Below are 57671 nucleotides of genomic sequence, written 5' to 3' on the forward strand. Positions count from 1 at the left end.
TGCCAGATCGATACCAATTCGAGTAATATTCATTTGGACTTCTCCTCTGTGAACTAATCAGTTTTACCTCTAATTAGTTTGGCACATTTGATGCCGTAGGGGGAGGAGTCCATTCCATTGCCTTACGTCGCGACGCTGTCGCCCAACATGAACAAGCACGCGTGAATTTGTGGCAGCGTCCTTTGCGTGAAGCAGCACAAGTGCCTTTGGTGCCGTTCCCAGAAACCACGCTGACGTATTTGGCCAATGTGTACAACCACAAAGCCAGCGAATTCTATAAAAAACACGGCGTGCAACTCATCGCAGCAGCGTACGAATCGCATGAAGAACCGGGTGAAGTGCCTTTGATGATTACCAAGCACTGCTTGCGTTTTTCATTTAACCTCTGCCCAAAACAAGCCAAAGGTGTAACCGGTGTGCAAGGTCAAGTCAAAGCAGAGCCGATGACTTTAGTTAATGGTGATGAAAAATTTACGCTGCGTTTTGATTGTAAGCCCTGCGAAATGCATGTGATGGGTAGTATGAAACCGCATATCTTGAAGTCACCGCCACCAAGCACGGTAACGAGTCCTTTGGTTTTCCACAAATCCAGACCGCAGTAAATATTGAAGTAAGTCGTTTGTCACTGAAGCTGGTAGCGCTCAACGATTTCGAAAAATAAAAAAACCGACAGCCTGTAAGCTGTCGGTTTTTTTGTAGGGCCAAGCAAATGTAATCTTACAAATTATCCTGCAAGAATTTCCATTTAGCTTTTTGCATGGACCAGTTTTGCCATGCATCCGCCACACCGTGACCTTGGCCTGGATACAGTTGTAAGCTGTATTCTTTATTCCCTTTGGCAAGGGCGTCGATGAACATGATGGTGTTTTGTGGATGGACATTGTCATCCATCGTACCGTGCATAATCATGATTTTTCCGCTCAAGTTTTTCGCCGCTTTTAAGCTAGAACCTTTGTCGTAACCTTCTGCATTTTCTTGCGGCAAGCCCATGTAGCGTTCGGTGTAGATGCTGTCATAGAAACGCCAGTCGGTGACCGGGGCGCCGACGAAGCCGACTTTCCAAGATTGACTGTGAGTCATGGCATACGATGTGAAATAACCGCCATAGCTCCAACCATTCAAAGCGATTCTATCCATGTCGGCAAAGCCTTGTTGGCGCAGCCATTCCAAGCCGTCTAACTGATCCTGCAATTCTAGTTGTCCGAGTTTTTTGTGAATTGGCCAAGCACTCGAAACCCCTTTGTTGCTGGCGCTTTGATTATCCATGATCCAGACGACATAGCCTTGCTGTGCCAGGAAGTGGTAGTAGGCATTGGCACTCCATTGGTCACGCACTTGTGGTGCCATTGGGCCGGCATACAGGTGTTGATACACAGGATATTTTTTAGTCGCATCAAAATTTGGTGGCAGGTACAGCACACTTTCCATTAAAAAGCCGTTGCGGGATTTCACTTGTTGATGCTTGACTGTCGCCAATTGTAAAGCTTTGAATTTTTCTGGTACGCCTACATCATCAACCAATTTCACTTGCACACCTGCATCGGTGAACAAAGCTTGCTTTGGTGTTTGTGTCATGCTGCTCCAGCTGTCGACATAGTGCGTGAAGGTTTTATTCCAACGCACCATGTGCGTGCCTTTTTCTTCCGTCAGACGCTTGAAGTTACTACCGTCAAGATTGACGCTATAGGCATCATTGCCAATAGGATTGCGTTCGTTGGCGGCAAATAGCACACGACCTTTGGCTTCATCTACACCATGTACGGTACGTACATCCCAGTCACCTTGTGTGACCGCTTTGACTAACTGGAAGTTTTTGTCGTAGTGATATAAATGATGATGACCAGTACGGCTCGATTCCCAAATGAAGCTGCCATCTTTTAAAAAGTGTGGCAATGGCAGACGTTCAGTCCATGCTGGACTGGTTTCTTTTACCACCGCTTTGCTATTCAGTTTTGCGTCGTAGATACGCAAATCCAACCAAGTTTGAACGCGGTCTTGCCAAGCGGCCATGAGTTTGCCATCAGGTGTCCAGTCGACTTGAACGATCAGCGTTTCTTTGCCTGCGTATGGGTCTTGTGTCCAACTGATTTTGCCATTCAAATCGACCACGCCGAGCTTCGTAATAGGGTTAGAATCGCCAGCTTTAGGATAACGGGTGCGATCGGTTTTGACTGGCTGAGCATGATCGCCACTTAAGGTGTAGACCGGTACTTTGGTTTCATCAAAACTTAAGAAGGCTAACTTTTTAGAATCAGGTGCCCAGCGGAACGCGCGAAAATCACCGCGACCATAGACTTCTTCCTGATACACCCAATCTAAGCGACCATTAAACACGGTTTCGCTGCCACCTGTGGTTAAGCGCTTCTCTTTGGCTGTCGCAACATCAGTCGCGTACATGTCATTGCCTTTTAAGTAAGCGACCGTTTTGGCATCGGGTGAAAGCAGAGCTTCGTCTTCTTTGACGTCCGGTGTATTCGTTAAAGCACGCGCTTTATTGGCATTGAGATCGAGTAACCAGATATCGTTTTTGTAGGTAAAGATATAGCTCTTGGTTTCTGGTTTGATACGAGCACTCAATTGATCTGCCAATTTGGCCAATTCTTTTTCATCCACCTTGGCTGTTTTTAAGATATTGAGAACATTGCCGTCGGCTGGTAGGGCTGTTTTTTCCCAAGTTGATGGGTTGATCACGAAAAGTTCCGCAGTGCCTTTATTCACTTTGGATTCGATTAAGCGATTTTGATTGTCCCAAGATAGGCGCGTCATCGGCGCCGCATTGAAATTTTGTTTTAATTCTGGGTGATACAGCATTTCTAAAGTCAATTTGCTATCACCAGCGTAGGCTGTACCGCTAGCCGCGAAACTTGTAACTAAGGCTAGGGCGATTGTGTTCAAGGGAATAGTGCGTTTCATACCTGATCCTCCAAATGATTTTTCTTGATAGTTGGATAAAGCAAAATAATATTTTTAGGGTCAAAAAGCTGACTGTTTAAGATGCCTATTTTGTTCTTTAGTTCAATTTTTTCAATGACTTAATGACGAGAGGTAAAAATTTTTCCTGCAAGGCAGCTTGCTTACTTTCTTGCAGATTGAGGTACATCGCTGATAAAAAAGCAGTTAGATTATGTTTGCGTGCCAAGCTTGCTTGAGTCGTTCTTTTTGAGTCGAGTGAAGTCGTCAATAAACTGTCAAACCAGTCATTCCATTCTTCCGGCGTGAGCGCCGAGCGCAGTGCTAAATAAAACACGGGCGTCATCAAGCGCTCACCTTCACCATACTGATAAAAGTGTTGATCATTCCGAATCTTCAGACACAAGGCTTCTAGCATCAAACTGTGCTGAGATTTATTCAATGCCGGATTAAGAGATAGCTGCATCATCCAATCAGCAGCATGTGCTACACCATGCCGCCAACCTTGTTTTTCATCATAGCCACGATAGTCTTGAATACTACGTAAATACTGCGCAGCAAGGCTCACCATTTCTTGTCTTTGTGCCTCGCTCATAAATGCTTTGCGTCGGTCAACTCGCGCCACTTCAGCTAACACTAATGCCGCAAACGGTTGCTGAAATCCGGGATCATTTTTCGTGCGTGGAGCTGCGATTTGCGTCTGAAGTTGTTGTCGGATAGTTTGCATGGTTTCGGTTGTAAGCAGTTCGCTGCGCATCCAAAACGACAGCGCCTCGAAAGCAATCTCATCGCGCAACTGTGGATTAGGACTGGCTAAACAATCGAGTAAGTTGAGTGCGCTTTGCTGCCGTTGTTGTGCATCCGCGATTTGCCATTTGCTCTCTTTTAAAACCAGTAAATTTTCTTGCGTCTTGCCGTCGGGCGGGCAAGCTGCAATACTAACTGCGCTATAGCTGAGCAGGATACTTGTGATTGCATATCGGTAAAACGATTTCATGGCGTCGCCTTCCGTAAAAAAACTGAGTCTTAATGAGCTTTGTTAGCGTTTATTGAATGAACGGCTTAATCGCTTGCATGGTTCTATCGGTTGCGCCTTGATGCTGCAAGAAAAACGCGTGTGCGTGTGTTCCCATATGTGTACGTGTCGTTATATCGTCGAGTAAAGTTTGGGCACGCTGCATCAGGTCTTCGGCATTGCCAGCGCGTTGCGCGCAGTTGGCAGCAATCGCTTGTTCTGTGATTTCAGAAAAATTGAAAGTATGCGGGCCAGTCAAGACGGCGCGGCTCATGGCAAATGCTTCAATTAAATTATGTCCGCCCAGAGGAACTAAGCTCCCACCAACGAAGGCAAGGTCGCTAGCCGCGTAGTACATATACATCTCCCCCATGCTGTCACCTAAAAAAACCTGAGTATCGGCCGGGATCGGCAGCGCATCTTGCGCAAGATCTAACGTGGAACGGCGTACAAAGCGCAATTGGTGTTGACTCAGTAGTGCGGCAACTTGATCAAAACGCTGCGGATGTCGTGGCGTGATGATGAGCAGGGCGCGCGGCAATTGTAGGCGCATAAAAGCTTCGAGAATTAATGGCTCCTCACCTTCGCGGGTACTGGCACAAATGAATACGGGACGTTGCCCAAAATAGGCACGTAATTTGGCGCCACGTTCGGCCATCATCGGCGGTGGCGTGACGTCAAATTTCATATTTCCGGTAATACATAAATCACGTACACCCAAGGCACGCAGGCGATCAGCGTCGGGGCCAGATTGCGCAGCAACATAATCAATCGCTTGGGCCGCAGGCAGCATTAAACCTGATAGACGTTGGGCTTTTCGTAAAGAACGCTCGGATAAACGGGCATTCACCAGCGTCACAGGAATCTTTGCCGCTTTACATTGCGCGATCAAATTTGGCCAGACTTCTGTTTCAATCAACACGCAAATCGCGGGCGAAAAATGACGCAAAAAGCGGCGAATGATCCAGTTGATGTCGTAAGGAATGAAAGTCTGGGTCAGACGATCCGCGATATTGGCAAACAGAGTCTGACCGGTGCTACGACCAATAGGGGTCATGTGTGTGAGCAAAATGTGATGCTCAGGATAATTCTCTAATAGGGCTCTGATGATAGGTTCGGCTGCACGCGTCTCTCCTGCAGATACGGCATGTACCCAGATAAATTTTTGCGCTTTGACTGCTTTGTACCAACCCAAGCGTTCGCTAATGTGTTGGCGATAACCAGGTTCTTGTTTGCCTCTTAGCCATAGACGAAAAAGGATAAAAGGAAGGGCTAGTGACCAGGCGATCGAATAGAAAAAACGCATTATCTTGTTATTGGCGGTATGTTTTGGTCATACCCGCAATTGTTTTTGTAAGAATCGAGAATATACCTGAAGTTAGACTCTTCCCCATCTTAACTTGAGTAATTTAACAAGTGCATTTGTTATAATTGTTTAAAAGAGAATAAATTACGACTTAGCTTTTGTTCTAATATTTTGATATGCCATTAGATAACATTTAATTTTAGGGTTTTATGATAACAACTTATACCAAGAAGTTTTCTATGTATGTGCGTCTAGTGTTGTCGACGCTGCTGTTTTTTGCCTCGACGTCAAGCGCATTTGCCCAGAATAAGAAATTGCCTTTGGAGTCGTTTTTTGAAAATTCTAGAATGAATATGGTCGAGCTATCGCCTGATGGGCAATCGCTGGCTATGTTGGTGGCGATGAAAAATGGCCGTGTGCAGTTAGTTTCTATGAATTTGAAGACTAAAGAGCCAAAAATTGTGGCCGGCTTTAATGATGTCGATATTAGTGAGTTTCATTGGGTCAATTCTAAGCGTTTGGTGTTTACGACTGCAGACAATACCGTTGCAACGGGGGAGTTGAGATACAACCCGGGTTTGTTTGCGGTCAATTTGGACGGTAGTGATCTGCGAACTTTGATTGAACGGGTGTATGGCGCCAAAATGACGACCGGTACGATGATTCAGAAGCGAACCTTGCCCGCTGAGAGTTTCTTTTATGCTGTTGATTTGCGTTTGCATTCCGAAAATGTATTTGTAGCACAACCGGTATGGGATTCTATTTATGATTTGAGGGCCCTGAATCTGATTAGCCTAAACACCAATACTGGAAAGGCCGAGACTTTGACTCGCCCAGGGGATTCCCGCGCTTGGCTGATCGACTACGACGGTAAGCCCAAGGTGAATATTGTGTCGGAAGGAGACAAAGAAAAAATTATGTACCACGATGAACAAAGTGGTCGTTGGGAAGTGATCGCTGAAACCGGTAAGTATCGTGGTGGTAAGTTTACGCCACTGGAGCTGGGCCCCGACGGCACTTTGTATGTGGTGGCGCGAAAAAAACAAGATACCTCTTCGCTCTATCGCTTTAATTTAAAGACGAAAGAAGTGGAAGATCAAGCCATCGTGTCCATTCCAGGATACGATTTTAACGGCAATTTGATTTTCGATCGTGCCAGTAAAAAATTACTTGGTGTTTCATTCTTAAATGATGCACGCACCACGCACTGGTTGGATGAAGGCATGCAAGCCTTGCAAAAGAAGATAGATGCTTTGCTGCCCGCAACGATCAACCAAATAAGTATTGCCAGAGATGGCTTGAGTCGGTTTGTCGCAGTGCGCTCTTATTCGGACGTGCAACCATCGGTATACACGGTCTATGACACAGAAAATAGCAAGCTTGAGTTGATCGGTCATCGTCATCAAAAGATCGATGCGAAAACGATGGCAATCCAAGATATGGTGCGTTACTCCGCCCGCGATGGACTTCAAATTCCCGCCTACTTGACCTTGCCAAAAGGGGAAAAGAGCAAAAATCTCCCCATGGTTGTTTTGGTACATGGCGGGCCTTTTGTCAGGGGAGCGAGCTGGGAGTGGGATGCACAAGTGCAGTTTTTAGCCTCACGTGGCTATGCTGTCTTGCAGCCAGAGTTTCGCGGCAGCACTGGCTTTGGAGTCAAACATTTTAAAGCCGGTTGGAAGCAATGGGGATTATTGATGCAAGATGACTTGGCCGATGCTGCCAAATGGGCGATTGCGGAAGGAATCGCCGATCCCAAGCGCATTTGTATTGCTGGTGCAAGTTATGGTGGTTATGCCAGCCTAATGGGGATTGCCAATCATCCTGAATTATTTCAATGCGCAGTCAATTGGGTCGGTGTCACGAGCATTCCTTTACTTTATGAGTCAAGTTGGAGCAATGATTATTCTGCGGAATGGCAAAATTACGGGATGCCATTATTGATTGGTGACCCTGTTAAGGATGCCGAACAACTGCGAAATACCTCACCAGTCAATTTAGCCGACAAAATAAAAAAACCACTGCTGTTGGCCTATGGCGGTGCTGATAGGCGCGTACCAATTGCGCATGGAGAAAAATTCTATACTGAAGTCAGCAAACACAATGCCAAGGTGGAATGGATAAAATATCCAGACGAAGGACACGGCTGGAAACTTGAACGTACCCGCTTAGATTTTTGGGGGCGTGTCGAAAAATTCTTACATGAGAACATCGGACAATGATGGACTGAGGGCTGGCATTCAGACTGCCGTGATGAGAGACATTAATTGATCTCAGTATGCAAATGCTAAGATGTTATCAAAGAGAAAACCGAAGAAGCAGCGCTGGGTCAAAGCCCGCCTCTGCGCTTTTCCCACGAATGCTTTTCGATACCTTTCTTCATTCAGTGAATAGCAGTACAGACCATGCGTTGGGTAGAAAATAGCATTGAGATTGGTTAATTTTGTGTTGGAGCTGTACCAGTGCGAGGTGGGCGTTCTCGTCTTGGCGAAAAACTGACTTACTGACTTTTCTTACATAGTTTAGATCTAAAGCTTCACTCACACTGACCGAGCTGCCATTCCGAAACTCGTATTGCACTCACGCGATTCGCTGCGATCTGCACTTTGGTGCGCAGGGCAGATGAGATCTGGCGACTTTATCTATTACTTTACACCCACATAGAACTCAGCATTGATTATTGCCTCGGTGAGGCGAGAGCGGTCCGAGAGTAGATCACGATGAATGATGTATCTTGGGGCAAACTCGTGCTCGGAAAAGTTTGAGTTAAGAAACCGAAATGATGTTTAATTTTGGTTTTTTAGTGGTTTTACTTTACCTGTAAATAGTTTAGGTTTAAAGTATTTGTTCGTCACGATATCGCCGCTGTAACTTCTCACAATAAATTAAGAAAACTTGGCGCAGTGTGCGAACTACAATATGGAGACTGACCGATGTCTAAGTATTTTCACCAATCCGCGCATGTCGATACGTTCCCCTTCGAGCATCTGCCGCCACCTGAACAGTGGCCAGAGTTGCTGTTTGATTTACCTGAATTGCAGTATCCGGAACGCCTCAATTGCGCGACGGCTTTTTTAGAAGACATTGCTGCGCTAGGGTTTGCTGACAAGGTGGCGATACGCAGCGCTAGTGCGACCTGGACTTATGCCGAGCTGTGTGCGAGAGTGAATCAGATTGCACATGTTTTAGTCGACGATATGCATCTAGTGCCGGGAAATCGCGTGTTGTTGCGCGGTGCAAATAATCCCATGATGGCCGCATGCATTTTGGCCGTGTGGAAAGCCGGTTGTGTAGCCGTACCGACCATGCCCTTGTTGCGCGCTAAAGAGTTGAGCGTCATTATTGAGAAAGCACAAATTTCTGCCGCATTATGTTCTTCAGCTTTGCAAGAGGAGTTGGACGCAGCACAGAAATTGAGTCCAGTGCTGCAGCAGATCAAGATTTTTAATACCGATGTTGTGGGTTCGGTCGACCAATTGATGACGAGCAAATCAAGTAATTTCAAAGCAGTTGATACGCATGCCGAGGATGTTTGTCTGATCAGCTTCACATCGGGTACGACTGGAATGCCGAAAGGCACCATGCATTTTCATCGAGATGTGTTGGCGATTTGTGATTGCTTCCCGCGTTCGATATTGCAATCGCAGGTGAATGACACATTTATCGGTACACCGCCTTTGGCATTTACTTTTGGCCTTGGCGGCTTATTGCTTTTTCCTTTACGCATTGGCGCAACTGCCGTGCTGCTGGAAAAGCTCACGCCAGAAAGCTTACTCAAAGCGATCGACGACTATCAAGCCACAGTTTGTTTCACAGCGCCGACTTTCTACCGTCAGATGATGCCTATGCTGCCCAATTTTTCGCTGAAGTCATTGCAAAAGACAGTGTCTGCCGGTGAAACTTTGCCCGCAGCGACTCGCGAAGCTTGGCAAGCTGCGACGGGCTTAATCATGATTGATGGCATCGGTGCGACGGAGATGTTGCATATCTTTATTTCGGCAGCGGGCGAGCATGCGCGTTCAGGAGCGACAGGTAAAGCGGTTCCCGGTTATCAAGCTTGTGTTCTCGACGAGAACGGTAATCCAGCGCCGGTGGGCGTGACAGGCCGGCTGGCGGTGAAAGGACCGACGGGCTGCCGCTATCTGGCTGACGACAGACAAAAAAATTATGTTTTGAATGGTTGGAATCTGACTGGCGACGCTTATGAAATGGATGCCGAAGGCTATTTCCATTATCGTGCTCGCACTGACGACATGATCATTACCGCTGGATATAACGTGGCAGGTCCCGAGGTGGAAGAAATTATCCTTAAACATCCTGACGTCGCTGAATGTGCGGTAGTTGGATTACCCGACGAAGAGCGCGGTCAGATCGTCAAAGCCTTTGTGGTCTTGCGCGATTCGAATAAAGCGAGTGACGCCTTAGTTAGCGATATCCAGCAATTCGTCAAAGCGAACGTCGCACCTTATAAATATCCGCGCTGTATAGAATTCAAAGACGCTTTGCCTCGTACGGAGACGGGCAAAGTGCAGCGGTTTAAGTTGAAGCTGACCAATTAAAATAAGTGAACAAGATCTGGTAAGTTGTAGGGCGGGTGAAACCCGCGCCGCCAATACACCGAACACCTGAGCAGCGTGGGTTTCACCCGCCCTACAAGATCTAGATTGAAACCAAGTTTGCACAAAAAACGAATCGATAAAAACATGAACATACTTTGCATAGGCGGTGGTCCCGCAGGTTTGTACTTTGCGATGCTGATGAAAAAGCAAAACCCAGCACATCGTATCGTCGTGGTCGAACGTAATCGTCCTTACGATACCTTCGGTTGGGGTGTGGTGTTTTCTGATCAGACTTTGGGTAATTTGGTGAAGGCTGATGAACAGACTGCCAGAACCATCTTGCAAGCCTTCAATCATTGGGACGACATCGATGTCCATTTCAAAGGCCAGGTCGTCACTTCCGGTGGACATGGTTTTTGCGGTATTGGTCGCAAACGCTTGCTGAATATCTTGCAAGAACGCTGCGAGCAGCTCGGCGTGGAGTTGGTATTTGAAACCGATGTACAGGATGATCAAATTTTAGCGCAAACCTATGGCGCCGATTTGGTGATCGCCAGTGATGGCTTGAATAGCCGGATTCGTACGCGTTATGAAACGACTTACCAACCCGATATCGATACCCGCAAATGCCGCTTTGTCTGGCTCGGTACCAAGAAACTTTTTTCCGCTTTTACTTTCGCGTTTGAAGAAACTGAGCATGGTTGGTTTCAGGCGCACGCGTATCAATATGATGGTGATACCGCGACCTTCATCGTCGAGACCCCAGAAGAGGTGTGGTTGAAGGCTGGCCTTGATCAAATGGATCAAGCGCAAGCGATCGCGTTTTGTGAAAATTTATTCGCCAAGTATTTGGATGGCAATGCCTTGATGAGCAATGCTAGTCATCTACGTGGCTCAGCGAGTTGGATTAAATTTCCACGTATTATTTGTAAGCAGTGGGTGCATCAGAATCACATCAACGGCAAAAACGTACCCATCGTTCTAATGGGTGACGCTGCGCATACCGCACATTTTTCCATAGGCTCAGGCACCAAATTAGCGCTTGAAGACGCGATCGAACTCGCTAATTGCTTCGCGCAACATGGTGCGAACGGTATGCAAGCGGTGATGGATGCCTACCAAGATTTGCGTGCGATTGAAGTATTGAAGATACAAAGTGCAGCACGTAATTCCATGGAGTGGTTTGAGAATGTGAGTCGCTACACCGCGATGGAAGCGCCACAGTTTGCTTATTCAATGTTGACGCGCAGCCAGCGTTTGTCACATGAAAATCTGCGTCTGCGTGATGCCAATTACGTGCGTAGTTTTGAAGTCTGGATTGCGGAGCAAGCGTTTTTTAAAGCTGGTATCGCCATGCCCAAAACCAAACAGACTATTCCACCCATGTTCACACCTTTCAAAGTGCGCGATGTGGTTCTGAAAAATCGCATCGTGGTGTCGCCTATGGCACAGTATTCTGCGGTCGACGGTGTGGCTGGTGATTTCCATTTAGTGCATCTCGGTAGCCGTGCGATGGGTGGTGCGGGATTGGTGTTTGCTGAAATGACTTGTGTCTCGGCTGAGGGCAGAATCACACCGGCTTGCCCCGGATTGTATGCGAAGGAACATACCCAAGCATGGAAACGTACCGTTGACTTCGTACACGTCAACAGCGATGCCAAGATCGCGGTACAGCTCGGGCATGCGGGCGCTAAAGGCTCCACTAAACGCGCTTGGGATGGTATCGATCAGCCTTTGGATTCCGATAATTGGCCTTTGATTTCGGCGTCTGAACAACAATATTTACACGGCGTGTCGCAAGTTGCTAGAGCAGCGACCAAAGCGCAAATGACGCAAGTCTTGAATGAATTCGTCGCATCGACAATTGCTGCTGATGAGGCAGGCTTTGACTGGCTGGAATTACATTGCGCACACGGCTATTTCTTATCGAGCTTTATTTCTCCCATAACCAATCAGCGCACGGATGAATACGGCGGCAGCTTGGAGAATCGCTGTCGTTATCCTTTAGAAGTTTTCGTTGCGATGCGTGCAGTTTGGCCAGCACATAAGCCGATGTCAGTACGTATTTCTGCGCACGATTGGGTCGAAGGTGGTATCACCCCTGACGATGCTGTGGCGATTGCTAGACTGTTTAAACAGGCCGGTGCAGACATGATCGATTGCTCATCGGGTCAGGTCAGCAAACAAGAAAAGCCGGTGTATGGACGCATGTTCCAAACTCCATTTTCAGATCGCATTCGTAACGAAGTTCAAATTCCGACAATTGCAGTCGGCGCAATTTTTGAAGCCGATCATGTCAACAGCATCATTGCTGCTGGCCGTGCTGATCTGTGTGCGATTGCAAGACCGCATTTGGCTGATCCCGCCTGGACTTTGCATGAAGCTGCCAAGTTAGGATTTGCCGACATCAGCTGGCCACAACAATACATCGCCGGTAAATTGCAATTAGAACGCAATTTGGATCGTGAACGCCAAGTTGCTGCAGCGAGTCGTGGCATGAACCCGCAAGAAATCGCCGCAAAATTATTGGAAGGCTGATATGAATTTTTTTCATCCTGCTTTAGTTGGGAAACACGCTTTAGTCACCGGCGGCGCGACAGGTATAGGTCTAGCTATCGCGCAGGCATTGCTAGCGCAAGGAGTCAAAGTCACCATCACCGGACGTACCGAAGCAAACTTGCAAAAGGCAGTGCAGCAGTTGAATGAAGCTGGATTGATGCAAGCTATTGTGATGGATGTCAGCGATAGTGCTTCAGTCAGCGCTGGATTTACGCAAGCCGTCGAACAATTTGGTACGGTCGATATTTTAATTAACAACGCAGGACAGGCAAGCTCCGCGCCATTTTTAAAAACAACGGAAGCGCAATGGCAGCAAATGCTGTCAGTCAATCTGACTGGCACCTTCCTTTGTACACAACAAGCTTTACCCGCCATGTTGGCGCAATCATGGGGGCGCATTGTGAATGTCGCAAGCACCGCAGGATTGAAGGGTTATGCCTATGTCGCTGCCTATGCAGCCGCGAAACATGGCGTGATCGGTTTAACTAAGTCATTAGCATTAGAAGTCGCGCAAAAAGGGGTAACGGTCAACGCCGTGTGCCCGGGCTATACCGAGACGGACATCGTACGTGAAGCGGTCGCCAATATCATGGCAAATACAGGTCGTAGCGAAGAGCAAGCGCGTGCAGAACTCTCGGCAGGTAACCCGCAAAAGCGGCTGATTCAACCCGAAGAAGTCGCCGATGCAGTGCTTTGGTTATGCTCACCTGCCAGTGCGTCCCAAAATGGGCAAGCCATTGCCGTTGCCGGCGGCGAGGTGATGTGATGAGCGAGCGAGACGCGACTACTTACCCTACTGATCCCATTGATCTAGAAACTCGCTTAACCCAAGATCATCATCAGTCTTTAAAATTATGGCTGCGTATGTTATCGACGACGGTCATGATAGAAAACGAAATTCGCAATCGCTTGCGTTCAGAGTTCGATACTACCTTGCCCCGCTTTGATTTAATGGCGCAACTAGAGCGCCATCCCGACGGTTTGCGTATGGGTGAATTATCCAAGCGTATGATGGTTACCGGTGGCAATATTACTGGTATTACCGATCAGCTAGAGCAAGAAGGTTTGGTCATGCGTGTGACCGATAAACAAGATCGACGTGCATACAGCGTGAAACTGACGCCAGCTGGGCGCAAGGCATTTAAGACTATGGCAAGTGTTCATGAAGCCTGGATTGCGGAGTTGTTTTCCGGTTTAGACGCGGAACAAAAAAGTCAAATGATTAGCTTGTTGTCGAGTGTGAAGTCGGATTTGAGCGCAGGTAACAAGCAAAATGAAAAAGAATGAGAACGATATGAACTACCTCAACGGAAAAGCCAGCGATCTAGCTGGCAATCATCAAATGCTAGCGAATTATCAGGCCACGCACTTTGCCTATCAGGTCAAGGATAAAGTCGCGACGATCACTTTAAATCGTCCTGAACGCAAAAACCCGTTGACCTTTGATTCCTATGCAGAATTACGCGATCTGTTTCGTGTTATGTGCTATGCCGACGATATCAAGGCGATCGTAATCACGGGGGCGGGTGAAAATTTTTGTTCAGGGGGCGATGTACACGAAATCATCGGGCCACTGACCCAACTCGACATGCCAGGCCTGCTGCGTTTCACTCAAATGACGGGTGATTTGGTCAAAGCCATGCGTGCCTGCCCACAGCCTATCATCGCTGCCGTTGATGGCATCTGTGCCGGAGCAGGAGCGATTATTGCGATGGCGTCGGATATTCGGATAGGAACCAGTCGCAGCAAAACGGCGTTTCTCTTTACTCGTGTTGGACTAGCAGGGTGCGACATGGGCGCTTGCGCAATTTTGCCACGCATCATAGGCCAAGGTCGCGCTTCCGATTTGCTATACAGCGGACGCAGTATGTCAGGCGAAGAGGGCGAGCGCTGGGGATTTTTTAATCAATTAACTGAACTAGATCAATTGATCAGTGCAGCACAAAGCTACGCTAGCAATCTCGCAAATGGCCCAACATTCGCCCACGCGATGACCAAGAAAATGCTGCACGAAGAATGGGACATGAGCGTCGATCAAGCGATTGATGCCGAAGCAAAAGCGCAGGCGATTTGCATGATGACGAATGATTTTCATCGGGCTTATCATGCGTTTGTGAATAAAGAAAAGCCAAAATTTGAAGGTAACTGAAATTAGGCTGATGCTTTGAAGATGTAGGGCGGGGGCAACCCGCGCCGCCAGAACCTAGAGCACGGCGGATCGACCTATGTGCGGCGCGGGTTGCACCCGCCCTAAAATTGGCAGCGGTTATGATCGACCTTGGAATTGAATTTTTCTACGTAGATTGATGAAGGATTTAAGCCCCTCTCCCGCAGGCGGGAGAGGGGTTGGGGTGAGGGACGTTCAGATTAGCAAAACGTTCGCGGAGTGTAAATTCTCGAATATTGAATTGATGGTGTCGTTTTGATGTTTCGACTTTTTTTCGACATACTGAAACACCCTCATCCCCGACCCTTCTCCCGCTTTCGGGAGAAGGGAGATTAGCGTCTTGAAATAGAATTGATTAGAAATTGATGAGGAATTGATGAGTAAGCATTTCTCTATCGCATAAATAACAGGAAACACATGTCAAACACTTCCCACCTAAACTGGCCCTTCTTCAACGAAGATCATCGCCAATTACAAATGCAATTGGATCATTGGGCAAGCGAGAACATTCATCAAACGCACGGCAAAGATGTCGATCAAGAATGTCGCGACCTAGTCAAACAATTGGGTGAAGCAGGCTGGTTGAAGCATGCAATTGGTGGTAGAGCATACGGTGCGAATCAAGATGTGATTGATACCCGCGCAATCTGCATATTGCGTGAAACTTTAGCGCGCTATTCAGGCCTCGCCGATTTTGCTTTTGCCATGCAGGGCTTGGGTACAGGCGCTATTAGTTTGTTTGGTAGCGAGCAACAAAAAAACATTTACTTAGAAAAAGTCGGACAAGGCAAATTGATTTCGGCGTTTGCATTGTCAGAACCCAACGCGGGCTCTGATGTCGCTGCTATGCAATGTGCAGCAACTCTGGTTCACGATGCGCAGGGCGATTACTATTTACTCGAAGGTGAAAAGACCTGGATTTCGAATGGCGGCATCGCTGATTTTTACGTGGTGTTTGCCCGCACTGGTGAGGCAGCTGGTGCACGCGGTATCTCAGCTTTCATTGTTGACGCTGACATTGATGGATTTGACATCGCGGAACGCATAGACGTGATCGCCCCGCATCCCTTAGCGCGATTAAAATTCAATCAATGCCGTATCCCCGTCGGCCAGCGTATTGGTGAAGCAGGGCAAGGCTTCAAAGTGGCGATGGCGACGCTCGATGTCTTCCGTACTTCGGTGGCTGCAGCAGCTTTGGGTTTTGCACGCCGTGCTTTAGATGAAGCAATGGCGCGTGCCACAAGTCGAAAAATGTTTGGGCAAACGCTCGCTGATTTTCAATTAACCCAAGCTAAGTTAGCGCAGATGGCAACCACTATCGACAGCGCGGCTTTATTGGTGTACCGCGCAGCGTGGCAACGTGATCAAGGAGAGCGTGTCACTAAAGAAGCGGCGATGGCAAAAATGGTCGCGACCGAAGGTGCACAACAAGTGATTGATGCGGCTGTGCAGATGTTTGGCGGCATGGGTGTGATGAGTGAAGTACCAGTGGAAAGACTGTATCGCGAAATCCGAGCATTGCGTATTTACGAAGGTGCTACCGAGGTGCAACAACTGATCATCGCGCGTGAAATGTTGAAGGACTATAAGGATGCGAATCTATGAGCCTGGTGTTTCGCGCGCCTATTAGCATCCGTTTCGCGCATTGCGATCCCGCCGGCATCGTGTTTTATCCGCGCTATTTTGAATTGATTAACGGCGTGGTAGAAGATTGGTGCGCGCAGGGTTTAGGAGTGAGTTTTCATGAAATGCATATGGTGCAAGGTATCGGATTGCCGACCGTGCATATAGAAACCGATTTCGTGAAAACCAGTGTAATGGGTGATAAGTTAATTGCTGAATTACGTGTGATTAAACTAGGGCGTGCATCGGCTACCTTGGAAATTCGAATGCTAGGGCAAGAACAAGATTTACGACTAAAAGCCCAACTCGTGTTGGTGATGGCGCATGTCAAAGAGCGCAAAGCCATCGCATTACCCGTGGCTTTACGTGAACAAATGCAGAAGTATCTGACGGACTAATCGCGCCAGCACTGAACGAATTATCTTGAAAGGAAATACTATGGATTTTTTACAACCACCGGGCTGGGTACGGCCACGCGGTTATTCAAATGGCGTTGCGGCCACAGGACGCACGATATGTGTCGGCGGCATGATAGGGTGGGATGGGCAAGAGCAATTTCATTGCGATGACATCGCCGGACAAACACGTCAAGCCCTGCAAAATATTGTGGAAGTCTTAGCCGAAGGCGGCGCGAAACCTGAACATATCGTGCGTATGACTTGGTATGTCATCGACAAAAAAGAATATGTGGCAGCGTATAAAGAAATCGGTGCTGCGTATCGTGATGTCATCGGCAAGCATTTTCCAGCAATGGCGGCGGTGCAAGTGGCGGGATTGATCGAAGACCGCGCCCGTGTGGAAATTGAAGTCACCGCTATTGTTCCCGATTAGTTTCTTTCTTGGTAGTCTTTCGCAATGATGGTTCTGGCGGTTCGGCTAGGTCGCCAAGTTTGGGCAAGGCGGTTCGGGTCTTGGTCTGAATATTTGCTACAACATCGTCAGCGGTTTACTTGGCGGGGAAATTCATGTGAATTCTATCGTCGGTGTCGGCACGAAATTTATGATGACTATCCCCTTAGTTGTTCAAGAAAACTAGGCTGAGTTAAGTTCTGATGTTTTCCTTCTCAGGTTCGAGCGAGCAAGTTGGTTGCGACATCTCTGATCACTGCCAATAAGTAATCAATCGATACTTCACTCTTACGATGATTAATGATGCAGGCACGCAAAACAAATTCACCGCGTAATTTCGTACCGGTGATAAAGATTCTTCCATCGGATTCTAAAGCAGGGATTAAATCTTGATTGAGTTGAATGATTTTTTCGGAACTTAATTGCGTGCCGATATAACGGAAGCAGGCAATCGCTAAATCGCTATGTGTTTTTAGTTCAAAATCACTGGCTGCATCTAGACGTTTTTCTAAGTAACGCGTCAGGTCTAGGTCCTTTTGCATCATTGCTTGAATTTTGGTGAAACCATAGGCTTTCAATGACATCCAGACTTTAAACGCTTTGGCATTCCGTGAGAGCTGAAAATAATGTTCGTTAAATTCTAATCGTTCGCTCTTTGCTTCCAATGAGGTGTCGAGATAGTCGGCTTGTTTAAAATACGATTCGCGCAATACCTCCCAATTACGCACGAGCGTGCAGCCGATTTCAAATGGTTGGTACAGCCATTTGTGAAAATCGAGAGCAATCGAATCGGCTAATTCCATCCCCGCATACTTCGCTTTAAGTTCAGGCAGCGACGACACTAGGCCGCCATAAGCACCATCCACATGGAACCACATTGCATATTGCTTGGCGATATGCGCGAGCGCCGTTAAATCATCAATCGCACCCGTATTCACTGTGCCGGCATTGCCAACGATACAGAACGGCGTGTAGCCTGCTGCTAGATCGATTTCGATTTGCTGCTTGAGTGCTGCCAAATCAATTTTGAAATCGGCATCCGTGGCGATACGACGGAGTTGATTGCTACCAATGCCGAGTAGCGAGACGCTTTTGTCGGTGCTGCTATGGGTTTCGGAACTGCAGTAGACGGTGAACGGCTTCAAACCAAACAAGCCGTTTTTGTTAACGTTGTATTGACGTAAAAAAATATTCCTCGCTACGGTCAGTCCAGTGAGCGTGGCTGCCGAACCACCGGAGACCATCACACCACCAGCTTCCGGAGTATAGCCAACCATGTCAGCTGTCCATTTAACGACCCGTTTTTCAATTTCTGTCATGGCCGCGCCCAGATGCCATTTGGTCGCATTTTGACTAATCGTCGAACATAGAAAGTCCGCGACAGTTGAGATTTGATTGCCGCCAGCCATGACGTAGGCATACATATTCGGTCCCAAATTCCCTGTCGCAGTATCGAATACACGATGTTTGACCAAATCTAATAAATCTAGCGCATCACATCCGCGGAGTGGCAATGGCTCGTCAAACCATGAGGCGACTTCGCTCTGCGGGAAATGGTGAAAACCTTCTTGCTGATCGACTCTTGCATATTGATCCAATACAAGAGCCGTGGTCTTCTGCAAGATAGTTTGTAGCTCTTGTGGGCTGTAGTCGAGACTGTCGTTCATGGCTTACCTTTCAATGTTTTCTGCGCGATCTTTTTACTAAATTGTTGTTGGCGTTGTCAGTAGCGAAAGCTCTAGAACATGCAAGAAACGCATACCGAGTTTGTTAAAAGTTCACTCTCTAGTAATCCATGGTCAAGCCAGAGTAGTGCGCTTGTGTTGTGAATACGTCGATAGCCGGACTAGTCATGACGAAAACGAAGGTGAAGAGTAATGGCTTTTTCATACTTGTTTTCGTCACTGCAATGTGGAGATCCAGATTTCACTAATAAATTGGCTTTGTTCAATCTTGATCGATAGCTTTTCGCGCCAACATCGATTGACAGTGAAGTCCCAGGATTGACCAGAACTCGACTCGTATTGGGGTTGGCGCAATGAATTTTTAGGGCGACCATTAAGAACGTTTTTTCTGCTTACTCCAGTAAGTAAATTCTTCGGCATGCACTTCAAAATCTAATTCTTGTACGCGAGTTTGCAAATGATTCTGAGCATCATTGACGGCTTGGTTGTAAATGCTGGGGCCAATTTCTTCCAATAAAAAATCTAATAAGGCATTGGCTTGCAAATTGCCCAATTTGTCGTCCATATTCAGATCGAAATAGCGTTGCAAAGATTCGATGGCTTGTTTGCGGATGTCGGTTTTGAGTTGTATGGTCATGCTAAGTTGTCGACGATAGAGGGAACCCATAGTTTATCGGAATCCCTTTTGACTTTGTACTAGCTTAGCGGGGTAAAGCTTGAGGGTTTGTTCAATGGTTGTTTAAATTGTTCTAGTATTAATTAAATATTGGCGCGAGATTGTTTTATTGGCAAATATAGGCTACTTTACCGAACCTGTTTCTGCTTTCATGGATTTTTTATGCGCATCATCACTTCCCAGTTGTTACTGTTAGCCGCTTTATTCGCCTCTGCTACGTTCGATCGAGCCCATGCTGTCGACAGTTCCAGTAAATATCCGGCTAGTGCTGACATCCCGTATTCCAGCAAGCTCATCAAGGGAAAATTTGCCAATGGCTTGACGTATTACATACAGAAGAACACGAAGCCAGAGCAAAAGGCCGAATTGCGCTTGGTGATTAAAGCCGGATCGATTTTGGAAGACGACGATCAACAAGGCCTCGCGCACTTTACCGAGCACATGGCGTTTAACGGCAGTACGCATTTTCAAAAGAATGAGCTAGTCTCATTTCTGGAATCGATCGGCGTGAAGTTTGGTGCCGATCTCAATGCCTATACGAGCTTCGACGAGACCGTGTATATCTTACCGATACCGACCGATAAGCCCGAGCATCTGGAAACAGGTGTGATGGTTTTGGCGGATTGGGCTCAGGGTTTGCGTTTCGATCATACTGAAATTGACCGCGAGCGTGGCGTCGTATTAGAAGAGACGCGTCTTGGAAAGGGTGCTGGTGACAGACTGCAAAAACAAACTTTGCCAAAGATTCTACATGGCTCGAAGTATGCTGATCGTCTGCCAATCGGTAAGGAAGAGATTCTTAAAACCTTTTCCTATGAGGCTTTGAAGCGATTTTATCGTGATTGGTATCGTCCTGATCTGATGGCCGTGGTGGTCGTTGGCGATGTTGACCCAGTTAGTGTGAAAAGCGTACTGGAGAAACACTTTGCAGGATTAAAGAATCCATCCAAGCCGCGTACCCGTGAAATTGCTACGCTGCCATTAAAGAATGTGAATGAAGCGCTGATTGCCACGGATAAAGAGGCGAATATCTCTGCGGTCAGTATTTCTCAAGCTCGCTTCTTGAGTAAAAATGACGGTAAGTTTGGGAGTTATCGCCAACGCCGAATTCAGACATTTTTTAACACGATGTTGAATAATCGTTTGCGTGAGTTAGCGCAATTGCCAACGCCACCTTTCCTCGGTGCCGGTAGCGGCATAAAACCCGTGGTTGCTGAGTACCAAGAATTGAACTCTACCGCCGCAATTGGCAAAGCTGGTGTGCAGGCTGCGATAGATGCCTTAGTACAAGAGAACAATCGAGTTGCACAATTTGGTTTCACCCAAGCTGAATTTGAACGTGCTAAAGCGAATGCCTTACGCGGTATGGAAAATGTCTACAATGAACGGGATAAAACCCAGTCCGCAGACCTTGCCGCGGAATTTATTCGTAATTTCTTAATTGGTGAATCCATTCCTGGCGTCGAACAGGAATACGTCTTTCATAAAGACATCGTTAGTCAGATCAGTCTCGATGACGTGAATCGTTTCGCCCAATCAGTACTCAATAAACAAGCGCCAAAATTAATTATCTATCAGGGTAGCGATAAGCCCGACCATGTCATTCCTGATAACAAGAAATTGCTTGCGATGGTAGCAGCGGCAGAACAAAAACCAGTGCTCCCTTTTACCGAGAAATCGGTGACCACATCTTTATTTGATACGCCACCCAAAGCTGGCGTGATTGTGAATGAACATAAGAATGCGCAGCTGGGGACGACCGAATGGACACTCAGTAATGGCGTCAAAATTGTTTTAAAACCGACGGATTTTAAGAGTGATCAAATCTTGTTAAATGCGACTCGGGCCGGCGGCACTGGCTTAATTGCGGATGCGGATTTTTTACAGGCGCGATATGCGACTACCGTGGTCGGCGCGATGGGTGTGAAAGATATTTCTCCCATCGAATTAGGTAAATATCTGGCTGGGAAAAGTGCCAGTGTATCGACTAGTTTTGGGGAGAATGCAGAAGGTATTTCCGGTGCATCCAATAAGCAGGATCTTGAAACCATGCTGCAAGTGTTGTCTCTCGCTCTGACTGCGCCACGGCGTGACCCTGCCTTATTTCAATCTTTCATCGGTAAACAACAAGATGCCCTGCGCAATCAAATGGCCACACCGTTTGCCGTGTTTCAGGAACAATTTATACAAGCGACTTATCCGCCTCACCGACGTATTCCAGTCGTGGCAAAACCGGAACATATTGCGCAACTCGACTTGGATCGTTTGATGGCCCTGTATCAATCACGTTTTTCTAGTGCCAAGGGCTTTACCTTTTTTCTCGTTGGAAGTTTTGATATCGAGAAAATCAAGCCACTGTTGTTGACTTATTTAGGTAGCCTGCCTACCCACGATATCGAGATAGGGGTAAAAGACCATGGCCTACGCCCAGTCCGGGGCATCGTCAAAAAAGATGTCTATATTGGTAAAGAGCAGCAAAGCATGGTGACTCTGCAATTACACGGCGAACGTGCCATGCCGCTTTCAGAACGCCTACGCTTCGATGCCATGATCGAGGTCTTGCAATTACGATTGACGGCAAAAATGCGAGAAGAGATGGGTGCTGTGTATAGTCCGCGCGTCAATGCGTCAATGCGTTTAATTCCCTATCAAGGATATGCAATCGTATTGGGTTTGCCAAGCGGTCCGGAAAATGTTGATAAATTATTGCGTAGCAGTTTTGATTTGATCGAGCAAATGAAAGCAGCGCCGGCCAGCGAAGATGAACTAAATAAGGTTAAAGAAAACTGGCTAAAGAATCGTAAAGAAAGCTTAAAGACGAATGGCTTTTGGCTAGCAACTTTGAGCAATGCCTTGCAACAGCAAGAGGATCCAGCACACATCTTTAGTTTTGAAGAACGTGTGAAGTCCTTGACGACAAAAGATATTCAAGAAGCAGCCAAGATTTATCTAGATATCAACAACTACATTCAAGTTGTGATGTATCCAGAAAAATCAAAGTAAATGAAAGTAAATGAGAGTCGGCATGATTATGCGGGAACTTGCTCCATCTCGTTAAACTCAAATTCTAGATAATCGTATTTCGTCGAGCTCACTGAACTAAAAAATGAAGAAAGAGAGAATTTCTATGTATGCAAAAAAGAAAATTGTTACCGTTCTTGCGCTCATGTTGAGTACTAGTGGCGTGGTGTTTGCGCAAACCAAGAACGCATCTGCCAAAGCCTCGAAGCCCAGCATGTCGGATATTTTGAAAGCTTCACAAGCAAGTGACTGGCGTCTACTCAACCCAGAAAATACTTTGTATCTGGATATGGAAAAAGGGCGTGTCGTGATCGAATTGGCACCTGAATTTGCGCCAAAAAATGTGGCGAATATTAAAGCCCTGGTGAAAGAAGGCTATTTCGATGGCTTGGCCATGATACGTTCGCACGACAATTACGTAGCGCAATGGGGTGATCCCGGTGAAAAGCGTGAATTCAAAAATGCAGCAAAGGAGGTCGAAGGCGAATTCACCGTTAAGCTGAATAAGCACGATAAGCAAGACAAACAAGCGACATTCACGCAACTGCCAGATGTGGATGGCTACGCACCGCAAGTTGGGCATGCCAATAGTTTTGCCGCTGCGCGCGACCCAAAAACGCAAACAACTTGGCTGACCCATTGCTACGGTGCGATCGGCGTTGCGCGCGGTAACGAAACGAATAGCGGCAATGGCAGTTCTCTCTATGCTGTGACCGGTCATGCACCTCGTAATTTGGATCGTAATATCACTGTAGTTGGGCGCGTCAGGCAAGGTATAGAACTGCTCTCCAGCTTGCCACGTGGCACCGGCGCATTAGGTTTTTATGAAAAGGCCGAAGAACGCACACCGATCAAATCGGTACGTCTCGCCTCTGATGTCCCCGAGGGTGAACGGACAAAGCTAGAAGTTTTTCGGACCGATACAGCTAACTTTAAAGCCTTGGTTGAAGCACAAAGAAATCGTGAGGGTGAATGGTATAAATTTGCTGCGAATCATATTGAACTGTGTAACGTGCCGATTCCTGTGCGGGTGGTGAAGTAGGAATAAGATGGCTGTAGGCTGGGCTGCAAAGCCCAGCATTTTTCTGTAGTCGCGCAATGCTGTTGGGCTTCGCTTCGCTCAGCACCAACGAACTTATTACTGCGCAGGATTTGCACCTTCCGCATGAATTTGATTTACCGCAGCAATTAGCTCATCACTCAAACGAATGTCAGCTGCACGAATATTTTCTTCCAACTGCGCCAAATCGGTAGCACCAATAATCGTGCTCGCCACAAACCAACGTGAATAACACCAGGCTAACGCGAGTTGCGTTGGTATCAGTCCATGTGCGCGAGCCAAGGCCGTGTAACGCGCGCTGGTGGCGATGACTTCTGGACGCATATAACGTGGACTCCAAGTGGGTGGGAATTGAGTTAAACGTCCTTTCGCCTGCGCGTCATCCACGTATTTACCCGTTAAACGTCCAAAGGCTAGTGGGCTGTAGGCCAATAAGCCGACTTGTTCGCGATAGCAGGTTTCAGTTAAACCTTGTTCAAAGCTGCGATTCATCAAGTGGTAAGGGTTTTGGATGGAAATGATGCGGGCTTGTTGCTTGCGCTCGGCATGTTTGATGAATTCGCCGACGCCCCAAGGTGTTTCGTTGGAGACCCCGATGTGACGAATCTTGCCTTCTTTAACGAGACTATCAAGGACATCTAGCGTTGCTTCAATAGCGACGCATTCGCGTTCCAATGCAGGATCAAATTCTTTTTGACCGAAGATAGGCGCGTTGCGGCTAGGCCAATGCAATTGATATAAATCGATGTAATCGGTATGTAGACGTTGCAAACTCGCTTCGACTGCGATACGGATATTTTGGGCATCGAGATCGTTCTCGCCATTGCGTATCCACGGCATGCCGCGTGAAGGGCCGGCAACTTTAGTAGCCAAGATGATATTGTCGCGTTGGCCGGATTGTTTGATCCAACTGCCTATGTATTGCTCGGTGCGATGGACTGTTTCTGCTCGCGGCATGACGGGATACATTTCGGCGGTGTCAATGAAGTTGATGCCACTGGCGACTGCAAAATCAAGTTGCTGATGCGCTTCGGATTCAGTGTTTTGTTCGCCGAAAGTCATGGTGCCAAGACATACCTCTGACACCATTAAATCGCTGCTGCCTAGTTTTTTGAGTTTCATGATTAATCCGAATTTTGAGGTGGGATTCGTAGGGTGGGCACGGCATCATCGTGCCCACGCGTTACGGTCGAAAAGGGCGAAAAAAAATTGAATGCAAGAGAAAAATCGTCGGTCAACTAATCGACCGTATGGGAACATAAAGCGTACTTAGCCTACGAAATTACTTGTTATTCCGTATCGCCATTGCAGCTTCACGCACTAGGGCTGGGCCGCGATAAATCAAGCCCGAGTACACTTGCACCAAGGATGCGCCTGCGTTCATTTTTGCCACTGCATCGCTGCCCGAAAAAATACCGCCAACACCAATAATGGGCAGCGTGTCACCGAGCTCTGATTTTAAGGCACGTATGACTTTGTTGGACAATTCAAATACGGGTTCCCCTGATAATCCACCAGCTTCTTCGCCATGCTGCAAACCTTTGACCGCATCGCGCGTGATGGTCGTATTGGTTGCAATCACACCGTCTATCTTATGGCGCAGTAAGGACTCGGCGATGTTTTTGATTTGCTCGCTGTCGATATCCGGAGCGATTTTTAAGGTGATGGGCACATAGCGTTTATGTTGATCGGCTAGACGCTGTTGCGCATCTTTGAGTTTGGATAATAAGTCATCGAGTTCAGATGCGCCTTGTAATTGGCGCAAGTTTTTTGTGTTCGGTGAAGAGATGTTGATAGTGACATAGCTGGCGTAAGGATAAACTTTGTTCAGGCACAGCAAATAATCGTCAGCGGCCTTTTCTATCGGTGTGTCCGCGTTCTTGCCGATGTTTAAACCGAGCACGCCTTGCTTCTCTTGATAAAAGCGCGATGCTTGCACATTGGCAACAAAGGCGTCAACGCCACCGTTATTAAATCCCATCCGATTGATAATCGCATTGGCTTGCGGCAGGCGGAACATGCGTGGCTTAGGATTGCCAGCTTGCGCGCGTGGAGTAACGGTGCCGATTTCTATCGAGCCAAAACCTAAGGATGCCAAGCCATCAATATAACGACCGTCTTTATCTAAACCGGCAGCTAAACCCACCGGATTCGGAAACGTAATTCCCATGATTTTTCGCGGATCGGCTGCTGGCTTGGGTAGCAGGCGGGTGAGTCCCATGCTGTGAGCGCGCTTTAAACCCGGCAGTGTTAAGTCATGCGCGCTTTCTGGATCCATGAAGAACAGGAAAGGGCGGGCTAAGGAATAGAGCAATTGATCGGACATAATATTGAGTAGTCTTAAATGAAATAAATTTAGAGTAATTGCCAGCTGTCATCGAACAAGGCTTGCAGCGGTTTGAAATTAGTTTTGTACGACATTTTACGGCTGGCTTCTATCCAGTAACCGAGATATAAATAAGGCAGACCGAGAATTTTGGTTTGCGCAATTTGCCACAAAACATTGAATGTGCCATAAGAACTATGTGGTACGTCGGGATCGTAGAAAGTATAAACGGAGGATAAACCATCATTCAAAATATCGATGATACTGATCATCCGCAAAATATTTTGTGCATCACGAAACGCAACCAAGCGTGTATTAACTCGACTCTGCAAGAGGAACTGCGCGTATTGATCGCGCCCATCTTCATCCATGCCACCGCCCGCATGACGGCGGCTTTGGTAGCGTTGATAAAGTTCAAAATGTTCTTCGACAAATTCCAGTGGCAAAATCTCGGCATGTAGATCAGCGTGCAGTTGCAATGCGCGACGCTGGCTGCGATTGGTTTTGAAATCACTGACGACTGTGCGTACTGGCGTGCAAGCCGAGCAATGATCGCAATACGGGCGGTAGATAAAAACACCGCTGCGCCGAAAGCCGCGACTGACTAATTCCGAATATACATCATTGCCGATCAGGTGCGCTGGCGTCGCTACCTGCGAACGTGCTTGGCGGTCACCCAGATAGCTGCAGGCGTAGGGCGCTGTCGCGTAATAGTGTAGCGTGATGTACTCGTCCGTATTGCTGCTGTCATCAGTATCGTCACTAACATCGTTAGCAATGGGTGATGTTGGCGGATTAGTTCGAGATTGCATCGCTATTCATCTTTCTACTGGCTGGGGGATGCGCGGTTTGTAAGTAATCCTTGAAACTGAGTAAATCTAAAGGCCGCCAATTTTGAATCGTCTCTTGAGTAATCGCTAGTCTTAGGTGCTGCATAAAGTCACTTCGGCTGATGGGCTTCGCGCCGAATGTTGCCAGATGCGAGGTCTCTTGCTGGCAGTCTATCATTTTCACATCATGCTTGCGTAAGAAAACCACTAGCTGACTTAAGGCCATTTTAGAAGCATCCGTGACCTTAGCAAACATTGATTCACCATAAAACATCTTACCTATACAAATACCATAGGCTCCACCGACCAAATCTCCATCAAGCCAGACTTCTGAGCTATGTGCATATCCCATTCTATGTAGTGCGGTGTAGCCTGCAATGATGTCTTCTGAAATCCAAGTGCCGTCCTGATTCTTGCGTGGTTCTGCACAGTGCCGCATGACTTGTTCAAATGCAGTATCAAAACGAAAACTCCAGTGTGGATCTTTGAGTGACTTGCTTAGGCGCTTCTTTAAACTATCTGAGAGTTTGAAATCACTAGTCTTTAATACCATGCGCGGATCAGTCGACCACCACAAGATTGGTTGGCCTTCAGAAAACCAAGGGAAGATACCATTTTGGTAGGCATTTAATAGACGTTCTGGGGATAAATCGGCACCCGCGGCCAATAGACCTGCGGCTCCTTGTTCGTCCGTCAAGGCTTGCTCTACATCAGGGAAGGGGCTGTCAATTTCTAACCAGGGAATCATAAGTGAGGAATACGGATACGCTTATTCAGGGCGATGCGATTTATAAAAATCATGTTCGTGCAAACTAAACTGCCCGCCAGCGCGGACTCTCTTCAGATCTTCAAAAAAGAATTTCAAAGTTTGCCCTACTGTAGCAAATGCAATTTCATCCCAAGGGACTTCATCTTCGGCAAATAAGGCGACTTCAAGGCTCTCGGTGCCGGCCAGATAATTAGTATCAATTAGAGTCGCTCTGTAGAATAGATGGACTTGATCCACATGTGGCACGCTGAGGACCGAGAATAATTCGTGCAGCTCGATATTCGCGCCAGCCTCTTCTATCGTCTCGCGCTGTGCCGCCTGCCGACAGGTTTCTTGATTTTCCATAAAGCCTGCAGGTAAAGTCCAGAAGCCATAACGCGGCTCAATCGCGCGTTTGCAAAGCAGCACTTTGACTTCGCCTTTAATATTCCAGATCGGTAATGTGCCGACCACCATGTTCGGATTTTGATAATGAATCGTGTTGCATTCTGTGCAGACAAACCGTTCACGCGTATCGTCAGGGGGAACTTTCAAAGCCACAGGCGCAGCACAAGCAGGGCAAAATTTCATGGTGTAACTCTTTCGGGGCGGGCACATAAATCGAATCTGTGAAAGTGTATCACCGCCTGCAAGGTTCTCTTAGTACGGAGCTGAAAAACTACTTGGTGTCATGAAGCTGCAATACAAATATGCTTGCGAATAATGCTTAAGCATAGAAAGAAATTGCGCAAAGCAGCAAAGTCCTGTATAGTTCTACTTATCAGACGCGGGGTGGAGCAGTCTGGCAGCTCGTCGGGCTCATAACCCGAAGGTCGTAGGTTCAAATCCTGCCCCCGCAACCAAAATTCTTCAGTAAAATCAAAGGCTTACGTAAATGACGTCGGCCTTTTTTTACGTCCTTCGGGTTTTTTGCTGCAATTTTGCTGCAGTTCATATAAACCGATATCTATACCTTGTTCCCATCAACACTTTTTGGAGCAATGTATGGCATCAATTATCAACAGAGGACCGTATCAATTCCAAGCGTTCGTCCGGCGCAAAGGCTACCCCACACAAACGAGAACTTTCGAATCTCAGCGAGAAGCCAAAGATTGGTCACGCGACGTCGAAGCAAAAATGCGCCGTGGCGAATTCGCTGATTTATCTGAAGCAGAAGCAACGACACTTGGCGAGCTTCTCGAACGCTATCGTCAAGAAGTGACTCCGGAGAAACGCGGTCACGTTCAAGAAAATTATCGTGTCTTGCAACTTATACGGCATCCGATTTCACTTCGTTCACTTGCTAGCCTACGGAACGTCGACTTTTCTGATTATCGTAACGAACGAATTAAACAAGTTGGGCCGAAGACAGTTCAGCTTGAACTCGCATTACTTTCTGCCGTTTTGAATAACGCGCGTCGTGATTGGTCAATTCCTATCGAAAACTCTGTAACTGATATTCGCAAACCGAAATTGCCAAGGGGGCGGGATCGTCGCTTGGTTGGTGATGAAGAGACACGTCTGTTCGAGGCAGCGGCGGAGTGCCGTTCGGAAGGTCTCGATGTCTGTATTCGGCTTGCGCTGGAGATGGGCATGCGCCGAGGCGAAATTTCAAACCTTCGATGGTCTCAAGTCGATTTTGAACAACATGTTATTCGCCTCGACCTTACAAAAAATGGCGAGGCGCGTGTTGTTCCCATGTCGACTACCGCAGAAGACGCGATTCGTTCACTTCATACACCGACAAGTATGGGGCGGTTATTTGAATTTTATGATTCAGATGGACTCGGCAAAGCTTATAGCCGTGCTTGCAAACGTGCTGGCATTGTTGGCTTGCGTTTTCATGATTTAAGGCATGAAGCGGCATCGCGTTGGGCGAAAAAAGTGCCAGTAGCAACTCTCGCCAAAATCTTCGGTTGGAAAACACTGCAAATGGCAATGCGCTATTACAACCCTACAGCAGAAGAACTCGTTGCCGCAGTGCGTGATGTCGATGATCGGAATCCACCGCCATCCGTAAGTTCTCCGCAAGTAAATCACACACGCCCGAAATTAACGACGGTAAGTGTCATTCCTCAAATGAAAACAAACCTATTAAGTAATAACGTGATTGAAGTTCAATTTAATCAAAGGAGCGCAGTATGAAAACGACATTACCTATTTCAGAAATACACGCATTGATGCAAAGCTCCAATGCGTTGGGTTGGGTATGGCAGCGTGTTGAAGAGAATCAGAACGTACAATGGTCGCTTGTGCAAGCAGAGACAGGTAGTCCGTTACACGTGTATGCAGTGGGCGCGGTATTGACAGCAGAAACACGTGCCATTGTGCATCTTCTACCCATTCTGCTTGAGAGCATAGTCGACATGGAAAATGTCAATGCTGAAGTACTACAGCGATTAGAGTTCGTCTACCTAGCATTCACAACAACTGCGGAACGCCTGCGTGAGATAGAGCAGCTTGAGTTGTATGAGCAGTTAATGCTATTCAATAGAAGACTTAAAGATGCAATGAATTTGCTTAAGCAAAGTTTTAACGTGACATAAGTACAGAGTGCGTCAATTAAAAACCAACAAGTCATAAACGAAATTTTTTGTCTTTAGAAGCTAGGGGCGCCAAATTCTTTTTGGCACCCTATTTTTTTGGGGATACACGAATAAGTCTTAGAATATCGTCCGAAAAGATTTCTCATATACCGGTGCCCATTCGTTGATACTGTGGAGATATATTGGCGCTAGGATCAAATTCTATGGCAAAGGACCTAGCTTTTCCATCGCCTTTCGAACTAGTGGCGTTGTGCTCGGTAGTTGCTGCTTGATCTTGAAATACTTGATGGCGAGTCTTGAATTTCCTCTGCGAAAATTCAAGCACATGGTCCAGTGAACTAATAACTTGTCGATAACGACCATTTGATTTTCCTATCGCAAAAAAAGTGGATGCACAGTGATCTGATAACTGAGAAGCTCGTTTGTCACTATCGGTTTCTTGTAGAACTCCGCTAATTCTTCTGTGGTTCGTTCTTTACTTCGCCGCTATCAGCTTGGTTGATGTCGAGTAGCATAAAAATATTTTCATGTTAATTGCAACGCGCGACATTAGATGTCGCACTAGGCCCCAATACTCGGCCCCACAAAGCTTGCCTGTCACTTCTTTTTTGAATGGCAGCGAACTTTTATGGCGAACGGGTAGGTTGACGTTCATACCGAAAAATATTGAGGGATAAGATTGATGAAAATAAATACCTTGCGATTAGCCTCGTTGACAGCTGTGATTGCCACCGTCATGTCGGGGTGTGCGACACAAGCACCACCGGTCACTCAACGCGAAGCGCCTGTATCTCAGGCTGCGCAGCAGCAAGCGCAACTTGCTATGAATGTGCAAGCACCTGTCACACCTTTATTAAAGCGCAAGATTGCACTCGGTCGCGTAACGAACGAAACGAATTACGGTAAATCGCTGTTAAGGGATCAGAACGATGATCCGCTCGGCAAGCAGGTCACGGATTTATTGAGCAAAGGTTTGACTGAGTCAGGTGCGTATTTGGTGTTTGAACGTCCTGATATTTCTAAGCTTCAGGCAGAAAGTCGCCTCACTGATTCCAAAATGAATTTGATCGGGGTTGATGCACTCATCATCGGTTCAATTACTGAGTTCGGTCGCAAGACAGTCGGCGAGACAGGATTTGCCTCCGCGAGTAAAAAGCAAGTCGCTTTTGCTAAAGTCGATTTACGTGTCGTCGACGTGAAGACATCTCACGTATTTTTCTCAACCTCTGGTTCTGGTGAGGCTTCAACGGAAACATCGTCTGTATTTGGCTTTGGTTCGCAAGCTGGCTATGACGGCACCTTAAACGATGCCGCTATACTCATTCCACCATTGCACACGCTCTGCAAAGCGCCATTTACCACTGGTGTAAAAGGGGGCTTGTGCTTCGCGTTCTACACCAGAGGTCAGTACGCGTAGAGGATTGTTGTTCTGATTGACTACATCTTTTTGTGCGTGTGCATGTAGCATTGGTGGTACTTCATGTTTGTGATGCAAACTATGTGGCCAATCTTGTTTCTCTTGCGCTACTGAGGGTTTGATCGCGTTGAGTTCGTCTTGTGTCGCTTGATACCATTCTTCATAAAGTTCGAGAATTGGCCGACCTTCATTGGCACGCACTTTTTCGATGGCTTCGGTATCCCAAGTGGCGTGAACAATGCGAATATCTTCGCGTTCAAGGGCAATTGGAAGCGTCAAAAGGAATTCACGTATTTCTATTCGTTCTTGTTCGGTAGCTTGCTTAAATGGTGCGAACTTTTCTTGGTCGTGCTCGAATTGTGAATCAAAATACCAGCCAGATCCGTCCTTGGCATCATTGCGCAAAAGATTGAGTTCGTGATTGCCCAGAATCGCTGATGCCCGTTTGGTTTTGACGAGGCGAGCAACTAGGGCAATGACGGCAGGGCTGTCTGGACCTCGGTCACAGTAATCGCCCACGAAGACTAATCGCCGACTATCTGGATGGTTGCCATCAGCGTCGTATCCTAGTTGTTGCAACAGCTCGCGCAAAGAATCGATTTCACCGTGGATGTCACCGATGATATCGAGTTTTCCTGGCGGGAGGGTTTGAATTAGCGAATACGATGTGGTCATAAATTTAGTGGTTTTCCAAAACGATTTTCTGCAAACTGCTAAGCATACCAGCAACGCTCATCTGATTGCCTTCAATACGCGCTTCACCGCGTAAATCTAAACTGTATTTGCCATCGAGGTAGAGCGTGACGATCCCTAGACCGACGAGTTTGCCAGATTTCGCCTCTGCTAAAAGTTCCTCTAGAAAATCAACAGTCTCGTCTGAAACCTTTGCAGGGAATTTGCTGACTGTTTGTAGGTTTGATTGATTCGTAGGTATCCAAGCGTTTTCCATTTTGCTTTCCTCTTTAGTTTGGTGATTTGCATATTCCATTCGTTCTATCGATAACCAAATGATGGGGGAAAGTTGCGACAGTATTTGTCGCGATGCGCATTTATGATCGTAACGTTTAAAATCGTTCATATAGATTTGTGGTTATAGACAAGGTTTATGTCGTAGAATTTTCGCATCGCAAGTTTGTTGATAAAGGGACCGTTAAAGAAATCAGGATATGAGATGACTCTTACAGAAATTGAGAACTATTTTCGACATGTCTTACCAAGGAAGGATGATCAGGTCTTTTTTTTATCTCAGCTGCTGGAATCTGTTTCCCTAGCTAGGGAATATTCTGGTGCTTGGTCTACAACAATGTTGAGCGATGGTTTCCGCTTAAATGTTGGCCAAGTTGAAGCTTTAAGTTGTACATTTAAAAAAGTTGAATCGGCACAGAAGTCCTGCTGCCAGATCGAGCTCCGCATATTGCTTGCTGGTGACGATTGTGATTTGGTATTCAATCTCAATCCGGAATTTGAATCAATGGTTGCTATGAATTATGCATCGATTGGACAAAGTCATTGGTGTTATAGCTTTTTGTTTGATGCCTTGCCTTCGATGAGCTTAGAAAGTATTTTGAATGAGGTTGGTGGGCAGATAAAGCGCATGGCTGGATTGCGTAGGCAATACATTGATCGTGCAAGCCACACATCGATTGGAAAGGTAAGAAACAAGTCCAATTTCGCAGCGAGTCATTGTCCTACTTTAATAGAATACGCAGAGTTAATTTGCAAAGTCGAGAATAAGTCCACGGACGGTTGGTACAACGGATATAGCTGGAAAGAGCGCGAAGCAAGATTAAAGGAAGCCCATCGGCTTCAGAAATTGGGGTTGTTACAGCACGCATCCGGCCCGTGCCAATTATGTGGTGACCCTAATGCTGAAGTGAAATATCATGATGAAGATTATAGTCTTCCGTACTTGTGGGGAGGGATCGCTGCATATGCCCTCTGCCTCCACTGCCACATACACAAACTGCATCGTCGATTTAGCAACCGGCAATTGTGGTTAGATTTCCTGGCACATGTACGCCGAGGAGGTTACGCTAGTGATCTTAAAAATAAAAAAATCAGCAAAGAATTTTCTCAGTACCGTAAAGCCGTTGCATCTGGTGAAGTATTTACTTTAGTTAGTTTAAGACCTTATGCCCAAGAAATCGGGCAAGAGTGGTTCTCTAAATTAAGTACCGATCCCAGCAGCCTGAGAGATCCGAGCGCCAGACCACGTCCATAAACCAAATGAGGGTTCATATCAAATGACATTACAAAATCGTGTTACGCCTTTTGGCCAACTTAAAGCCATCAATGCGCGAGGACTTTTTTTAGGTAATCGTGGAAAACTTCATAATGATGAAAAGCGAATCATAAAACAATGGGACAGCAACCGCTGGATAACATGTTCGATTGAATACCAAGGAATTCGACGTGAAATTTTTAGCGAAGGGAGCTATTCCGAGTTGTTTTTTCTGGACGAGGCAACCGCATTGTCAGCGGGGCATAGACCTTGTGGTGATTGTCGTCGAGAACGTTTAAAAGAGTTCAAACTTCGTTGGCAGCAAGCAAATTCCGAGGATGGTGATACGAACGGTATTAAAGTTGAACTGATCGATACTCAGATGCATGCCGAGCGCACTAAGCGCGATGGGACAAAAGTTACTTACCAGACGAAATTAGGCGAGCTTCCTGACGGCGTTTTTATTTCAATTGACGGGATCGCATTGTTGAAGTGGAATAATAAATTGTTTGAGTGGTCGGCTTCAGGATACATAGAACGGTTCGAAACTTTTCCAGATGAATTGGTTGTTGATGTGCTCACACCAAGATCGGTGGTTGGTGTGATTAGGGCCGGATATATTCCTCAAGTTCATCAATCGGCCACGGGATAGTTTCGAAACCCACCGCGCATCTCCTCCCCGTTACTCTGCCTTTTCCACCTCGATTTCTTAGATGAGATCGAGGTTTCTACATGTCTACTTAGGTTTCCTTGTCAAGAGCGCCGCGTCTGACTCCTAGGTCGCTTCTAAGTGCGACCGAAATCGCGTCGTTTTCTTCATTTTTTTCAGTTTGTTAATTATTTGACACTCAGTGCTTCGATTTGAAATGCTAGTTGCTATACATGTTGTGAGTAATCACAAAGGTCATATGAAACGGCAAAAAAAGAGGAACAAATGAGCAATTCAAATCATCTGCACGCTCTACTAGAACTTCTAGTCGAGCTAGCAATAACAGAACAATCGGAACAATTTGGGAGCGATATATGCAAAGAGCAGCAATCTACGCGCGATACTCGACTGACGGGCAACGAGCAACATCAATCGACGATCAAGTTCGTCGAGCTAGAGAAAAAGCAGTGAGTCTGGGATATGAAGTTCCAGAAGATTTAATTTTTTCAGATTCGGCTATTACAGGTCAAGAGCACGGACTCGCGAAACGTGTGGGGTATCAACGATTTCTTGATGCTTTTGAAAAACGACAATTTCAAGCAGTGGTAGTAGACGAGCTCTGCAGAGTTGACCGCGACAGCCTAGGAATTGCGACTCTTCAAGATAAAATTGAAAGAAGCGGTATTAGATTTATTTCAACTGATGGTTTAGATTCAAATGTCCCGGGCTGGCAATTGACTTTCGGGTTACAGGGTGTGATGGCGTCGCACGCAATTCGCGAGACACGTCACCGTGTTGTTCGTGGAATGATAGGGCAACTCGAGAGAGGTTACATGATTGCAGCGGCGCCGTTTGGTTATCGAATGAGACGAGCTGACGGAGATGCTGGTACCTTCTGGGAAAAGCATGAGACCGAGGAAAAATTGGTTGGAGAGATTTTTGCGCTACGCCGCCAAGGCGCATCATTCGTTGCAATTGCGCGCTCGTTGAATGAACGTGGCATCGTGTCGCCTCGACCATCGCGGAAAAATAATGTTCCTAGGTATTGGAGACCTGCAACAGTTCGGCAATTACTAGGTAACACCATCTATCGCGGAGTATTTGTGTGGAATGGAAGTGCATTTGCAAAAGCAAAAGCGAAAAAGAACCACAAGGAGCTTCAATCGATTGAGTATCAGCGACCAAGTTTAAGAATCGTTGAGGATGATTTGTGGTTCGAGTGCAATAAACCATCCGCGCATAAAGCTTTTCGGGGTGGGGGTAAGAATATCTTGGCGGGATTATTGACATGCGGAGTTTGTCATGCAAAGTTGACGATATCGTCGGGAGGGTCTGCGTTAACAGCACATTGCGCGCAGTGTTCTCAAGCGAAAAGAGTTGGCGTAGCTGACAGAACTACGCGATATGTGTCGATTGACTCGATAAAGATGATGCTGACCTATGTGATGGAAAAATTATTGTCTGATGATGAGATTAGCAAATTTCGTGCACTTTTGAGAGAAAAGTTGAATCAAGGTCAAGACGGGAAAATTGCAGAAATTCGAAGAGAAATCTCGCTCAAAGAACGAACAGCATCAAGATTTTTAGACCTTATAGGATCGGCGGAGATTGACGACCCTATTTTGAATAAGAACTATAAAGAAGCTATTTCCGAAAAAGCGAGACTTCAAGCGGAGTTAAGTAGAATTGAGGCTGGGTTGTTAAATCAGGATGTGGCATCTATTGAACGTCAATTAGCGATAAACCCAACCAGTTTGTTGCCACGTTTATTTGAGGGTAGTTTACCGCCTGAGCGCGTGAGGGCCGTTCTCTCAAAATTGTTTCCAGTAATAAGATTAGATGACAAGCCAAGAAAATTTATAGCTAAGTATCATGTCGAAGTGTCCCAAGGTAGTATTTATGCCGAACTATCAGAGTCTAACGTTGTCGATGAAGGAATAGTCGAATTGAACTTGATTGTAAGCGGTGGTGCTGCGCGACCGAGTTGCTGGATAGTTTCTGAGGTTTAATTGATAACTTGATTGAGAAATGGGCTGCAGTTATCGTAGCCCATTTTTTTGTTGGTAAATCGACCAAACTTGAAACACGAATGCCGATAAATGCTATTCGCAATTTGTAATGTTCTGGGATCCTAATAATACAAAATATTAACAGCGTTTAGCACTGTGAATTAAAGTGTAATAATCTCTATCTGATCTGACGGTTGCCCACATCGACTTCGATTTCGTCTAGCATGCTCAGCAATTGTTGCATCGTTATCGTTAGCCGTAATCGCGTTCATTGAAGTGGATTAATTTTGCGAGCACACAAATAGATTTGTGGATTAATTGATATTTTTTGATGTATATATGCATCATTAATTTAATTTTGATGCATATTCACATCATTAATAGTGATTTCTGATATTTCTACTATTGTAGATATACTGGAAACCAGAATAGAATGCTTATATGCATCTAATTTATGAATAAATTGTACATATGCGACAAAATTTACATTTTTCTTCAAATTCAGTGACTGAAGGCGCGCAGCGTTTAGGGGAGCGGCTTCGTCGAGCGCGAAAGGCAAAGAAATTAAGTCTTGCTGACTTGGAGCGCATTTGTCGTATCCACCGAACAACGCTTGGACGTTTAGAGCGTGGTGATTTGGGAGCTTCTATTGGCGTATTGCTGAGTGTTCTTGAGGCATTACATGAGCTTGCAGATGTTGAACTTGTTCTCAGTAATCCTGACACTCCAGAGCATCGACGAGTCATCAATATACCTGTACTAGACCAGGAATTCTAATGAATAACTCGTGTACAGTCTTTGACTGCAGAGATCCCTACAATCCTGTGCCAGTCGGTAGTTTTGGCTTAGATGATATTGGTAACGGACATTTTGCATACGGTCGATTTTATGTTGATAAAGAAGGGGCGTTTGCCCTTGACCCAATTCATCTAAAGTTATCAAAAGAACGTCAAGAAGTGCCGCGCCAAGCAGATGGCTCATATGGAGTGCTCTCGGATGCTGGCCCCAATGCATGGGGAGTTAAGCTGACCGCAAGTATCTTGAAAGGTAACAATCAACCGTTACCCGCCAATCCCATCGAATGGTTCCTTCATTCATGGCACTACGGATCAGGGTGTATTGGTTTTTCGCAGCACCATACACAGAAACCCAATTTAGGAGTAATCGCGAATCGCCGTGAGGACCTTTCAGCCAAACTTCAAAGCACCATCGACCAATTGACGATTGATCCTGATACATCGTTAACGGATGCAGATATACGTTTGCTGGCTCCTGGTAGTAGTCTTGGCGGTGTTCGACCTAAAACGGTTGTGATGTCTGAAGGCTTGGAATATATCGCGAAGTTTTCTCGACCAGATGATGTATTTGATGTGCCGTCTGTCGAATATGCAACGATGCGCCTAGCGCACAAAGCTGGAATAAGTACTCCCGACTTCGAGCTTCTCAATATCGCCAACCGCTCAGTATTCCTTATCGAGCGCTTTGACAGGACGAAAGAAGGAGGGCGGAAGCATTACATCAGCGCTCACTCGTTACTTGCCCCTTCTGGACTTAGTATCGATAAGCGAGAATTAGTTACGTCGTTCTCGTATGCTGGGATTGCAGAGGCGATGAGGCCATTTAATATACGGGGGCAGCTAGATAGTCATCAACTTTATCGGCGAATGATATTCAACATTTTTATCGGTAATGTTGACGACCACCTTCGCAATCATGCCTTGTTGATGGAATCACCTAGTCGCTATGTTCTATCGCCTGCATTCGATGTCATACCTCATTCAGCTGCCTCGACAGCACCTCAATCTATTGGCGTTGGAGCCCAAGGAGCGGCAAGCACGACCGCGAATGCGCTATCACAATGCGGTCGTTTTTTACTAAAACGCGACGAAGCTACCGCCATTATTGAAGAGGTTCGCGCGGTGACAGCCTGCTGGCAACAAGAGTTTTCCGATTCTGGCGTCACCAAACGTGACATCCATCTCTTGAGCTCCTGTATAGATTTCCAGCGATAAGTCGTAAATTTTTCGACGCTAGCAACTATAGGCTCGCTTTGAGAATCTTGAGTCCTTTTAGTTTATTAATGGTTTTTTCCGCATTTTCATAAAGCGACTGAAAAACATCATTGTCATCATCGCCATAGCCATCGTCATCGAGCTCATCGTCCTGATAGATTGAATAATGCAGCGCTGCATATTCTCTTTGCATGTCTAGTAAGAGCTCTGCGCATTCTTTGAGTAGTGTTTGGTATTGGCACTTGTGTTCAGTTGATTCTGATTGCTGTTTGCACAGAGTAATAGTATTGGCTTTTTTAGGCATGATAATTCTTTCTTAAATTGTGCCAACATTGGCTAGACATATAACACCTAAGTTTATATTTGACTTTTAATCAATTCAGTGTGTGCCAATAAGCCCGAGTTTTATCCTTGAAACTGGGATCATTAAGAGTACGCGCCAACAATCGAGGTGATTGACACAGAATTTCTTATAGGCTCCGCGTGCCGGTGGAATGATCGCGCTTGAGACTTTTTGGCATGACTACAGAGACTCGCCTGCAGCGCGCGAGCCCTGTAGGCTCTCCCGTCGCTAGGTCAAGTACTTCCACTGCGACCGTCTCAGTAACGTGGCAGCTTTGTCTAGCGAGCTTCAAAGGAGTCCATAACTTATATAAAGATGCTACCTGTACTTCAAAACGAAGCTAAGAGCTTGCGAATTGAGTGTTGCACTAGAGGGTCGCTGAGTCCTAGACGATCGTCAGTCTTGATGAGATGGTCTCGGCACAAGTCCGGCCACCCGTGCTCATCATTGTCAATCGCAAACCACCGTTCCGGATTGCGGCGCTGGACGTCTGCCCAAACTTGACTACCGCGAGACATATTATCAAAAAGAAATTTTTCCGTCTCTCTATTGTGAAATGTCGCACCTATAACTCTGGACTGTAATGCCGGTGTCAGCTGGCTTTTTGCGAATGCGAAACTCCTCGCCCTCACCCACGATGTACTTAGGACTATTTTCACGTTTGGATAAGGAGCTAGGAGCTCCTCCAAGATGGGGAGCCATTCGAAAAGTGTTCGTCCTTGCGTGCGCATGTATATGCCGGTCCGGGGCGACCAGTATACTGCGTCATCATGGACAACTCCATCGTAGTCGCAATAGCAGACCCACAATGGAGCCCGGGGCTCGACTCTAGCACCACTTATCTGTGACATTTAGGTGCTCCAATAAGGCAACAAAAACGCCTAATCGCAAAGGCAACACCCTTGGCTAAATAAAGGTTCGAGCGGCTATGGAACATTCGCGACGCGAAAGAATTGTTACATAGTTCATCAAAGTTTAAGTAAATTGCTTTTGTCATATCAATTTTTGGATGGATGTCTGTTTTTTGTAGGAGCAAATCTTGGTATTTATGGCATTCTAAAAATAACAAAAAATTGTTTTGATTTAGAAATTATTAGATGACTAGCGACGCAGTTTTTTTGGGGGACCATTAATTTGTGCCGTTAATTTTTGTATCGCTTTATCGAGCTTTGTTTTGTCAAAGCCTAATCTAGGCTCGCATAAAACAAGTTGATCATTTTGTTCAAAAATTGAATCAACGAGATTCCAGCCACTTTCGAAATCATCAATGATTAATATTGGCTACGTCGTCACACCGAATTTCGAGATCCAAGTTTGAATTTCGATGAGGCGCCCAATAAATTCGGTTTTCGGCGTTCTCCATTCCCGATGAAGATTTTTTGCAATAAAATCAAGCCCAGCGGAATTAAAAGCAAACGCTACTTGATCTCGGTTGAGATAATTCGTCCAACTTGAGCTAATCACATACGAGGGGGAAAAATCCTCATGCATTAGCGATAAATTACTCACTGCACTTGATAAGAATACGCTGGCCCAGAATTTTTCTTCAATATTTCTATTGTTTTTTAACGCAGCGACAACCGTACTACCCGAGAAGTTTGGGTCGATTGCAACAACATCATCTATATCTAGAAAAACAATTGGTTTCATTTTTTTTGCAATGTTGGAACATGATGGAACTGTCAAATAAATTTTTGTATTGGCGCAAATATAGCCATACTAATTTCGTTGGTCAACAAAATTTTATTTCGTAAAAATACACTTATACTGGATGTTTATTTGAAGATAGCAGATGTATCTGTAGATATTATTTGTTTATTTTGAGTTCTAATTGAATCGTAATTACTTGAGTGTCAAGTATCTTAAATGTCAATAACATATTTATTTCGCGTAAGTTTTTTTGGAATTTGTGTCCATTGAACCGTTCAGATCATTTCAAAAACCATGTTCAGTACCTTTGCATGGTTTGTGAGTGCTGCGGTTTTATTGGGGGTTGGAACAGCCATGGTATATCCAAGCTTGTTGGCCGCCATTGGCGATGTAGTTAATCCAGTCTGGCGCGCATCGACAGTCGGCGTATATCGTTTATGGCGTGATATGGGCTACGCATTTGGAGCCTTGTTATCTGGCGTGATGGCAGATGCCTTTGGTGTGGCTAGTGCAATTGGTTTTATTGCGTTCTTAGCGTTTATGTCTGGGGTAGTTGTCGCTTTTCGCTTTAAGGACCAAGTACGAAGTTGAGATTTGACTTTTTGAGTCAAATCTCAAAGGTGCTCACTTCGATTTTTGCTTGAAGACCAGAGTTTTCAATCATTGCATTAAGTAACGTGTCGCATCTCCGAGATGTTTTTTGCAACTTCGATTTCCACTGTGATCAAAATGACTATTCTAGGAAGAGAGTTGACTTAAGCCGTTCATAGGTATCTGCAGACATTGCATTCGGTTGTGTCACCAGGGAATTCGATAAAGCGGTAGGCGAGCGCGGAAGTGTGACTATGCTGCACTACTGGCGATTCGAGAAAGAGTGTTGAATTGTTGGTGTGGATACGTTGTGCTTCAAGTCTAGAGTGTTCTCAGGGAGGAACCTATTAATTTCATTCTAAGTGAGCAAGGCCTTCGTCGATATTATGGATTTATTAATGGTCTCCAGATTGACCGCAGTCAAGCAAACTAGATTTTGAATCCGTTATTGTTAATTATTGTTAATTCACTCTTTTTTCTCGACGCTTAAAAGCGCAACATTGCCTGATGGGAATGTTTTTGCGATTGACTTCATGAGAGAAATAAGATGAATGACTTAAAAATATCTACCAAACTGTTTGGTGGGTTTGGTGTGATTGGATTTTTATTGATGTTGATTGTTGGTATTGGTTTATATAACCTTTCGAGTGTGAACGATAACGTCAAAGACATTATTGGCGACAAAGTTCCAGCGACTCAGCTCTCGACCGAGACGCTAAGACAAGTTGATGTTATTGCGATTGCGCTTCGTAACATGATGCTTAATCATGACAAAGTAGACCAGCAGAAGCAGCTAGATACCATTGAGAACGCACGTCAGCTTATACAAGCTTCCACAGAACAGTTAGGGAAAGTCACGCTCACGAACGAAGGTAAGGAGCTGTTGCTTCAGGTCAGCGAGGCTGGTAATAGATATGCGAATGGAACCACTGCATTATTAAAACTAATTACTAGTGCGAGGGATGATGAAGCAAAGGCCTTCCTTGCAAATGATTTACGGCCAATTCTAGCGATCTATAAAGAAGCAACAAATAGACTAATTCAATATCAGTTTACTGCCATTGCAAAAAAAGGTGAGCAATCTGAGGACACCTATATCGAGTCTAGAGTCTTAATGCTTGGCTTGGGTACGATAGCGCTATTTCTGGCAACGATTATAGGTGTACTCATTACTCGTAACTTAATGAACGCCATTGGGGGCGAACCAAAAGAGGCTTCGGATATGGTAAAGGCCGTGGCGGAAGGCGACCTGAGTATTGAGATTACGGCAAAGCCTGGTGACCAGACAAGTATCATGGCGAATCTACAAGCGATGCAATTAAGTCTATCAAAAGTCGTTTCTGATGTCAGATTGGGTTCTGAAAGTGTTGCTACCGCAAGTGCCGAAATTGCACAGGGAAATATGGATCTGTCTGCTCGCACGGAAAGTCAGGCAAGTGCATTGGAGGAGACCGCAGCATCAATGGAAGAGTTGATGTCCACTGTTAAACAAAATGCGGATAACGCGAAACAAGCAAATCAGCTTGCTCGTAGTGCTAGCTTGGTGGCGTCACAGGGGGGAGAGGTGGTGGCACAAGCTGTTGGAACGATGAGAGAGATTAGCGAGTCAAGTGTGAAGATCGCTGACATCATTAGTGTCATTGATGGGATTGCTTTTCAAACGAATATTTTGGCACTCAATGCCGCGGTAGAAGCTGCTCGAGCAGGCGAGCAAGGTAGAGGATTTGCCGTTGTAGCTTCAGAGGTCAGATCTCTGGCAGGTAGGTCTGCAGAGGCAGCAAAAGAAATTAAATCGTTGATTAATACAAGCGTCAGTTGTGTACGTAATGGCACTGAGTTAGTTGATCGAGCAGGCATAACTATGATTGAAATTGTGAACTCGATTAAGCGGGTCGAAGACATCATGAGTGAAATTAGTGCATCAAGTCATGAACAAGCGTTAGGCGTTACTCAAGTCGGTGAAGCGGTCACCCAAATGGACGAAGCGACTCAGCAGAATGCAGCATTAGTTGAAGAAATGGCTGCTGCTGCCAGCACCTTAAAGTTTCAGGCTGTTGAATTGGTGCAAACAGTGTCTGTATTTAAGATGATTTCAGGCGCTGATGACGTTAAGCGTAATCCAAACCATAAAGATTCAAAGCGCATTAATTTCAGGAGTGAAAGAGATCTAGTTTTATTGTCTTAGTTTTTAGAAGTAATACGATGTTTTTGGGGGCATTCACTTATGTAAAGATTCGTGTGGTCTAAATAAAACTGACTTAGCTATAAAAGAAGTGTCACCTGATGTTGCTGGCATTATGAAAGTTGCTGCGTTTTAAGTTATGATTTTAGACTTTGCTCACAATAATTTTGCCGCTATTTAAATGATCAATAAGTCTGTAGTATCTAATGAAGGTATTCCGCTAACACCGTTGCAGCGCCGAATGTCTTTACTGAAAATACTTTCCTCACTGTTCGGAATATTTACACTTTTGGGCTTATGGTTAATCTTTGAATTAAGAGACGGCTATGATCAAGCTCTGAAGCAGGCAAGCTACAGGGCAGTACAACGTAGCCAAATTTTCGGACAAAGTTTGCGCACTCAAATTTTGGCATCTGACTATGTATTACGTGATGTCGCTAGTAGGATTCAAATCATAGACGGCGTATTTGTAGATACTGGTTTTAACCAAGGTAAAACCTTGTCGACTCTATTAAAGGAGAAGGGTGACACTGTCCCTGACTTTTTTAGTATGGTTTTATTTGATCGAGATTGTAAATTTATTGCGACAGCTACCGGGCAGAATATCGGCATACGCTCAAAGCCCGAACTATGTGAAGCTCGAAAGAAATTCAAAGGTTCAGGGCCCATGGTTGAATATGTGGCAGGTAATAGATCTGCTTCGGGTCGACCAGCGCTCGTAATTTCAAGGCACTTCATTAACGCCAGTGGTCAATTTTCGGGTGGTGTGTTGGGAGTCATTGAGCTTGAACGAATGCAACGCTGGCTTGATTCACTTGATATCGCCAGCTATGACGCCGTTTCTTTGATCGACAATTCTCAACTACTATTGGCTCGCAGACCGGCGATGCATTCCTACTTGGAAAAGCGGATGATGAGCGAAGCGGATATGAATTCTTTGAGCGAGAAGTTTGCGAAATCAGGTATCGCTACCTCAATTGACATCGATGGACTTGAACGTCTTTTTGGTATTTATCAGATTGAAGATTTTCCTTTCACTGTTGTTTACGGGTTCGAAAAACTCGCGATTCTAAAACAATGGAGGAAGCGGGCAATTGATATGAGCATTGGATATTGCCTCTTATTGCTTTTGGCAGGATTTGTCGTTCGCTCACACATCACTGTACTGCGTCAACATAATGAAATAAGCAAGAACAATGCATTATTGCGTTCAAGTGAAGCAAATTTTCGCATGTTGGCTGAGAATATGGCTGACATCGTTTGGCAAATCAATTCATTCTTTAAGGTCACATACACAAATGCTGCGGATGAAAGAGTGCGTGGTTATTCCAATAGTGAAATAATTGGTGTTGACATTCGTGAGCAATTTACCGAATGTGGTCAAAAAATTTTTCAGCAAGAAATAGACAAGCGGGTTGAACTTGAAAAATCCGGTAACAAGGACCTGGCGATGAAGTTTGAGTTGCCGATGCGTTGCAAGGACGGCCGTGAACTATGGATGGAAATTTCTTCATCGCCAATTTATGGAGAAAATGGCGAGATCGATGGGTACCAAGGGGTGGCTCGCGATATTAGTCTGCGAAAGCTGCACGACGAAAAACTACTTCAAGCACACCAGGAAATGGAAAGCCGACTGTTAGAGGCAGCTGAAGAAAAAACAGCGTTACAAGAATTAGCCTTACATGATGCGATGACCGGTTTATACAATAGACGGTTTCTTGATGCGGCAATTGTGCGAGAAATTGCACTTTCGGAGCGAGAGCAAAGACCACTTGCGGTGATTATGTTGGATTTGGATCATTTTAAGAATATCAATGATCGATTTGGGCATAGTGCTGGAGACCAAGTCCTGAAGGCCCTCGCAGACATCATGCGACAAACATCGCGTGAAAGCGATTTAATTTGCCGCTATGGCGGAGAAGAATTTATCGCAATTATTCCAAACATGACAGCTTCTCAAGCATTCGAAAGAGCCGAGATATGGCGTAAGCAACTGGAACAAAATACGGTGAATTATGGCGGAAATGAAATAAAAATCACATTATCCGCAGGCATAGCTATTTATCCCGGTCATGGTAAAAATGGTGAAGAGCTTATTTTGTGTGCTGATGAAATGCTTTATCAATCTAAACACTCTGGGCGGAATCAAGTGAGTATCGCTTAATCCTATTCTTATTATTCAAAACGAGTTACAAAGAGATCAAAAAAATTACTGCTTTGCTAAACAACATGGCCGACGAGGTAGGTAAGTTACAAATAATTGAATTGAACTGTGTTGATTATCAAATCTGATGCAAAGTCGCAATCAAGCGTTAATCCTTTAGATGCAAATGCTGACGTGAGCGGTGAAGATTTTGTAGGGACTGAGACTTGATTTGATCTGCTTTCATTACTGTCCCGCCGCGTTTTTTAGCAAAGTCTTGTGCGTCTTCGATAAGAGAAAACGCGGGGAAGTTGCCAGCGCGCATGGGTCCCATTACCTCCGATCCGCTCACAAAAAAAGCTTCGCTGGTTTTAATCCATTGGCCTTGGGACGTATCAGTGACGTAACTGACCGCGATTTCACTAGCATTGCGGCCACGGCTATATTTTGACGGGTCTAGCAGATAGATAAATAAAGTTAATGGCGAATCAAAGAAGTGGGTATCGCCATTCTTGAAGATTACTTGCGCGGCCCATTCGCTGGTGCGAGCTGGATACATACCGCAGACAGGGCAGCGCGCATCGGCGGGGATCTTACGTGGCGCGAGTAGGCTGATACCCCAATTCGGATCGAATGGCGTCGCAGGGGCAACGATGCAGATGTCGCCGCTGGTGATGGTTTGATCGTCCGTAACTGTTGGCTGCCATGGAACCAGTTTGGTCAGCATAAGCGCGATGATTAATGTGCCAGTTGTCCAAGTGAGAAGCTTGGCTGACGGAATGCGCAGTAACATCATTTACATCCGCGTATCGTGTAAAGCACCGCCACTCAAATCCACCATGTCAGGTTTGATTTCTGCATAGCGCAGGAATTTCCCTCCCCATTGTCCTATAAATTTTTTTGCATCTGCCTCCTGGGCAAAACTGGCAATGGTGGGGCCCATAGAGCCATGTCGTTTACTGCCCAAAACATAGCATCCCTCTTTTGCAGGTATCCAGTTGCCACGCGGTTGATCCCAATCCGCTTTGCCCATGTCTTGTACATAGGCGGCGCTAACTGCCTTGACCTGTTCAGGTGACAATAAGGTGTGAAACATTTCTACCGTATCGCAAAAAAATGTGGGTGACTCTTTGCCCTCATAAAAAATCTGTGCTTTCGGGCCTGGGTAGTCGGCCAGTAACATGCCGTCGAGATCGCAGGTGGTGTGCGGATCAATTTCTACCGGGGTGATGGATTTGCTGGTCGTTGATTGACCGCAAGCCATCAAGGTACTTCCAGCGACGGCGGTGATGAGCATATTGATGATAAATTGTCGACGATTAATGATCATGAGTTAAATCTCCAACGTGCCAACGCCAGCGGCACAACGATCCAGGCACACATAACAGAACCCATAAGCCAGGGTTTGGCGAGGGCAGCGGGAACGATGCTCGAAAGCCCATAAAGGGTGCGTACATCATCCATAGAAAAGACATTCAGAATACGAAATACATCGGTCGGATTGAGTAACAGTAAGTAGGCAAAAATATCCCCACCATAGCTGCCGCCAGTACCGACCAGCGCACCTAGTAATAAAAGATCAAAGACTAAGACAAAGAAAAACCAGAGTGCGATTGCCAAGCCAGATGCACGGGTACGTTCGCGTGCAATCACTGACATGAAAATAGCAAGACTGAGAAAGGCCAGGCCGAGCAGTACGGAGCTGATGATGAAGCCGAGGTAATGTAATAATCCGGCCCATTTAAATTGTTGGTATAGCAGTGCTGCCACCAGTGAAAATCCTGCGACGGTGGATAGTGTTAAAGCGCCAGCGAGACCTAAATATTTACCGAGTAAAAATTCAGTACGGGTAATCGGAAAAGACAATAACAAATCCAGCGAACCGCGTTCACGTTCGCCGACAATCGCATCGAAGCCGAGCAGTAGGGCAATTAAGGGAATCAAATAAATCACTAGACTGACCAAACTTGTGATGGTTAACTCTATCGATTTAAGGCCTATCTGGCCTTGTTGCGCACCACCCAGATAGGTAATCACTAGCGAAAATACGGTAAACACCAGTGCTACCGCCAGTACCCAACGATTGCGAATCCGGTCACGAAATTCTTTCGCTGCTAGGGTGAAAATTTGATTTATTTCCATCATGGTTTCTTTTATCCTGGTTTAATCTGAAAACCCAAAAAAGACATCTTCCAGTGACGCTTCTTGTATGTTGAGGTCGATCAATTTGCTGCCAAGACGACTGACTACGGAAATCACTTCCATCTTGCTGCTACGTGGACAATTCACTGTTAAGCCATCACCGTTCACTGCGCAGTTCACATACGAAAGCTGACTTAGTGCATCTTGAGCTAGCGGAATATCATTTGCTGCAAGACGGAGAGTAATGACGAGTGGCATCTGCATTTGCTCGCGTAATTGCGCCACGCTGCCTAGGGCTTGTATTTTTCCCGCCGACATAATGGCTAGGCGATCCACCCGTTCTTGCAACTCTGCCAGAATGTGTGAGGTAATAATGACGGTAACGCCGGTATCGCGTAACTTATGCAGCGTAATATAAAAGTCTCTTATCGCTTGAGGATCAAGGCCATTGGTTGGTTCGTCGAGAAATAGCACGCGTGGCTTGCCGAGCAAAGCTTGCGCAAATCCCAGACGTTGGCGCATTCCCTTGGAATATTCGCGCAAGGGGCGATTGAGTGCATGAGCCAAGCCAACTTGTTCTAACATAGGCGCACATTGTTCTATCGGTGCACCTTTGAGTTTGGCAAAGAATTTTAAAGTTTCGATGCCGCTGAGATTGTCGTATAGCACCACATTTTCCGGGAGATAACCGAGCTGACGACGGGTATGACGAAAATCGCTACCTGTCACCGCTGTGCCATTAATTAAAATCTCGCCAGCGCTCGGTTCCGTCAGGCCCAGCATCATTTTGAACAAGGTACTTTTACCAGCACCGTTGTGACCGATGAGGCCGAAAATCTCGCCATGTTTTACCGTCAAATCAACGCCATCAACCGCGTGTAAGGCGCCATAATGTTTGCTGACACCACGTACCTCGATGGCACTGTCTTCAGAGTGAGACCTGTTATTGGCCGGGATAGTGCTTGCCATGCCATTGCCTCCATTGCTTATTGGTTGGTTGCATACGCGGCTTGGGATCGACCACGCTCGGTACACGTAATACAGGAAATTGTTGCGATACCAAGCGCAGTGCTTGCACCGCTGGACTGGCAAGTAATAACTGGGTGCTGGGGTAGCGCCAGTTTAAGCGGTCTACCATGTCATTGGCTTCGTAGGAAACATCACCGAACCCATCGGCATTTCTATCCCAGCCTAAATAATTGCTCCAGTGATTGCCACTTTGAACACCCCATTTTTCGTCTTTCGCACCCACATATCGAATCTGCTCACGATTGCCTATGAAATCATTGCCTTCGACTTGATTGCGGGTAGAGCCCGCTGATAGATGCACACCGACGCGATTATCTACCACCAGATTATTTTTAATGTTGACGTACTCAACATCGTAAATAAATAAGCCTCGGCTATTGCCCGCAATGACGTTGTTTTCGACTAAGGAATCCTGCATGGTACGCAACATGATGCCGTGATCAGAGTTCCCCCAAGTACGGTTATTGCGTACCACTTGGTCACGTACTTCCATCAATGCCAGACCACCCCGATTGAAATAACTATCGTTGTCTTCCCATAAGTTGTAATAAGAATTCATGTAGTGGCTGCCGTAACGGCTGTGATGCAATTTGTTGCCGCGAAAAATGGCATGATGTGAGACGTCGACATACAAGGCATCGCGTACAAAACTGATGTTGTTGCCGATGATGCGCGCACCTTTGGTGTTGTAAAGTTGTACGCCATTTCCACGTTGAGATGAATTGTATTCGCGCTTGCCCGTGATCAAATTGTTTTCTATCAACACATCGTTGGATTTTTCTATCCACAGACCAAACAGGTTGTAAGTGATGTCGCAATTTTTGACGATGGTGCGGTGCGCGCCGGGAAAAATATAGATACCTGCATTTTGATCTTTCAGGCTGTCGCCGGAGTCTCGTACTATCAATCCTTCAATAACCACGTCGGGTGAGACGATACGGATAGTATCGCCACGATTTTCGCCGCTAATCGTGGGACGATTGATTCCTCTTAAGGTCAGTTTTTTATCGATTAAAAAATTACCTTGATACCGGCCACGCGTGATTTCTATCGTGTCACCAGCTTGCGCTTTCGCAATCGCCTGTTGTAGTGACTCACCTGGTTTTACTAAGATGGTCGCTGCGTCGCCAAAGGTGGGAACAGCCATCATGCAACCTAGTAGCAATCCCTTTATCGCTGTCATCATACGATTAATAAGCCCAGCGTTTTTAGTGATAAAAATAATGCGGCACCAATGAGTAAATTTTTAAAACTCACATAACTGATCATGTCCATCACACTGGCGTAACGATAATTGTCCTGCCACCATGGACCATCCTTGACATAACGTTTTCCTGATAGACGGATCAATACTTCATACACACTCCAGCCGAACCACCAGGCGATAATAGCGGCGGATGAGAGTTGGCCAATCGCCGTTAATATCCAAGCTAGGCTGGCTGCAATCGCTAGCGCGACGCCAGCGATTTGCAAGCCGCGTTGCGATGACCAGGATTTCGCACTCCAAGGCCAGACATGATCGACAATCTCTAAGATTATCCAGCGCAATCCAGTGGCGTTCGTCTTATATGCGGGCTTCACGGGGTCAGTTGGCATACGCGGATCGAGGCCAGCTTTGATCGCCTCGGATGCCGGAGTTGCTGGTATCGGATAAATGGGGATGAAGTAGCCATCTTTGCCTATGGCTTTAATTTCTAAACCTTCTCTGTCGCGTCGTTTGCGTTCTTTAGATAGCGGCGGGCAGCCTTTGACGTCGGTGTAAAGCACCATACAGTCTAAGCAGTGCAAACATTCACGGTGATCAATTCGTCCAGCTTTATCAATCGCCAGCGAACCGCAACCGACTGCGCATGCCTTACAGCTATTGCAGTCTTGTTTGCGTTTCAGACCAAACCAGCGGAAAGTGCTAGGCATAGCTAAGGCGGCTCCCAGCGGGCAAATGTATTTGCAATAAGGCCGTTCGATGAATAAAGAGATGCCGAGTATGAGTGCGACAAACAATCCATAAGGCCAGGCACGATGCGTTATGCCGACTAAGAAAGTTGTTTTGAAAGGTTCAATCTCTGCTAATTTTTCTGCCAAACCCATGGAAAACATCGACACCGCTAATAGTCCAAAAAAGATCCCATATTTGAGCCACTTTAGCTTGTCATGTACGGCTTGGGGTAAATGAGTTTGAAAACGTTTAAGTCCAATTTTTTCGCCGACTTTGTAGATCGCTTCCGACATCGATCCAAATGGACACATCCAGCCGCAGAACAAGCCGCGTCCGAATAAGAACACCGTGATAATGATGAAAATCCAAAAGACAAAAATAAAGGGGTCGGTTAAAAACAGTGACCAAGTCCATTGAAATAATAGCGAGTGAAACCAGGTCAGCACTTGCGTAATCGAGGGTTGTGCCATCACGCCAAAACCCACAAAAGTGATACTCAAGATCCAGGCGCTGTATTTGAAAATATTTACCGGCCATTTGTTTTTGTGATTCGACATACGTGTCAGTTTTTCTCGACAGGCATAGGCGATGGTGACGACGATCAATAAGAGACAAAACAAGCCTATTTCTATAGCACGTGATTTCCAGATGCGAACATAGGGTGCTGCTGCTTCTTCGACCACTGGTCTACCGCCCTGTAATAGCTCGTCAGCTAACCAATATTTAGCATCAAAACTGGCGAAACTGCGTGTGCCCGTGGCACGGTCAACCCGATTGCCGAGGAAAGATAATTTCCATGGATAGGCAGTTGAAAACGCTTTGGAGCGAATGATGAAAATGGCGGATTCGTTGTAAGTCGGCGCGCCATCGGCGACGATGCCATAGAGATTGAGATAATCGAGATCGCGGAAGGTATACGAGTCTGCATCTTGTTTTACTTGTATTCGGTCGTACATGCCACCACGCACAAATCCTGAGCCTTTGAAGGATTCTATGCCATCGGTGCGGATGATGAACAACGCGTGTTCGTCGGGCTTTAGCTGAGAACGTAAATTATTGAAACTGTTTTCCCCCAACAGGCTGATGCCAACATCTGGGTGATTCAGATCACCAAACCACAGTTCGATAAAAGGTACGACATTTTTTTCTAAGCCCACTTGTTCTGGTTTAACTAGCAGGCGTTGTACACTGCCTTGTTTGACCAACTCGGCCCATGTTAGACGGCGGCCGCTAAGCACATATTTTGCAGGTTCACGTACCGTCGGTGCGACGATACCAGTCTGTCTGGCGATCGCCATGCCAGAAGTCATCATGACCTGGTTTTGCACGATAACGGTGACGGTCGCGCCAGAGATGGCGTCCACACCCAACACGCCTTCGTCAGGGCGGGATTGACCCACCTCAATTTTATCGGTGACCGATTTACCAAGATATTGTTTATTGAAATTAAGCAGAGCTGATTCGGGGATGCCCAACAAAAGAATCGGTTCAGAGTGTTTGAGCACTTTGATCCCAACGAAGCGGCCTTTGAGATCCATGCCCATCAGTGTCACGACAGGTTTGCCAGAATAGGCTGGGGTGTCGGTAATGTCGGTTGAGAGCATGACATAACCAAGCAAGTTTTTTTTGCCAGCGATGGGGTCGCCATAGGCTTCTACGTAAGGCGGCTGTCCCATGCGTTCTGAAAAGCTTTTCGCGCCAGGAAATACATCGGTGCAAGCAACTAATGCACACATGTTTTTGGCAGTTTTGAGTTCTGCTGGCAAAGCCGCTTCATACGCGCTCGATCGCGCAATCGCCGGATTGATGATGCAGCTTAGCAGTAACAGAAAAAATGCGACCAGGTAGAAATCTACACTAGTCGCCAAGTTTTTACGCATTAAAGACATTTTTATTCCTACTTATTACTACTTGCTTATTACTACTTGGCGAGACATTTTAAAATGCCTCACTGGGATGGTGGCGCCCAGAAAAATCCAGACGCCACCGGAGCTGCAACTACCGGGTTAGGCTTCCACGATCATGCGAGTGCGCATTTCCAAATGCAAGGCGTGGCAGAAATGTGTGCAATAACACCAGTACACGCCTGGATTGCCAGCGATGAACGTGACAGAGGCAGTTTCTTGTGGATTGACAATGAAATTGACGTTGTGGTTGGGAATAGCGAAGCCGTGTGTCAAATCTTCGATTTTGTCCAAGTTGGTCAAAATCAAAGTAACTTCATCACCTTTCTTAACGGTGAATTCACGCAGGCTAAATGCTGGTGCCTGCGATGTCATTTTGACGGTCACTTTTTTGCCGTTACGTACAACGCCAGACTCTTTTGGATCTTTAATAGCATTTGGGAAGTCGTTCAAATCATAGACTTGCTTTGGACGAACCAAGTCACGTTTGAAGATGATGAAATCATGTGGCTCGCCGCGTACTGGGTGATCTGCCATCAAAACCATTTTTTCACCAGAGATGTCGATCATTTGCTCATTTTCTGGATGCAAAGGGCCTACTGGCAAGAAGCGATCTTTGGAGAATTTACAACCAACGGCAAGGTATTTACCGTCAGCCGCTTTGGTTTCGGATTGTGATGCGTTCAAGTGACCTGGTTGATACTGTACATCGAGGCGATCCACGACATATTTTGCAGTCTTGTCGCCAGCGTGGAACTTGATCGCAGCTTCGACATTCCATTTCACTACTTGGCTGTCAAGGAACAAAGTGGTGAACGCATTGCCGCGACCATCAAAGGCTGTGTGCAAAGGACCCAGACCGAGTTCAACTTCCGCCACAATTGCTGCATCTAATTTTTCCAGCTTACCGTCAAACCAGTCCAACACTTTGGATAGATCAATGACAGTGCCAGTAGGGGAGAGTTTGCCTGCACAAATGAAATATTTTCCATCTGGACTCGCGTTAACACCATGCGGATTTTTTGGCACAGATACATAAGCGGTGAGGGCGGTTTTTGGATCTTTGTTGGCTTCGTGCGTGCCATCCACTACAGGTACTTTGGAGTCGCCAATGGTTTTGAATTTTCCTGCTTTGACCGCTGCTTCAATACGTGCCACGTTATAGAACAGACAGGCATCACGTTCGGACGACATCATGTCTTCATAGTGTGCACCCATTTCAGTGTTGTACTGATTAGTCGCGGCTAATTTTCCGTCGTAGGAAGTTGCTACCAAATCGCAATTGCCGTCGATCAGCACTTGCCAACGCACTTCCATCGTTTCGGCATCGACGCAGCTAAACATAGAGCGATATTTGCTGCTGTCTGCACTACCTGCATTTGGCAAAGGAGTCGCAAATTCACCGCCGCAGAAAACACGGGTGGTGTAGTTGATTTTCTCATCAACCGGATCACGTTTGTCTGGGAAAATACCGTGGAAACCCTGAACATTCGGCAATTGTGTGATTTTGTCGCAGACGAAGTAATCAAGACGAACACGCGCGATACGGCTATTGATTTTGTCATTGATCCAAGCGTAACGACCATCGTAGTTACCGTCTTTGTAGGAAGCGTGAGTATGATGCGTATCTGCTACGGTGTACTTTAGGCTACCGTCAGCTTTAGTGCCCATGACCTTTTTAGATTCGTTGGTAACACCCCAACCAACCAATGCATCCGGTACGAAGCAGGGAATGCGATGGATCTCGCGACCAGAAGGAAGGCCCAGTACACGCATGTCGCCAGTATGACCGCCACTCCACAGACCGTAATAGGTGTCTAGTTCGCCAGGTTTTAAATGTGGTGCATTGCTACTTGCATGACTGCCACCAGCTGAGGCGGAAGCAGAGGGGATCGCCCCGGCTGTACCAGGTTTTTCGTTACATGCGACCAATGTTCCTATGCTTGCAATCGCGGCGGTATTGAGAAATCTGCGGCGACCTAAAGCAGGTGCTTCGGTTTCTTTGATTTTGTCTTGACTCATGATGTGATCCTTATTGGCTGGCCGTGGTTAATAGATACTAGATAGATGCTAGATATGACAACGGTTGCCATGATGCAAGGTTTTCTTGAAAATTAAATTGATGCTGGTCAAGAAAAAAAGGCAGAATAATTGTTTGTGACGCATGTTTGTTTTAGCGCAACTTACAATAGGTGGGGCGATTTTTGTCGAATGTTATTGAATATAATCATGCTCATGCGTGTCGCCAATCTTCCGTCTTTCGTCTCTGGTTTTTTTATACCTTACTCATTCAAGGAAAAACATGAAATTATCTACTCAATTGTTGAGTGCGCTCACTCTGGCAAGTCTGGCTTTAATCAGCGGCTGCAATAAAAAAGAAGCAGAGGCGCCAATTGCTTCCGCTAGCGCTGTAGTGGCTGCCGCTGCGCCCGCTGCTGCAGAAAATGTGATTGGTAAAACGACTTATGGAAAAACTTGCTCTATGTGTCATGCGGCCAATGTGGCTGGTGCGCCAAAACCAGGTGATAAGGCGGACTGGTCACCACGCATTGCCCAGGGAATGGATGTCTTGTATAAGCATGCTTTAGAAGGATATACCGGTGCGAAAGGGCAGATGCCTGCGCGCGGAGGTGCGGCAAATTTGAGCGATGACGATGTGAAAGCAACGGTCGACTATATGGTTGCTCAGTCTCGCTGATCTCTGTTGAATTAAATGACGTAATTTTGGGTTTATGCATGTTGTGTGTGGTGAAAATTTGCTGCACACCTAGTGCTTGAGTCAGCGCACATAACTGAAATAGTTTTGTGAGAAGTTTGCCCTCTCTTTGTGAAGAAGATTTCAATTCATGACTACTTTATCTGCCAAACTAGCATCGCCTAAACGCCGCCAACTGGCGATCGGTCTTCCTTTGTTTGCTTGTGGTTTGTTGATTGCTCCGGTGCAGGCAAAATCTGATATACACCAATTTTCCAAAACAATGATGGGCACCCGCCTTGATCTGACTTTGCAAGGTGCAGATGCAAGTTTGATGAAAACTGCTGCGGTTGCAGCTTTGAGCGAAATGGCACGGCTCGCTGATATGATGAGCCGCTACCGCAGTGATAGCGAGCTTAACGCCATTAATTTGGCTGCAGGCTTGCAAGCGGTGCAGGTATCGGCTGAATTATTGGAAGTACTTGAGATGGCACAGCGTGTCACGAAAATGAGTAAGGGAGCCTTTGACGTTACCGTTGGTGCGTTACGTGATTGGAACTTTGATGCGGCGTCTCCTTCCATCGCTAGTGCCCAGCAAATTGCGTCACAATTGCCGCTAATTGGCGCCAAGGGCTTAATTCTTAACGCTCGTAAAAGAACTGCTTTCCTTAGTCAACGAGGTATGCGGCTCGATTTGGGAGGTATCGCCAAATTACCGATTATGAAGGCGGGCATGCGTCAACTTCTCGCACATGGTGTGGTCAATGCCATGATCAATGGTGGTGGAGATGTGCTGGTGAACGGCCAACTGAATGGACGAGATTGGCGAGTTGGTTTGCGTGATCCGCGTCAACCTGATCAGTTACTCGGCGTGGTGGCATTGAACAAAGGTTTTGTTGCTTCGTCAGGCGACTACGAACGATATGTCATGCACGAGGGACAACGCTTGCATCACATACTTGATCCCAAAACAGGTTACCCGACCAAAGGGCCGCATGGCGTAACATTAATTAGCGATAATCTCGAAGCGATTAATGGTCTGGGGGCGGCCATTATGGTGGCCGGCGCACAATCTGGTCGCACCAGACTTCAGCAGATGAGCGATGTGGATGCATTGATCGTCGATGCCAACAATCAACTCTGGACATCATCTGGAATGGCGCGTCGCTTGGTACGTAGCTAAGCTGACGATTGACCTTTGTTTGACCTTCCTCAGCTACACTTTGAGGCGACTAACGCGATAGCAAAATACTGACCGCATTCCCGCCAAAACCAACCGCATTCACCAGAACTTTTCGAATGTGTTTGCGAGGTGTTGGTATCGGAATATATGGCACAGGTATAAAATGTTGATGCTGGAGCATGAGTACAGCCATATGCAAACTTAGTATGCCCGAGGCACCAAGGGTATGCCCAATTTTCCACTTATTTGTCGTGCACATTGGTTTCTCGTGTGAGAAAACTTGTTGAATCGCTTGCCACTCGTAGAGATCGCCTTTGATTGTTCCTGGCGCATGCATCACGATGACATCTATCTCGCTAGGATCTGTATCTCCGATTGCCATTCGCATCGATTTTTGAAAGCAAATTGCGGCCTCAGACATGCCAGTGCTAGTGAACGCATCATCGGTTGCGTAACCGACTTCATCAATGTACGCTATCGCAATCGCTTCTGGGTTAATGTCTAAGCAGGCGACACCCGCAGCTTCACCTAACACCATGCTGTTATACGTTTTTGTCAGATCCAAGGCGCGGCACGGATATTCCGCATCATCCTTCGCATAAATCTTCAAAGCTTGCATCTGATGCAAAGTAAACGACGTGAGTGCAGCTTCGCTACCGCCCGCAAGAAATCGGGTCTCCATGCCAGAACGCAGCCACGCGACCGCATTCAATATGGCATGCAGAGAGGTGGAGCAGGTGACCGATAACGAAGTGCTAGGTCCCGTTGCTTTAAGATCTCTGGCAACTGAACTAGCTAGATTGCCTAGCGTGGTCGTTGGTGAGGTATGAGGAGAAACAGTCCCTCCGTCTAAAAATGTCCTGTGATATGTCTCCAATTGTTGTGTCGCTCCTCTTGATGAGCCGAGAAAGACGCCGAATTGGCGATCATTTCCCCACTTCGCTTGCTCTATTGCCTGACGTGCGACCCACATGGCATTGATAACACTCGCATCAAGATGTTGGTACTGTGTATTTTCTGTACGAATTGATTGTAGTTGCGTTTGTAAATCATCAGGAATACTAGCCACGAATTGTGTTTCACCGTTGATTAACTTCTTTTGAATATGAGTTTGTGAATTTTGATAATGACGCCAAATTTCCTCTGGATTTGATCCAAGCGCAGAAATGGTATTGAGTGCGGTGATGGCAATTCTTGATTTCATATATAAGTTTGGGAAAGATAAAAGCAAATGCAATCAAGTCGCTCATTGCACAAACTTGAATGTAAAAAAAACGAACTCTAGTGGCTTGCACGTATGACTGCAAGATAAGAGAGGTAAAAGCTTTACTCTCATCAAGAAAGCTTGTCATAAGAACGGAGAGAGAATGATTTACTAGCCGTTGCGATCCCAATTGCGATCGCCACGCGAGCATAAAAAAACGAAATAAGACTTATTCGACGTTTGATTTTATTGATCTAAGGCAAGGAAGCGACTTGGAGATAAGGCGAAACCAGTGGAATATTAAGTTTCTTTCCAGTTGACGTACTGATGCCAAAATCTTGTGATTCTCTAGTGAATAAAAGCTTCTATCTCTCTGATGTTAAAGCAACATTTGGACGATTCTTGCCCCTAGCAAACAAGCTGGGATACAAGGATCGTTTTCTCATTGCAGCAGGTGCTTTGTCGAGCTTGTTATTCGCGA

Annotated in this window: 47 protein-coding genes, 1 tRNA gene and 3 pseudogenes (1 of these 51 running past the window's edge); 28 read left to right on the forward strand and 23 right to left on the reverse strand. The window is 46.2% G+C overall.

Going from position 1 to position 57671, the window contains the following annotated elements; all coding sequences use genetic code 11:
* Nucleotides 1-122: 122 nt before the first annotated feature.
* Nucleotides 123-602: pseudogene (locus tag H8K52_RS14065) on the forward strand (collagenase-like protease); the annotation flags it as partial.
* 115 nt (nt 603-717) lie between these two features.
* On the opposite strand, the gene H8K52_RS14070 reads toward H8K52_RS14065, so the two are convergent.
* The 3 genes from H8K52_RS14070 to waaA form a co-directional block, all read right to left on the reverse strand.
* On the reverse strand, nt 718-2913 hold the full coding sequence (locus H8K52_RS14070; RefSeq protein WP_186923546.1) for a S9 family peptidase: 2196 nt from the start codon (nt 2911-2913) through the stop codon (nt 718-720).
* A gap of 97 nt (nt 2914-3010) precedes the next feature.
* Nucleotides 3011-3907 (reverse strand): DUF2785 domain-containing protein, encoded by an 897-nt coding sequence (locus tag H8K52_RS14075; protein ID WP_186923547.1) that lies wholly within the window; start codon nt 3905-3907, stop codon nt 3011-3013.
* 49 nt (nt 3908-3956) lie between these two features.
* Nucleotides 3957-5231 (reverse strand): lipid IV(A) 3-deoxy-D-manno-octulosonic acid transferase, encoded by a 1275-nt coding sequence (gene waaA, locus H8K52_RS14080; RefSeq protein WP_186923548.1) that lies wholly within the window; start codon nt 5229-5231, stop codon nt 3957-3959.
* 239 nt (nt 5232-5470) lie between these two features.
* Between waaA and H8K52_RS14085 the strand changes: the two genes are divergently transcribed.
* The 10 genes and pseudogenes from H8K52_RS14085 to H8K52_RS14130 form a co-directional block, all read left to right on the forward strand.
* Nucleotides 5471-7453, forward strand: coding sequence for a S9 family peptidase (locus H8K52_RS14085; protein WP_186923549.1), 1983 nt, complete (start codon nt 5471-5473; stop codon nt 7451-7453).
* A 711-nt stretch (nt 7454-8164) separates the two neighbouring features.
* Nucleotides 8165-9790, forward strand: coding sequence for an AMP-binding protein (locus H8K52_RS14090; RefSeq protein ID WP_186923550.1), 1626 nt, complete (start codon nt 8165-8167; stop codon nt 9788-9790).
* A gap of 144 nt (nt 9791-9934) precedes the next feature.
* On the forward strand, nt 9935-12328 hold the full coding sequence (locus H8K52_RS14095) for a bifunctional salicylyl-CoA 5-hydroxylase/oxidoreductase (protein ID WP_186923551.1): 2394 nt from the start codon (nt 9935-9937) through the stop codon (nt 12326-12328).
* 1 nt (nt 12329) lies between these two features.
* On the forward strand, nt 12330-13115 hold the full coding sequence (locus tag H8K52_RS14100) for an SDR family NAD(P)-dependent oxidoreductase (RefSeq protein ID WP_186923552.1): 786 nt from the start codon (nt 12330-12332) through the stop codon (nt 13113-13115).
* Nucleotides 13115-13636 carry a MarR family winged helix-turn-helix transcriptional regulator gene (locus tag H8K52_RS14105; RefSeq protein ID WP_186923553.1) on the forward strand — a complete coding sequence of 174 codons (522 nt, stop codon included), beginning with the start codon at nt 13115-13117 and terminating at the stop codon, nt 13634-13636. Before H8K52_RS14100 ends, H8K52_RS14105 begins: the two co-directional genes overlap by 1 nt.
* 7 nt (nt 13637-13643) lie before the next feature.
* The gene (locus tag H8K52_RS14110; protein WP_186923554.1) at nt 13644-14498 is read left to right on the forward strand and encodes an enoyl-CoA hydratase family protein; all 855 of its coding nucleotides are present in this window, start codon (nt 13644-13646) and stop codon (nt 14496-14498) included.
* 435 nt (nt 14499-14933) lie between these two features.
* Nucleotides 14934-16121, forward strand: a complete 1188-nt coding sequence (locus tag H8K52_RS14115) for an acyl-CoA dehydrogenase family protein (RefSeq protein WP_186923555.1) — start codon at nt 14934-14936, stop codon at nt 16119-16121.
* Nucleotides 16118-16537 carry an acyl-CoA thioesterase gene (locus tag H8K52_RS14120; RefSeq protein ID WP_186923556.1) on the forward strand — a complete coding sequence of 140 codons (420 nt, stop codon included), beginning with the start codon at nt 16118-16120 and terminating at the stop codon, nt 16535-16537. Before H8K52_RS14115 ends, H8K52_RS14120 begins: the two co-directional genes overlap by 4 nt.
* A 40-nt stretch (nt 16538-16577) precedes the next feature.
* Nucleotides 16578-16970, forward strand: a complete 393-nt coding sequence (locus tag H8K52_RS14125) for a RidA family protein (RefSeq protein ID WP_186923557.1) — start codon at nt 16578-16580, stop codon at nt 16968-16970.
* 70 nt (nt 16971-17040) lie between these two features.
* Nucleotides 17041-17175 (forward strand): annotated as a pseudogene (locus H8K52_RS14130) (ATP-binding protein); the annotation flags it as partial.
* 28 nt (nt 17176-17203) lie between these two features.
* On the opposite strand, the gene H8K52_RS14135 reads toward H8K52_RS14130, so the two are convergent.
* Both H8K52_RS14135 and H8K52_RS14140 read right to left on the reverse strand, forming a co-directional pair.
* On the reverse strand, nt 17204-18655 hold the full coding sequence (locus H8K52_RS14135) for a pyridoxal phosphate-dependent decarboxylase family protein (RefSeq protein WP_186923558.1): 1452 nt from the start codon (nt 18653-18655) through the stop codon (nt 17204-17206).
* A 391-nt stretch (nt 18656-19046) separates the two neighbouring features.
* The gene (locus H8K52_RS14140) at nt 19047-19340 is read right to left on the reverse strand and encodes a DUF2164 domain-containing protein (protein WP_425507541.1); all 294 of its coding nucleotides are present in this window, start codon (nt 19338-19340) and stop codon (nt 19047-19049) included.
* Between the two features lie 171 nt (nt 19341-19511).
* Between H8K52_RS14140 and H8K52_RS14145 the strand changes: the two genes are divergently transcribed.
* Nucleotides 19512-22352, forward strand: a complete 2841-nt coding sequence (locus tag H8K52_RS14145; protein ID WP_186923559.1) for a M16 family metallopeptidase — start codon at nt 19512-19514, stop codon at nt 22350-22352.
* A 124-nt stretch (nt 22353-22476) separates the two neighbouring features.
* On the forward strand, nt 22477-23412 hold the full coding sequence (locus H8K52_RS14150; protein ID WP_343044205.1) for a peptidylprolyl isomerase: 936 nt from the start codon (nt 22477-22479) through the stop codon (nt 23410-23412).
* Nucleotides 23413-23508: 96 nt separating this feature from the next.
* Here the strand turns inward: H8K52_RS14150 and H8K52_RS14155 are convergent, their stop codons facing one another.
* From H8K52_RS14155 to H8K52_RS14175, 5 genes are all read right to left on the reverse strand, one after another.
* The gene (locus H8K52_RS14155; protein ID WP_186923560.1) at nt 23509-24552 is read right to left on the reverse strand and encodes an aldo/keto reductase; all 1044 of its coding nucleotides are present in this window, start codon (nt 24550-24552) and stop codon (nt 23509-23511) included.
* Nucleotides 24553-24712: 160 nt separating this feature from the next.
* Nucleotides 24713-25756 (reverse strand): quinone-dependent dihydroorotate dehydrogenase, encoded by a 1044-nt coding sequence (locus H8K52_RS14160; protein WP_186923561.1) that lies wholly within the window; start codon nt 25754-25756, stop codon nt 24713-24715.
* A 29-nt stretch (nt 25757-25785) separates the two neighbouring features.
* Nucleotides 25786-26568 carry an arginyltransferase gene (locus H8K52_RS14165; RefSeq protein WP_186923563.1) on the reverse strand — a complete coding sequence of 261 codons (783 nt, stop codon included), beginning with the start codon at nt 26566-26568 and terminating at the stop codon, nt 25786-25788.
* Entirely contained in the window at nt 26552-27334 is a 783-nt protein-coding gene (gene aat, locus H8K52_RS14170; RefSeq protein WP_186923565.1) for a leucyl/phenylalanyl-tRNA--protein transferase, read from the reverse strand. The genes H8K52_RS14165 and aat overlap by 17 nt, the downstream gene beginning before the upstream one ends.
* Nucleotides 27335-27355: 21 nt before the next feature.
* The gene (locus tag H8K52_RS14175) at nt 27356-27925 is read right to left on the reverse strand and encodes an NUDIX hydrolase (protein WP_186923566.1); all 570 of its coding nucleotides are present in this window, start codon (nt 27923-27925) and stop codon (nt 27356-27358) included.
* A gap of 195 nt (nt 27926-28120) precedes the next feature.
* On the opposite strand from H8K52_RS14175, the gene H8K52_RS14180 reads away from it, so the two are divergent.
* The 4 genes from H8K52_RS14180 (at nt 28121) to H8K52_RS14195 (ending at nt 31297) form a co-directional block, all read left to right on the forward strand.
* A tRNA-Met gene (locus tag H8K52_RS14180) sits at nt 28121-28197 on the forward strand.
* A 142-nt stretch (nt 28198-28339) separates the two neighbouring features.
* Nucleotides 28340-29479, forward strand: coding sequence for a site-specific integrase (locus H8K52_RS14185; protein ID WP_186923567.1), 1140 nt, complete (start codon nt 28340-28342; stop codon nt 29477-29479).
* Nucleotides 29476-29880 (forward strand): hypothetical protein, encoded by a 405-nt coding sequence (locus tag H8K52_RS14190; RefSeq protein ID WP_186923568.1) that lies wholly within the window; start codon nt 29476-29478, stop codon nt 29878-29880. Before H8K52_RS14185 ends, H8K52_RS14190 begins: the two co-directional genes overlap by 4 nt.
* Nucleotides 29881-30562: 682 nt before the next feature.
* Entirely contained in the window at nt 30563-31297 is a 735-nt protein-coding gene (locus H8K52_RS14195) for a CsgG/HfaB family protein (protein WP_186923569.1), read from the forward strand.
* Here the strand turns inward: H8K52_RS14195 and H8K52_RS14200 are convergent.
* Nucleotides 31181-31972: a metallophosphoesterase gene (locus H8K52_RS14200; protein ID WP_186923570.1), complete on the reverse strand. Its 792-nt coding sequence runs from the start codon at nt 31970-31972 to the stop codon at nt 31181-31183. The genes H8K52_RS14195 and H8K52_RS14200 overlap by 117 nt on opposite strands.
* A gap of 4 nt (nt 31973-31976) precedes the next feature.
* Nucleotides 31977-32375 (reverse strand): hypothetical protein, encoded by a 399-nt coding sequence (locus H8K52_RS14205; protein WP_222613790.1) that lies wholly within the window; start codon nt 32373-32375, stop codon nt 31977-31979.
* A gap of 93 nt (nt 32376-32468) precedes the next feature.
* Between H8K52_RS14205 and H8K52_RS14210 the strand changes: the two genes are divergently transcribed.
* The 5 genes from H8K52_RS14210 to H8K52_RS14230 all read left to right on the forward strand — a co-directional run bounded on the left by H8K52_RS14210 (nt 32469) and on the right by H8K52_RS14230 (nt 38188).
* Complete coding sequence (locus H8K52_RS14210; protein ID WP_186923572.1) at nt 32469-33518, forward strand: hypothetical protein; 1050 nt, start codon at nt 32469-32471, stop codon at nt 33516-33518.
* Between the two features lie 22 nt (nt 33519-33540).
* Nucleotides 33541-34170, forward strand: coding sequence for a hypothetical protein (locus tag H8K52_RS14215; protein ID WP_186923573.1), 630 nt, complete (start codon nt 33541-33543; stop codon nt 34168-34170).
* Nucleotides 34171-34541: 371 nt separating this feature from the next.
* Complete coding sequence (locus H8K52_RS14220; protein ID WP_186923574.1) at nt 34542-36176, forward strand: recombinase family protein; 1635 nt, start codon at nt 34542-34544, stop codon at nt 36174-36176.
* 471 nt (nt 36177-36647) lie between these two features.
* Complete coding sequence (locus H8K52_RS14225) at nt 36648-36953, forward strand: helix-turn-helix domain-containing protein (protein WP_186923575.1); 306 nt, start codon at nt 36648-36650, stop codon at nt 36951-36953.
* Nucleotides 36953-38188, forward strand: a complete 1236-nt coding sequence (locus H8K52_RS14230) for a type II toxin-antitoxin system HipA family toxin (protein ID WP_186923576.1) — start codon at nt 36953-36955, stop codon at nt 38186-38188. The genes H8K52_RS14225 and H8K52_RS14230 overlap by 1 nt, the downstream gene beginning before the upstream one ends.
* Before the next feature lie 25 nt (nt 38189-38213).
* Here the strand turns inward: H8K52_RS14230 and H8K52_RS14235 are convergent, their stop codons facing one another.
* The 3 genes from H8K52_RS14235 to H8K52_RS14245 form a co-directional block, all read right to left on the reverse strand.
* Nucleotides 38214-38492, reverse strand: coding sequence for a hypothetical protein (locus tag H8K52_RS14235; protein WP_186923578.1), 279 nt, complete (start codon nt 38490-38492; stop codon nt 38214-38216).
* Nucleotides 38493-38860: 368 nt separating this feature from the next.
* Nucleotides 38861-39382, reverse strand: a complete 522-nt coding sequence (locus H8K52_RS14240) for an HAD domain-containing protein (protein ID WP_246464552.1) — start codon at nt 39380-39382, stop codon at nt 38861-38863.
* 430 nt (nt 39383-39812) lie between these two features.
* Complete coding sequence (locus H8K52_RS14245) at nt 39813-40181, reverse strand: HAD domain-containing protein (RefSeq protein WP_186923580.1); 369 nt, start codon at nt 40179-40181, stop codon at nt 39813-39815.
* A gap of 306 nt (nt 40182-40487) precedes the next feature.
* Between H8K52_RS14245 and H8K52_RS14250 the strand changes: the two are divergent.
* The 3 genes and pseudogenes from H8K52_RS14250 to H8K52_RS14260 all read left to right on the forward strand — a co-directional run.
* Nucleotides 40488-40772: pseudogene (locus H8K52_RS14250) on the forward strand (MFS transporter); the annotation flags it as partial.
* A 547-nt stretch (nt 40773-41319) separates the two neighbouring features.
* On the forward strand, nt 41320-42957 hold the full coding sequence (locus H8K52_RS21610) for a methyl-accepting chemotaxis protein (protein ID WP_186923584.1): 1638 nt from the start codon (nt 41320-41322) through the stop codon (nt 42955-42957).
* A gap of 178 nt (nt 42958-43135) precedes the next feature.
* Entirely contained in the window at nt 43136-45118 is a 1983-nt protein-coding gene (locus H8K52_RS14260) for a diguanylate cyclase (RefSeq protein ID WP_186923585.1), read from the forward strand.
* Nucleotides 45119-45266: 148 nt separating this feature from the next.
* On the opposite strand, the gene H8K52_RS14265 is transcribed toward H8K52_RS14260, so the two are convergent.
* The 7 genes from H8K52_RS14265 to nosZ all read right to left on the reverse strand — a co-directional run bounded on the left by H8K52_RS14265 (nt 45267) and on the right by nosZ (nt 54130).
* Nucleotides 45267-45824: a nitrous oxide reductase accessory protein NosL gene (locus H8K52_RS14265; RefSeq protein WP_186923586.1), complete on the reverse strand. Its 558-nt coding sequence runs from the start codon at nt 45822-45824 to the stop codon at nt 45267-45269.
* 69 nt (nt 45825-45893) lie between these two features.
* On the reverse strand, nt 45894-46427 hold the full coding sequence (locus H8K52_RS14270) for a nitrous oxide reductase accessory protein NosL (RefSeq protein WP_186923587.1): 534 nt from the start codon (nt 46425-46427) through the stop codon (nt 45894-45896).
* Entirely contained in the window at nt 46424-47239 is an 816-nt protein-coding gene (locus H8K52_RS14275; protein ID WP_186923639.1) for an ABC transporter permease, read from the reverse strand. Before H8K52_RS14275 ends, H8K52_RS14270 begins: the two co-directional genes overlap by 4 nt.
* 21 nt (nt 47240-47260) lie before the next feature.
* Nucleotides 47261-48208 carry an ABC transporter ATP-binding protein gene (locus H8K52_RS14280; protein ID WP_186923588.1) on the reverse strand — a complete coding sequence of 316 codons (948 nt, stop codon included), beginning with the start codon at nt 48206-48208 and terminating at the stop codon, nt 47261-47263.
* A complete protein-coding gene (locus tag H8K52_RS14285; RefSeq protein ID WP_186923640.1) occupies nt 48183-49451 on the reverse strand; it encodes a nitrous oxide reductase family maturation protein NosD in 1269 nt (422 codons plus the stop codon). The genes H8K52_RS14280 and H8K52_RS14285 overlap by 26 nt, the downstream gene beginning before the upstream one ends.
* Nucleotides 49451-52093 (reverse strand): NosR/NirI family protein, encoded by a 2643-nt coding sequence (locus tag H8K52_RS14290; protein WP_186923589.1) that lies wholly within the window; start codon nt 52091-52093, stop codon nt 49451-49453. The genes H8K52_RS14285 and H8K52_RS14290 overlap by 1 nt, the downstream gene beginning before the upstream one ends.
* Before the next feature lie 117 nt (nt 52094-52210).
* Entirely contained in the window at nt 52211-54130 is a 1920-nt protein-coding gene (gene nosZ / locus H8K52_RS14295) for a TAT-dependent nitrous-oxide reductase (protein WP_186923590.1), read from the reverse strand.
* A 280-nt stretch (nt 54131-54410) separates the two neighbouring features.
* Here nosZ and H8K52_RS14300 point away from each other — a divergent pair, with 280 nt between their 5' ends.
* Nucleotides 54411-54806, forward strand: a complete 396-nt coding sequence (locus H8K52_RS14300; RefSeq protein WP_186923591.1) for a c-type cytochrome — start codon at nt 54411-54413, stop codon at nt 54804-54806.
* A 148-nt stretch (nt 54807-54954) separates the two neighbouring features.
* Nucleotides 54955-55986 (forward strand): FAD:protein FMN transferase, encoded by a 1032-nt coding sequence (locus H8K52_RS14305; RefSeq protein WP_186923592.1) that lies wholly within the window; start codon nt 54955-54957, stop codon nt 55984-55986.
* Between the two features lie 49 nt (nt 55987-56035).
* Here H8K52_RS14305 and H8K52_RS14310 read toward each other — a convergent pair whose 3' ends face one another.
* A complete protein-coding gene (locus H8K52_RS14310; protein ID WP_186923593.1) occupies nt 56036-57190 on the reverse strand; it encodes a beta-ketoacyl synthase N-terminal-like domain-containing protein in 1155 nt (384 codons plus the stop codon).
* A 402-nt stretch (nt 57191-57592) separates the two neighbouring features.
* Between H8K52_RS14310 and H8K52_RS14315 the strand changes: the two genes are divergently transcribed.
* Nucleotides 57593-57671, forward strand: partial view of an HPP family protein gene (locus H8K52_RS14315; protein ID WP_186923594.1) — the 5' end (the start) only. 1061 nt of this gene lie beyond the right edge of the window; only the first 79 of its 1140 coding nucleotides appear in the window; the start codon lies at nt 57593-57595; its stop codon lies beyond the right edge, outside the window.

Origin of the sequence: Affinundibacterium seohonense (assembly GCF_014284305.1) — a bacterium.
In the GTDB taxonomy this organism is placed as follows: Bacteria; Pseudomonadota; Gammaproteobacteria; order Burkholderiales; family Burkholderiaceae_D; genus Undibacterium; species Undibacterium seohonense.

What these genes read in the sequence shown, in the direction of transcription:
- H8K52_RS14070 (WP_186923546.1), bottom strand. Translation starts at nt 2,913, where the DNA reads ATGAAACGCACTATTCCCTTGAACACAATCGCCCTAGCCTTAGTTACA.
- nosZ (WP_186923590.1), bottom strand. Translation starts at nt 54,130, where the DNA reads ATGAGTCAAGACAAAATCAAAGAAACCGAAGCACCTGCTTTAGGTCGC.
- H8K52_RS14275 (WP_186923639.1), bottom strand. Translation starts at nt 47,239, where the DNA reads ATGGAAATAAATCAAATTTTCACCCTAGCAGCGAAAGAATTTCGTGAC.
- H8K52_RS14105 (WP_186923553.1), top strand. Translation starts at nt 13,115, where the DNA reads ATGAGCGAGCGAGACGCGACTACTTACCCTACTGATCCCATTGATCTA.
- H8K52_RS14220 (WP_186923574.1), top strand. Translation starts at nt 34,542, where the DNA reads ATGCAAAGAGCAGCAATCTACGCGCGATACTCGACTGACGGGCAACGA.
- H8K52_RS14100 (WP_186923552.1), top strand. Translation starts at nt 12,330, where the DNA reads ATGAATTTTTTTCATCCTGCTTTAGTTGGGAAACACGCTTTAGTCACC.
- H8K52_RS14145 (WP_186923559.1), top strand. Translation starts at nt 19,512, where the DNA reads ATGCGCATCATCACTTCCCAGTTGTTACTGTTAGCCGCTTTATTCGCC.
- H8K52_RS14205 (WP_222613790.1), bottom strand. Translation starts at nt 32,375, where the DNA reads ATGAACGATTTTAAACGTTACGATCATAAATGCGCATCGCGACAAATA.
- H8K52_RS14115 (WP_186923555.1), top strand. Translation starts at nt 14,934, where the DNA reads ATGTCAAACACTTCCCACCTAAACTGGCCCTTCTTCAACGAAGATCAT.
- H8K52_RS14155 (WP_186923560.1), bottom strand. Translation starts at nt 24,552, where the DNA reads ATGAAACTCAAAAAACTAGGCAGCAGCGATTTAATGGTGTCAGAGGTA.
- H8K52_RS14230 (WP_186923576.1), top strand. Translation starts at nt 36,953, where the DNA reads ATGAATAACTCGTGTACAGTCTTTGACTGCAGAGATCCCTACAATCCT.
- H8K52_RS14210 (WP_186923572.1), top strand. Translation starts at nt 32,469, where the DNA reads ATGACTCTTACAGAAATTGAGAACTATTTTCGACATGTCTTACCAAGG.
- H8K52_RS14110 (WP_186923554.1), top strand. Translation starts at nt 13,644, where the DNA reads ATGAACTACCTCAACGGAAAAGCCAGCGATCTAGCTGGCAATCATCAA.
- H8K52_RS14075 (WP_186923547.1), bottom strand. Translation starts at nt 3,907, where the DNA reads ATGAAATCGTTTTACCGATATGCAATCACAAGTATCCTGCTCAGCTAT.
- H8K52_RS14160 (WP_186923561.1), bottom strand. Translation starts at nt 25,756, where the DNA reads ATGTCCGATCAATTGCTCTATTCCTTAGCCCGCCCTTTCCTGTTCTTC.
- H8K52_RS14260 (WP_186923585.1), top strand. Translation starts at nt 43,136, where the DNA reads ATGATCAATAAGTCTGTAGTATCTAATGAAGGTATTCCGCTAACACCG.
- H8K52_RS14140 (WP_425507541.1), bottom strand. Translation starts at nt 19,340, where the DNA reads ATGGGTTCCCTCTATCGTCGACAACTTAGCATGACCATACAACTCAAA.
- H8K52_RS14240 (WP_246464552.1), bottom strand. Translation starts at nt 39,382, where the DNA reads ATGTCACAGATAAGTGGTGCTAGAGTCGAGCCCCGGGCTCCATTGTGG.
- H8K52_RS14280 (WP_186923588.1), bottom strand. Translation starts at nt 48,208, where the DNA reads ATGGCAAGCACTATCCCGGCCAATAACAGGTCTCACTCTGAAGACAGT.
- H8K52_RS14175 (WP_186923566.1), bottom strand. Translation starts at nt 27,925, where the DNA reads ATGAAATTTTGCCCTGCTTGTGCTGCGCCTGTGGCTTTGAAAGTTCCC.
- H8K52_RS14195 (WP_186923569.1), top strand. Translation starts at nt 30,563, where the DNA reads ATGAAAATAAATACCTTGCGATTAGCCTCGTTGACAGCTGTGATTGCC.
- aat (WP_186923565.1), bottom strand. Translation starts at nt 27,334, where the DNA reads ATGATTCCCTGGTTAGAAATTGACAGCCCCTTCCCTGATGTAGAGCAA.
- H8K52_RS14150 (WP_343044205.1), top strand. Translation starts at nt 22,477, where the DNA reads ATGTATGCAAAAAAGAAAATTGTTACCGTTCTTGCGCTCATGTTGAGT.
- H8K52_RS14135 (WP_186923558.1), bottom strand. Translation starts at nt 18,655, where the DNA reads ATGAACGACAGTCTCGACTACAGCCCACAAGAGCTACAAACTATCTTG.
- waaA (WP_186923548.1), bottom strand. Translation starts at nt 5,231, where the DNA reads ATGCGTTTTTTCTATTCGATCGCCTGGTCACTAGCCCTTCCTTTTATC.
- H8K52_RS14215 (WP_186923573.1), top strand. Translation starts at nt 33,541, where the DNA reads ATGACATTACAAAATCGTGTTACGCCTTTTGGCCAACTTAAAGCCATC.
- H8K52_RS14300 (WP_186923591.1), top strand. Translation starts at nt 54,411, where the DNA reads ATGAAATTATCTACTCAATTGTTGAGTGCGCTCACTCTGGCAAGTCTG.
- H8K52_RS14290 (WP_186923589.1), bottom strand. Translation starts at nt 52,093, where the DNA reads ATGTCTTTAATGCGTAAAAACTTGGCGACTAGTGTAGATTTCTACCTG.
- H8K52_RS14310 (WP_186923593.1), bottom strand. Translation starts at nt 57,190, where the DNA reads ATGAAATCAAGAATTGCCATCACCGCACTCAATACCATTTCTGCGCTT.
- H8K52_RS14120 (WP_186923556.1), top strand. Translation starts at nt 16,118, where the DNA reads ATGAGCCTGGTGTTTCGCGCGCCTATTAGCATCCGTTTCGCGCATTGC.
- H8K52_RS14125 (WP_186923557.1), top strand. Translation starts at nt 16,578, where the DNA reads ATGGATTTTTTACAACCACCGGGCTGGGTACGGCCACGCGGTTATTCA.
- H8K52_RS14165 (WP_186923563.1), bottom strand. Translation starts at nt 26,568, where the DNA reads ATGCAATCTCGAACTAATCCGCCAACATCACCCATTGCTAACGATGTT.
- H8K52_RS21610 (WP_186923584.1), top strand. Translation starts at nt 41,320, where the DNA reads ATGAATGACTTAAAAATATCTACCAAACTGTTTGGTGGGTTTGGTGTG.
- H8K52_RS14200 (WP_186923570.1), bottom strand. Translation starts at nt 31,972, where the DNA reads ATGACCACATCGTATTCGCTAATTCAAACCCTCCCGCCAGGAAAACTC.
- H8K52_RS14090 (WP_186923550.1), top strand. Translation starts at nt 8,165, where the DNA reads ATGTCTAAGTATTTTCACCAATCCGCGCATGTCGATACGTTCCCCTTC.
- H8K52_RS14235 (WP_186923578.1), bottom strand. Translation starts at nt 38,492, where the DNA reads ATGCCTAAAAAAGCCAATACTATTACTCTGTGCAAACAGCAATCAGAA.
- H8K52_RS14190 (WP_186923568.1), top strand. Translation starts at nt 29,476, where the DNA reads ATGAAAACGACATTACCTATTTCAGAAATACACGCATTGATGCAAAGC.
- H8K52_RS14270 (WP_186923587.1), bottom strand. Translation starts at nt 46,427, where the DNA reads ATGATCATTAATCGTCGACAATTTATCATCAATATGCTCATCACCGCC.
- H8K52_RS14265 (WP_186923586.1), bottom strand. Translation starts at nt 45,824, where the DNA reads ATGCTGACCAAACTGGTTCCATGGCAGCCAACAGTTACGGACGATCAA.
- H8K52_RS14245 (WP_186923580.1), bottom strand. Translation starts at nt 40,181, where the DNA reads ATGAAACCAATTGTTTTTCTAGATATAGATGATGTTGTTGCAATCGAC.
- H8K52_RS14305 (WP_186923592.1), top strand. Translation starts at nt 54,955, where the DNA reads ATGACTACTTTATCTGCCAAACTAGCATCGCCTAAACGCCGCCAACTG.
- H8K52_RS14225 (WP_186923575.1), top strand. Translation starts at nt 36,648, where the DNA reads ATGCGACAAAATTTACATTTTTCTTCAAATTCAGTGACTGAAGGCGCG.
- H8K52_RS14085 (WP_186923549.1), top strand. Translation starts at nt 5,471, where the DNA reads ATGTATGTGCGTCTAGTGTTGTCGACGCTGCTGTTTTTTGCCTCGACG.
- H8K52_RS14185 (WP_186923567.1), top strand. Translation starts at nt 28,340, where the DNA reads ATGGCATCAATTATCAACAGAGGACCGTATCAATTCCAAGCGTTCGTC.
- H8K52_RS14285 (WP_186923640.1), bottom strand. Translation starts at nt 49,451, where the DNA reads ATGACAGCGATAAAGGGATTGCTACTAGGTTGCATGATGGCTGTTCCC.
- H8K52_RS14095 (WP_186923551.1), top strand. Translation starts at nt 9,935, where the DNA reads ATGAACATACTTTGCATAGGCGGTGGTCCCGCAGGTTTGTACTTTGCG.